The sequence below is a fragment of the Streptosporangium sp. NPDC004379 genome (assembly GCF_042873875.1).
Lineage (GTDB): Bacteria > Actinomycetota > Actinomycetes > Streptosporangiales > Streptosporangiaceae > Streptosporangium.
Genome location: NZ_JBIAMC010000010.1, coordinates 1 through 57,671 on the forward strand (window position 1 = coordinate 1; position 57,671 = coordinate 57,671).

General features: G+C 73.3%; 45 protein-coding genes (1 of these 45 running past the window's edge). 30 read left to right on the forward strand and 15 right to left on the reverse strand.

The window, feature by feature from the left end; translation table 11 throughout:
* Nucleotides 1-372 precede the first annotated feature (372 nt).
* Together ACFYSC_RS21845 and mscL are read right to left on the reverse strand one after the other, a co-directional pair.
* A complete protein-coding gene (locus tag ACFYSC_RS21845) occupies nucleotides 373-981 on the reverse strand; it encodes a hypothetical protein (protein ID WP_389964500.1) in 609 nt (202 codons plus the stop codon).
* A gap of 34 nt (nucleotides 982-1,015) precedes the next feature.
* Entirely contained in the window at nucleotides 1,016-1,444 is a 429-nt protein-coding gene (gene mscL, locus ACFYSC_RS21850; RefSeq protein WP_389964504.1) for a large conductance mechanosensitive channel protein MscL, read from the reverse strand.
* A gap of 172 nt (nucleotides 1,445-1,616) precedes the next feature.
* Between mscL and ACFYSC_RS21855 the strand changes: the two genes are divergently transcribed.
* The 5 genes from ACFYSC_RS21855 (at nucleotide 1,617) to treZ (ending at nucleotide 11,853) form a co-directional block, all read left to right on the forward strand.
* Entirely contained in the window at nucleotides 1,617-5,021 is a 3,405-nt protein-coding gene (locus ACFYSC_RS21855; protein WP_389964507.1) for a BTAD domain-containing putative transcriptional regulator, read from the forward strand.
* 176 nt (nucleotides 5,022-5,197) lie between these two features.
* Complete coding sequence (locus ACFYSC_RS21860; protein WP_389964510.1) at nucleotides 5,198-5,581, forward strand: VOC family protein; 384 nt, start codon at nucleotides 5,198-5,200, stop codon at nucleotides 5,579-5,581.
* A 108-nt stretch (nucleotides 5,582-5,689) separates the two neighbouring features.
* Nucleotides 5,690-7,795, forward strand: coding sequence for a glycogen debranching protein GlgX (glgX, locus tag ACFYSC_RS21865; RefSeq protein ID WP_389964513.1), 2,106 nt, complete (start codon nucleotides 5,690-5,692; stop codon nucleotides 7,793-7,795).
* A complete protein-coding gene (treY, locus tag ACFYSC_RS21870) occupies nucleotides 7,788-10,037 on the forward strand; it encodes a malto-oligosyltrehalose synthase (protein WP_389964516.1) in 2,250 nt (749 codons plus the stop codon). The genes glgX and treY overlap by 8 nt, the downstream gene beginning before the upstream one ends.
* Before the next feature lie 112 nt (nucleotides 10,038-10,149).
* The gene (treZ, locus tag ACFYSC_RS21875) at nucleotides 10,150-11,853 is read left to right on the forward strand and encodes a malto-oligosyltrehalose trehalohydrolase (protein ID WP_389964519.1); all 1,704 of its coding nucleotides are present in this window, start codon (nucleotides 10,150-10,152) and stop codon (nucleotides 11,851-11,853) included.
* A 123-nt stretch (nucleotides 11,854-11,976) separates the two neighbouring features.
* Here treZ and ACFYSC_RS21880 read toward each other — a convergent pair whose 3' ends face one another.
* The 3 genes from ACFYSC_RS21880 to ACFYSC_RS21890 form a co-directional block, all read right to left on the reverse strand.
* Nucleotides 11,977-12,948, reverse strand: coding sequence for a YbgA family protein (locus ACFYSC_RS21880; RefSeq protein WP_389964522.1), 972 nt, complete (start codon nucleotides 12,946-12,948; stop codon nucleotides 11,977-11,979).
* 44 nt (nucleotides 12,949-12,992) lie between these two features.
* Nucleotides 12,993-13,514 (reverse strand): RNA polymerase sigma factor, encoded by a 522-nt coding sequence (locus tag ACFYSC_RS21885; protein ID WP_389964525.1) that lies wholly within the window; start codon nucleotides 13,512-13,514, stop codon nucleotides 12,993-12,995.
* Nucleotides 13,515-13,777: 263 nt separating this feature from the next.
* Nucleotides 13,778-14,809 (reverse strand): MerR family transcriptional regulator, encoded by a 1,032-nt coding sequence (locus ACFYSC_RS21890; RefSeq protein WP_389964528.1) that lies wholly within the window; start codon nucleotides 14,807-14,809, stop codon nucleotides 13,778-13,780.
* A 261-nt stretch (nucleotides 14,810-15,070) separates the two neighbouring features.
* Between ACFYSC_RS21890 and ACFYSC_RS21895 the strand changes: the two genes are divergently transcribed.
* The 3 genes from ACFYSC_RS21895 to ACFYSC_RS21905 all read left to right on the forward strand — a co-directional run bounded on the left by ACFYSC_RS21895 (nucleotide 15,071) and on the right by ACFYSC_RS21905 (nucleotide 18,074).
* The gene (locus tag ACFYSC_RS21895) at nucleotides 15,071-16,387 is read left to right on the forward strand and encodes a cryptochrome/photolyase family protein (protein ID WP_389964531.1); all 1,317 of its coding nucleotides are present in this window, start codon (nucleotides 15,071-15,073) and stop codon (nucleotides 16,385-16,387) included.
* A gap of 123 nt (nucleotides 16,388-16,510) precedes the next feature.
* Nucleotides 16,511-17,452, forward strand: a complete 942-nt coding sequence (locus ACFYSC_RS21900) for a hypothetical protein (RefSeq protein ID WP_389964534.1) — start codon at nucleotides 16,511-16,513, stop codon at nucleotides 17,450-17,452.
* Nucleotides 17,453-17,669: 217 nt separating this feature from the next.
* Nucleotides 17,670-18,074, forward strand: coding sequence for a VOC family protein (locus tag ACFYSC_RS21905; RefSeq protein ID WP_389964537.1), 405 nt, complete (start codon nucleotides 17,670-17,672; stop codon nucleotides 18,072-18,074).
* Nucleotides 18,075-18,191: 117 nt separating this feature from the next.
* On the opposite strand, the gene ACFYSC_RS21910 is transcribed toward ACFYSC_RS21905, so the two are convergent.
* From ACFYSC_RS21910 to ACFYSC_RS21935, 6 genes are all read right to left on the reverse strand, one after another.
* A complete protein-coding gene (locus ACFYSC_RS21910; RefSeq protein WP_389964540.1) occupies nucleotides 18,192-18,536 on the reverse strand; it encodes a hypothetical protein in 345 nt (114 codons plus the stop codon).
* Between the two features lie 102 nt (nucleotides 18,537-18,638).
* Nucleotides 18,639-19,316, reverse strand: coding sequence for a uracil-DNA glycosylase (locus ACFYSC_RS21915; protein ID WP_362930367.1), 678 nt, complete (start codon nucleotides 19,314-19,316; stop codon nucleotides 18,639-18,641).
* A gap of 77 nt (nucleotides 19,317-19,393) precedes the next feature.
* A complete protein-coding gene (locus ACFYSC_RS21920; protein WP_362930369.1) occupies nucleotides 19,394-20,272 on the reverse strand; it encodes a carbohydrate ABC transporter permease in 879 nt (292 codons plus the stop codon).
* Nucleotides 20,269-21,954 carry an ABC transporter permease subunit gene (locus ACFYSC_RS21925; RefSeq protein WP_389964544.1) on the reverse strand — a complete coding sequence of 562 codons (1,686 nt, stop codon included), beginning with the start codon at nucleotides 21,952-21,954 and terminating at the stop codon, nucleotides 20,269-20,271. Before ACFYSC_RS21925 ends, ACFYSC_RS21920 begins: the two co-directional genes overlap by 4 nt.
* A gap of 12 nt (nucleotides 21,955-21,966) precedes the next feature.
* Entirely contained in the window at nucleotides 21,967-23,292 is a 1,326-nt protein-coding gene (locus ACFYSC_RS21930; RefSeq protein ID WP_389964547.1) for an ABC transporter substrate-binding protein, read from the reverse strand.
* A gap of 129 nt (nucleotides 23,293-23,421) precedes the next feature.
* Complete coding sequence (locus tag ACFYSC_RS21935; RefSeq protein ID WP_389964550.1) at nucleotides 23,422-24,681, reverse strand: ABC transporter substrate-binding protein; 1,260 nt, start codon at nucleotides 24,679-24,681, stop codon at nucleotides 23,422-23,424.
* 131 nt (nucleotides 24,682-24,812) lie between these two features.
* Here ACFYSC_RS21935 and ACFYSC_RS21940 point away from each other — a divergent pair, with 131 nt between their 5' ends.
* The 3 genes from ACFYSC_RS21940 to ACFYSC_RS21950 all read left to right on the forward strand — a co-directional run bounded on the left by ACFYSC_RS21940 (nucleotide 24,813) and on the right by ACFYSC_RS21950 (nucleotide 28,446).
* The gene (locus ACFYSC_RS21940) at nucleotides 24,813-25,319 is read left to right on the forward strand and encodes a PadR family transcriptional regulator (RefSeq protein ID WP_362930377.1); all 507 of its coding nucleotides are present in this window, start codon (nucleotides 24,813-24,815) and stop codon (nucleotides 25,317-25,319) included.
* Entirely contained in the window at nucleotides 25,316-26,062 is a 747-nt protein-coding gene (locus ACFYSC_RS21945; RefSeq protein ID WP_362930378.1) for an ABC transporter ATP-binding protein, read from the forward strand. Before ACFYSC_RS21940 ends, ACFYSC_RS21945 begins: the two co-directional genes overlap by 4 nt.
* A gap of 104 nt (nucleotides 26,063-26,166) precedes the next feature.
* Nucleotides 26,167-28,446, forward strand: coding sequence for an FtsX-like permease family protein (locus ACFYSC_RS21950; RefSeq protein WP_389964555.1), 2,280 nt, complete (start codon nucleotides 26,167-26,169; stop codon nucleotides 28,444-28,446).
* Nucleotides 28,447-28,581: 135 nt separating this feature from the next.
* Here the strand turns inward: ACFYSC_RS21950 and treS are convergent, their stop codons facing one another.
* Together treS and ACFYSC_RS21960 are read right to left on the reverse strand one after the other, a co-directional pair.
* Nucleotides 28,582-30,270 carry a maltose alpha-D-glucosyltransferase gene (gene treS, locus ACFYSC_RS21955; protein ID WP_389964558.1) on the reverse strand — a complete coding sequence of 563 codons (1,689 nt, stop codon included), beginning with the start codon at nucleotides 30,268-30,270 and terminating at the stop codon, nucleotides 28,582-28,584.
* 462 nt (nucleotides 30,271-30,732) lie between these two features.
* Nucleotides 30,733-32,400 (reverse strand): asparagine synthetase B family protein, encoded by a 1,668-nt coding sequence (locus ACFYSC_RS21960; RefSeq protein ID WP_362930384.1) that lies wholly within the window; start codon nucleotides 32,398-32,400, stop codon nucleotides 30,733-30,735.
* Nucleotides 32,401-32,470: 70 nt separating this feature from the next.
* Here ACFYSC_RS21960 and ACFYSC_RS21965 point away from each other — a divergent pair, with 70 nt between their 5' ends.
* From ACFYSC_RS21965 to ACFYSC_RS22005, 9 genes are all read left to right on the forward strand, one after another.
* Nucleotides 32,471-34,453 carry a glycosyltransferase gene (locus ACFYSC_RS21965; RefSeq protein WP_389964561.1) on the forward strand — a complete coding sequence of 661 codons (1,983 nt, stop codon included), beginning with the start codon at nucleotides 32,471-32,473 and terminating at the stop codon, nucleotides 34,451-34,453.
* A gap of 10 nt (nucleotides 34,454-34,463) precedes the next feature.
* On the forward strand, nucleotides 34,464-34,613 hold the full coding sequence (locus ACFYSC_RS21970) for a hypothetical protein (protein ID WP_389964564.1): 150 nt from the start codon (nucleotides 34,464-34,466) through the stop codon (nucleotides 34,611-34,613).
* The gene (locus ACFYSC_RS21975; RefSeq protein WP_389964567.1) at nucleotides 34,610-35,281 is read left to right on the forward strand and encodes a DALR anticodon-binding domain-containing protein; all 672 of its coding nucleotides are present in this window, start codon (nucleotides 34,610-34,612) and stop codon (nucleotides 35,279-35,281) included. Before ACFYSC_RS21970 ends, ACFYSC_RS21975 begins: the two co-directional genes overlap by 4 nt.
* A 59-nt stretch (nucleotides 35,282-35,340) precedes the next feature.
* The gene (locus tag ACFYSC_RS21980; RefSeq protein ID WP_389964569.1) at nucleotides 35,341-36,159 is read left to right on the forward strand and encodes a neutral zinc metallopeptidase; all 819 of its coding nucleotides are present in this window, start codon (nucleotides 35,341-35,343) and stop codon (nucleotides 36,157-36,159) included.
* Between the two features lie 237 nt (nucleotides 36,160-36,396).
* A complete protein-coding gene (lysA, locus tag ACFYSC_RS21985) occupies nucleotides 36,397-37,779 on the forward strand; it encodes a diaminopimelate decarboxylase (protein ID WP_389964572.1) in 1,383 nt (460 codons plus the stop codon).
* 34 nt (nucleotides 37,780-37,813) lie between these two features.
* The gene (locus ACFYSC_RS21990) at nucleotides 37,814-39,106 is read left to right on the forward strand and encodes a homoserine dehydrogenase (protein WP_389964575.1); all 1,293 of its coding nucleotides are present in this window, start codon (nucleotides 37,814-37,816) and stop codon (nucleotides 39,104-39,106) included.
* Nucleotides 39,107-39,189: 83 nt separating this feature from the next.
* Nucleotides 39,190-40,182 carry a polysaccharide deacetylase family protein gene (locus tag ACFYSC_RS21995; protein ID WP_389964578.1) on the forward strand — a complete coding sequence of 331 codons (993 nt, stop codon included), beginning with the start codon at nucleotides 39,190-39,192 and terminating at the stop codon, nucleotides 40,180-40,182.
* 122 nt (nucleotides 40,183-40,304) lie between these two features.
* Nucleotides 40,305-41,615 (forward strand): glycosyltransferase, encoded by a 1,311-nt coding sequence (locus ACFYSC_RS22000; RefSeq protein ID WP_389964582.1) that lies wholly within the window; start codon nucleotides 40,305-40,307, stop codon nucleotides 41,613-41,615.
* Nucleotides 41,612-43,510, forward strand: coding sequence for a glycosyltransferase (locus tag ACFYSC_RS22005; RefSeq protein WP_389964585.1), 1,899 nt, complete (start codon nucleotides 41,612-41,614; stop codon nucleotides 43,508-43,510). Before ACFYSC_RS22000 ends, ACFYSC_RS22005 begins: the two co-directional genes overlap by 4 nt.
* Here the strand turns inward: ACFYSC_RS22005 and ACFYSC_RS22010 are convergent.
* Nucleotides 43,494-44,291, reverse strand: coding sequence for an SAM-dependent methyltransferase (locus tag ACFYSC_RS22010; protein WP_389964588.1), 798 nt, complete (start codon nucleotides 44,289-44,291; stop codon nucleotides 43,494-43,496). The genes ACFYSC_RS22005 and ACFYSC_RS22010 overlap by 17 nt on opposite strands.
* 94 nt (nucleotides 44,292-44,385) lie before the next feature.
* Here ACFYSC_RS22010 and ACFYSC_RS22015 point away from each other — a divergent pair, with 94 nt between their 5' ends.
* Nucleotides 44,386-45,714, forward strand: a complete 1,329-nt coding sequence (locus tag ACFYSC_RS22015; RefSeq protein WP_389964591.1) for an MFS transporter — start codon at nucleotides 44,386-44,388, stop codon at nucleotides 45,712-45,714.
* Between the two features lie 112 nt (nucleotides 45,715-45,826).
* Here the strand turns inward: ACFYSC_RS22015 and ACFYSC_RS22020 are convergent, their stop codons facing one another.
* Nucleotides 45,827-47,452 (reverse strand): glycosyltransferase, encoded by a 1,626-nt coding sequence (locus tag ACFYSC_RS22020; protein WP_389964594.1) that lies wholly within the window; start codon nucleotides 47,450-47,452, stop codon nucleotides 45,827-45,829.
* Between the two features lie 210 nt (nucleotides 47,453-47,662).
* Here ACFYSC_RS22020 and thrC point away from each other — a divergent pair, with 210 nt between their 5' ends.
* The 9 genes from thrC to ACFYSC_RS22065 form a co-directional block, all read left to right on the forward strand.
* Nucleotides 47,663-48,721: a threonine synthase gene (gene thrC, locus ACFYSC_RS22025; RefSeq protein ID WP_389964597.1), complete on the forward strand. Its 1,059-nt coding sequence runs from the start codon at nucleotides 47,663-47,665 to the stop codon at nucleotides 48,719-48,721.
* A gap of 59 nt (nucleotides 48,722-48,780) precedes the next feature.
* Nucleotides 48,781-49,725: a homoserine kinase gene (gene thrB / locus ACFYSC_RS22030; RefSeq protein WP_389964600.1), complete on the forward strand. Its 945-nt coding sequence runs from the start codon at nucleotides 48,781-48,783 to the stop codon at nucleotides 49,723-49,725.
* Nucleotides 49,726-50,191: 466 nt separating this feature from the next.
* Nucleotides 50,192-52,300 carry a transcription termination factor Rho gene (gene rho / locus ACFYSC_RS22035; RefSeq protein ID WP_389964603.1) on the forward strand — a complete coding sequence of 703 codons (2,109 nt, stop codon included), beginning with the start codon at nucleotides 50,192-50,194 and terminating at the stop codon, nucleotides 52,298-52,300.
* A 277-nt stretch (nucleotides 52,301-52,577) separates the two neighbouring features.
* The gene (locus ACFYSC_RS22040) at nucleotides 52,578-53,954 is read left to right on the forward strand and encodes a sensor histidine kinase (protein ID WP_389964606.1); all 1,377 of its coding nucleotides are present in this window, start codon (nucleotides 52,578-52,580) and stop codon (nucleotides 53,952-53,954) included.
* A 35-nt stretch (nucleotides 53,955-53,989) separates the two neighbouring features.
* Entirely contained in the window at nucleotides 53,990-54,634 is a 645-nt protein-coding gene (locus ACFYSC_RS22045) for a response regulator (RefSeq protein ID WP_389965178.1), read from the forward strand.
* A gap of 326 nt (nucleotides 54,635-54,960) precedes the next feature.
* Nucleotides 54,961-55,179, forward strand: a complete 219-nt coding sequence (gene rpmE / locus ACFYSC_RS22050) for a 50S ribosomal protein L31 (RefSeq protein ID WP_362930415.1) — start codon at nucleotides 54,961-54,963, stop codon at nucleotides 55,177-55,179.
* 113 nt (nucleotides 55,180-55,292) lie between these two features.
* Nucleotides 55,293-56,345, forward strand: a complete 1,053-nt coding sequence (gene prfA, locus ACFYSC_RS22055) for a peptide chain release factor 1 (protein ID WP_362930417.1) — start codon at nucleotides 55,293-55,295, stop codon at nucleotides 56,343-56,345.
* Nucleotides 56,346-56,353: 8 nt separating this feature from the next.
* Nucleotides 56,354-57,208: a peptide chain release factor N(5)-glutamine methyltransferase gene (gene prmC / locus ACFYSC_RS22060; protein ID WP_362930419.1), complete on the forward strand. Its 855-nt coding sequence runs from the start codon at nucleotides 56,354-56,356 to the stop codon at nucleotides 57,206-57,208.
* A gap of 46 nt (nucleotides 57,209-57,254) precedes the next feature.
* Nucleotides 57,255-57,671 carry the 5' portion of an L-threonylcarbamoyladenylate synthase gene (locus ACFYSC_RS22065; RefSeq protein WP_362930421.1) on the forward strand. 249 nt of this gene lie beyond the right edge of the window, so the window shows 417 of its 666 coding nt (coding positions 1-417); it begins with the start codon at nucleotides 57,255-57,257; its stop codon lies off the right edge, out of view.

Genomic DNA, 57,671 nt, shown 5'->3' on the forward strand with positions numbered 1-57,671 from the left:
CGGGGAGCAACGGATCGCTTCAGCATCGGCGGGGACCGTGGGCCGCCGGAAAGGGAGACGCTACGGCGGGTCATCCGTACGGACCGGTCAGGCATGGCGCGGAGGTGGGTGGGTGTTCCGGCCGGCTTCAAAACGCCAGAAACCACCGCGCCCGAGACCAGGCCGAAGGCCGGTCGGAACCAGACACCAGCCACAACGCCGGCCGGAACACCCACCCACCGCAGCGCGCGCACCCGCCCAGCCCGACAACCACTGACGAGCCCAAGCCCGGGGAAACACCCCACGACGCGAAAAGCCCCAGCCCGGCCCCGCGGGCAACATCCCGCGATGCGAAAGACCCGAGCCTGAAGCGCGGGACCCGCACAAGAAGCGTCAGACCCGTTCCCAGTCGTGGCGTTCCAGGAAGCCGCGCTCGCCCGTGGCGTACTCGGCGAAGGCGGCGCGGACCGCCTCCAGGTCGGACACGTGGGTGCGGAACATCAGGTTGCGTCCGCTGTCCTTGTACTCCAGTTCGTATCCGGTGATCTCCGGAGAGACCTGGATGAAGTGCGAGCCGAAGACGACCAGCGCGGTGAACGGGTTCTGCGGCGACAGGGTGCCCAGCACGTCGTGGACCAGCCCGAGGTCCGGATCGACGACGATCATCCCGTCGCCCGTGTGCATCTGCATGCCCGCGTAGACGCCCAGGGGCGAGAGGTTGTGCACGAGCCCGCGCTGCGGGTCGTAGCAGACCAGACCGTACTCGCGGGCCAGGGCGAAGACCTCGCCGGACATCTCGTCGGCCCGTTCCGGTTCCACGGTGACCAGGGCGAACCCCGGGGAGACCTGCTCGGCTCCGGCGAGCCGCGCGGCGAACGCGGTCACCTGGGGGCGCGGCTCGGCGGCGCCGGGCTCTCCGCTGCGGAGCGCGTGGTGGACGCGCTCCGCGCGTTCCCTGCTGATCGGTTCGGGTTCGTACCAGACGGCCAGTTCGAAGCTCACCGTCCCATGGTCCTACAGGTCTCCGGGCCGGGCGTCAGACCTGCGGCTTGTCGGCCGCGCGGACCGGCGACAGCTCCACGGTGCAGAACGCGCAGCGGCTCGCCTCGACCGGGATGTCGCTGCGGCACTCCGGGCACTTCTTCTCGGTCGCCTCCTTGTCCCGGTCGAAGAAGGCGATCAGCCGGGTCATCGGCATGACGACCAGCCAGTAAATCACCGAGGCGATGATCAGGAAGGTCAGGAGGTGGTTGATGAAGTCGCCGTACATGAACTTCGCGCCGTTGACGGTGAAGTAGTACTGCGAGAAGTCCGGATTCCGGCCGCCGGTGACCGCCGCGAGCAGCGGCGTGATCAGATCCTTGACCAGCGCCTGCACCAGCCCGCTGAAGGTGGCCCCGACGACGACCGCGACGGCCAGTTCGACGAGGTTTCCTCGCATGAGGAACTTCTTGAATCCGCCCATTCCTGCGCCCTTCACTCGTGAGACCGCTCGAAACTACCCGGCCGTCACGCGGCAAACGTCAGAAAACCCTTGCCGCATCCGGCCATCTCGCCTCGACAAATCCCCTGGAAGACCCGCGAATCCAGATGAAACCGTCCACTACTATCGGCCCGAACCGTGAAGAGGGGACCCGATGGAGTTTCGCGTGCTGGGGCCGGTCGGCGTGACGGCCGACGACGGGACGCCGCTGGACATCGGACCCCATCAGCAGCGCGCCGTACTGGCTCTCTGCGTGCTCGCCGCGCCCCGCCCGGTCGCCCCGCCCCGGCTGATCGACGCGCTCTGGGAGGGAGGCCCGCCGCCCGGGGCGGTCAACACCCTCCAGGCGTACGTCTCCAAGCTCCGCCGCGCCTTCGAGCCGGGCAGGCCGCGCAGCGTGCCGCCCCGGGTCCTGGTCAGCAGGGCCGGAGGTTACGCCCTGGACGTCCCGGCGGCCCGGATCGACCTGGGCAGGGCGCGCGAGCGGGCCGCCGAGGGACGGCGCGCGCTGGGCGGCGGTGACCACGAGGACGCGGCGCGGAGGCTCCGCTCGGCGCTGGGGGAGTGGAACGGGGAGCCGCTGGCGGACTTCGGGGCCGACGGCTGGGCGGCGGACGAGATCACCCGGCTGGCCGAGTTCCGGCTGGCGCTGGAGGAGGACGCGGCCGAGGCCGAACTCGCCCTCGGCCGGGGCGCGGTGCTGAGCGGCGGCCTCATCCGGCTGGTGGCCGCGCACCCGTTCCGGGAACGGCTGCGCGTCCTCGGCGCACACGCGCTCTACCAGGCCGGGCGGCAGGCGGACGCGCTGGCCGTGCTCGCCGAGGGCCGCCGGCTGCTGGCGGAGGGGGTGGGGCTGGACCCCGACCCCCGGTCCCGGGAGATGGAACGGCGCATCCTCACCCAGGATCCCTCACTCACCCCCCGGATCCCGGCGGTGACCTCTCCGGTCCTGGCGGCGGCCCTCACGGAGCCGCGGACCCGGCTGGTCGGCCGGGACACCGAGATCGGGGTGCTGGAGGAGGCGGTCTCCGGGGACGGGCACCGGGTGGTGCTGCTGGCGGGGGAGCCGGGGATCGGCAAGACCAGCCTCGCCGAGCGGGTCGCCGAAACGGCGAGGGCGCGGGGACGCCGGGTGGCGTGGGGCCGCTGCTGGGACGGGGCCGGCGCACCGCCGTTCTGGCCGTGGACGCAGGCCGTACGGGATCTGGCGGACGCGGACGTGAACACGGACGTGAGCGCGGACGTGAACACGAACGCCGACCCGGAAACGGACGGGGACGCGGACATGATCGGGACCGGGCGTCCCAGGACCTCGCCCGCCGAGGCCGGGCACCCCCCGCCGTCGCCCGGCGGCTCCGGCGACCCCCGGCCCGCCGGAGCCGGTCAGTTCCAGCGGTACGAGGCGTTCGCCCGGCTGCTCGACGGTCACGGCAGGATCCTGGTCGTCCTCGACGACCTGCAATGGGCGGACGCGTCCTCGCTGCGGCTGCTGGAGTTCCTGGCCTCCACCCGGCTCTGCCCGCGGCTGACCGTGGTGGCGACCTACCGCGACACCGAAGTGGGCACCGAAGCGAATACCGAAGCGGACACCGGCGTACGGCCCGGCGGCCCGCTCGCGCAGACGCTCGGCGCGCTGACGCGGCTGCCGAACGTGCGGCGGCTGGCGCTGCGGGGGCTGGGGGAGGCCGACGTCCGCGCCTACCTCGCCGGCGCCGGGGCCGACCCGGACCGGGCCGCCGAGATGGGCAGACTGACCGCGGGCAACCCGTTCTTCCTGGGCGAGGTGCTGCGCCTCGGGCGGGCGCCGCGTGAGCTGTCCGACGTGGTCCGCGGCCGGCTGGCCGGTCTGCCGCCGGACACCGAGGCGGTGCTGACCGTCGCGGCGCTGGTCGGCCGGGAGGCGGAGACGGACGTCCTGACGGCGGTGTCGGAGGTGCCCGAGGAGCGGGTGCTGGACGTCCTCGACGCCGCCGTGCGGGCCCGGCTGCTGACCGAGGGCGACGGGCCGGCCTGCCGGTTCGTCCACGACATCGTCCGCGACACGCTGCGCGACGGACTGCCGCCGCTGCGGCGCCGCCGCCTGCACGGCCGGATCGCCGAGGTGCTGGAGCGGCGGAGCCCGACCCGCCTGACGGAGATCGCGCACCACTACCGGGAGGGCGTCGTCAGCGACCGTACGGCGGGCAAGGCCGTCGGCTACACCCGCCGGGCCGCGGCCCAGGCGATGGCGCAGTTCGCCCCGGAGGACGCGGCGGAGCTGCTGGAACTGGCGCTCGCCACGGCCGGGACCCGGCCGGAACAGGATGACGCCCTGCGCTGTGACCTGCTGCTCGACCTGGCCGAGGCGCGGGCGGCGGCCGGGATGAGCATCGAGGCCCACGCCTCCCTGGAGGCCGCCGCCGGGATCGCCGAGCGGCTCGACGACGACAGCCGCCTGGCCAGGGCGGTGCTGGGCTTCTCCGACCCGATCCACCTGGCGATGTACGAGGAGATGACCGGCATCGACCGGCTCGCCGAGCGGATCGACCGGGTCCTCGGCTCGGGACTGGCCGGGGACTCGCCGTGGCGGGCCCGGCTCCTGGCGGCCGCCGCGACGACCGGTTTCGCGACCCGGCCGGTCGCGCGCAGCGCGGAGCTGGCGTGGGAGGCGGTACGGCTGGCCCGCCGTACCGGTGACGACCGCGCCCTGGCCAACGCGCTGGTCGCCCTCGTGATCGTGCTCCGGCACGGCCGCGACCACGACGCCCGGCGGGCGGCGGCGGAGGAGATCGTGGAGATCGGGCGTCGCACCGGTGACCTGGCCGTGGAGTGGCTGGGCCGGGAGTCCGTCCATGTCGAGCACGTCGCCCGGGACGGCGTCGCCGGGGCCGCGGAGCCGCTGGCCTGGCTCGGGGAGACCGCCCGGCGGCTCCGGTTGCCCTCGATGGTCTCGCTGGCCGCCTGGCAGACCGCGATCCACGCCCACCTCGACGGCCGGCCCGACGACGCCGTGGCCGCCGCGGAGGAGTCGGCGGCGGCCCACCCGCAGGGGGCGCTGGGCCGCGACGACACCCGCCTGCGCGGCGGCGTCTTCCGCTTCCTGGCACTGAGGGGGCGGGGTGAGCCGGCGGCGGCGCTGGCGGTGGCCGACGAGATGCTCGCCCTGCGTCCCGGCGAGTGGCCCTGGCTGCTGCTGCGCTGCCTGGCGCTGGCCGACCTCGGCCGGACCGGCGAGGCACGCGAGGTCTTCGCCGGCCTGGCGCGGGACGGGTTCGCCGTGCTCGGCCCCGGCCTGGCCTACCGGTTCGCGGCGGACGCCGCCGCCGAGCTCTGCCTGGCGCTCGGCGAGGCGGACGCCGGGCGGGACCTGTACGGCACGCTCGCCCCGGACGCCGGCCGGCTGGTGGGCTGGTCGGTCGCGGACCTGTGCCTGGCGCGGCTCGCGCTGCTCGCGGGCGACCGGGGGCGGGCCGGGGCGCACCTGCGGGCGGCCGGGGAGTTCATCGCCGCGGCGGGCCTGCGCGGGTACGAACCGGCGCTGCGCGCCCTGCGCGACCGGCTCGCCGTACCCGAGTCCTGAGCCCTGCCCGGAACCGGAACCGGGACTCCGGGTGTGACCGGCTCGCCGTACCCGGGCGCGACACACCGGGCCGGAACGCGCCCGTACGGAAAACCACGTCTTAGCCTGCCCACAGGGGGAACACGTAGGGACGGTCCGCACATCGTCTTCACCGATCCGACCCTGGAGGGACGCGTATGACCGTCAACCGCGTGGTGACCAACATCCTGTCCGACCGGCTGCCGGAGACCAGGGACTTCTTCGCCCGGCTGCTGGACCTGAAGGTCAACTTCGACGAGGACTGGTACGTGCAGCTCTCGCCGCCCGACGACCCCCGCCTGGAGGTGGGGATCTGGCGGCGGGACCACGAGCTGGTCCCGGAGGCCCATCGGGGCTCCCCGGCGGGCACGATCCTGACGTTCGTGGTCGACGACGTCGACGCGGTCCACGAGCGGGCCCTCGGAATGGGCTGCCGGATCGTCTCCCCGCCGAGCGACCGGTTCTACGGCCAGCGAGGCTTCATGGTGCTCGACCCGAACGGCCTGGTCGTGGACGTCTCCACGCCGGTCCGGAACGCGTAGGGGCTCCGGCCGCCGCGTGCGGCGCACTTCACAGCGAGAAGAGTGGGAAATGCGTGCATGACCTGGGAAAGACAGGGCATGTCTTCCCACCGCTGAAGGGGCGGTGTGATGATTGAAATCTGGCCGGGGGATCCGTATCCCCTGGGGGCCACATATGACGGCGCGGGAACGAACTTCGCGCTCTTCACCGAGGTCGCCGAGCGCGTCGAGCTGTGCCTGTTCGACGACCACGGCGAGGAGACCCGGGTCGCCCTCACCGAGGTGGAGGGGCATGTCTGGCACGGATACCTTCCCGGCGTCTCTCCCGGACAGCGGTACGGCTACCGCGTCCACGGGCCCTACGACCCGGCGAGCGGGCAGCGGTGCAACCCCGCCAAGCTCCTGCTCGACCCGTACGCCAAGGCGATCGACGGGGACGTGAAGTGGGACGAGGCGGTCTACGGCTACCGCTTCGGCGAGCCCGACAGCCGCAACGACGCGGACTCGGCGCCGTTCATGCCGAAGTCGGTCGTCGTCAACCCCTTCTTCGGGTGGGGCCACGACCGGCCGCCGGCGACGCCGTACCACGACACGGTGATCTACGAGGCGCACGTCAAGGGCCTGACGATCAACCACCCGAAGATCCCGGAGCGGATCCGGGGCACGTACGCGGCCCTCGGCCACCCGGAGATCATCGACCACCTCACCGGGCTGGGCGTGACGGCGCTGGAGCTCATGCCGGTGCACCAGTTCGTCACCGACCACGTCCTGATGGACCGGGGCCTGACGAACTACTGGGGCTACAACACCATCGGGTTCTTCGCCCCGCACAACGCCTACTCCAGCACCGGCCAGCCCGGCGGCCAGGTGATGGAGTTCAAGGCCATGGTCAAGGCGCTGCACGAGGCGAACATCGAGGTGATCCTCGACGTGGTCTACAACCACACCGCCGAGGGCAACCACCTGGGTCCGACGCTGAGCATGCGCGGCATCGACAACGCCGCCTACTACCGGCTCGTCGAGGACGACAAGCGCTACTACATGGACACCACGGGCACCGGCAACAGCCTGTTCATGCGGTCCCCGCACGCCCTGCAGATGATCATGGACTCGCTGCGCTACTGGGTCACCGAGATGCACGTGGACGGCTTCCGGTTCGACCTGGCCGCGACCCTGGCGCGTGAGCTGCACGAGGTGGACCGGCTGAGCGCCTTCTTCGACCTGGTGCAGCAGGACCCGGTGCTGTCGCGCGTCAAGCTGATCGCCGAGCCGTGGGACGTCGGTCCGGGCGGCTACCAGGTCGGCAACTTCCCGGCCCGGTGGACCGAGTGGAACGGCCGCTACCGCGACACGATCCGCGACCTGTGGCGGGGCGAGCCGGCCGCGCTGCCGGAGTTCGCCTCCCGGCTGACCGGCTCCAGCGACCTCTACCAGGACGACAGCCGCCGCCCGGCCGCCTCGATCAACTTCGTGACCTGCCACGACGGGTTCACCCTCCAGGACCTGGTCTCCTACAACGGCAAGCACAACGAGGCCAACGGCGAGCACAACCGCGACGGCACCGACGACAACCGGTCCTGGAACTGCGGTGAGGAGGGGCCGGCCTCGCTGGACGTCGAGTCGCTGCGCGAGCAGCAGAAGCGCAACTTCCTGACCACGCTGTTCCTGTCCCAGGGCGTGCCGATGATCTCTCACGGCGACGAGCTGGGGCGCACGCAGCGGGGCAACAACAACGTCTACTGCCAGGACAACGAGCTGAGCTGGGTCGACTGGTCGGACGTCCGGGAGAACTGGCTGCTGCTGGAGTTCACCCAGAAGCTGGCCAAGCTCCGCGCCGGCCACCCGGTGTTCCGCCGCCGCCGCTTCTTCTACGGCAGGCCGGTGCGCGGCTCGGGCGACAGCCTCAGCGACATCGAGTGGTTCACCCCGCTGGGTGAGAAGATGACCGACGCCGACTGGAACGTGGGATACGCCAGGTCGCTGGCGGTCTTTCTGAACGGCGACGCCATCACCGAGCCCGACCGGCGGGGGCGGCGGACGAGGGACGACTCGTTCCTGCTGATGTTCAACGCCCACCACGATGTCATCGGGTTCACCATTCCCAAGGACTACGGGGAGATGTGGATGACGGAGATCGACACGGCCATGCCGATCACGGTCGACACCCGGATGTGCCGGGCCGGGGAAGAGGTGCCGGTGGCCGGCCGGTCGGTGAGGGTGCTGCGCCGTGTCTGATCCCTCCGTCTCCTCCGTCTCGTCCGTGAGGGAGCCCGCCGCGCCCGGGACCGCCGTGACCGGGCCCGCGGTACCCCGCTCCACCTACCGGTTCCAGCTCACCCCCGACTTCGGCTTCGCCGACGTGGCGGCCCTGGCCCCCTACCTGCGGGACCTGGGGGTCGACCACGTCTACCTGTCGCCGGTCCTGCAGGCCGACCCGCCGTCGCGGCACGGTTACGACGTGACCGACCACTCCAGGATCCGCGAGGAGTTCGGCGGGATCGACGGGCTGCGGGAGATGGCGGCGACGCTGGCCGGGCACGACATCGGCGTCGTCGTGGACATCGTGCCCAACCACATGACGGTCCCGGTCCCGGAGTCGGGCAACCCGGCGCTGTGGTCGGTGCTGAAGGAGGGACGGGCATCGCCGTACGGGCGGTGGTTCGACATCGACTGGAGCGACGGCAGGGTCGCGATGCCGGTGCTCGGCGACGACGTCGAGCCGTCCCCCGACGGTGACGTGCTGCGTTACCACGACCACGTCTTCCCGCTGCCCGACACCCACTACCGGCTGGTCGACTGGCGCGAGGGCCCCGGCTACCGGCGGTTCTTCGACGTCTCCTCGCTGATCGGGCTGCGGGTCGAGGACCCGGAGGTGTTCGAGGCCACGCACGAGGTGATCCTCGGCCTGGTGCGGGAGGGCCTCGTCCAGGGGCTGCGGGTGGACCACCCCGACGGGCTGGCCGACCCGCGCGGCTATCTCGCGCGGCTGCGCCGCGAGGCGGGGGTGTGGACGGTCGCCGAGAAGATCCTGGTGGGCGAGGAGAGGCTGCCCGCCGACTGGGACTGCGACGGCACCACCGGCTACGACGTGCTCAACCGGATCACCGGGCTGTTCGTCGACCCGGCCGGCGCCGAACCGCTGACCGGGCTGTTCACCGCCCGCACCGGTGTGCCGCGCGACTACGCCGAGGTGGTCCGGCGGTCCAAGCGGCACGTCATCGACCTGTTCTTCCGTGCCGAGGTGGACCGCCTGAACGCGCTGCTCGGCGCGGACCGCGAGACGCTGGTGGAGCTGCTGGTCGCGATGCCGGTCTACCGGGCCTACGTGGTGCCCGGTGAGCCCGTCCCGGCGGTCTCCGCGACGATCGTCGAGGAGGCCGGGAAGGTCGCCGCGGCCAGGCTGCCCGAGGGCGCGCCGGTGGAGGAGGTCGTCGAGAAGGTCCTCAACGGCCCGCCGGAGGCCGTCGTGCGCTTCCAGCAGCTCTGCGGGCCGGTGATGGCCAAGGGCGTGGAGGACACCGCGCTGTACCGGTGGTATCCGCTGTCCTGCCTGAACGAGGTGGGCGGGGAGCCCGACCGGTTCGGTGGGACCGTCGCCGCCTTCCACGACTTCTGCCGGGAGCTCCGGCCCGGCACGATGACGACGCTGTCCACGCATGACACCAAGCGCTCCGAGGACGTCCGCGCCCGGCTGGCCGTGCTGTCGGAGATCCCCGGCGAGTGGGAGGCGGCGGTCGCGGAGTGGTCGGACCGGGTCTCCTTCGACCCGTCGCTCGACCACCTGGCCTGGCAGAACCTCATGGCGGCCTGGCCGATCAGCGAGGAGAGGTTCTTCGAGTACCTGTTCAAGGCGGCCAGGGAGGCCAAGACCGCGATCTCCTGGGCCACGCCCGACCCCTCCTACGAGGAGGGCCTGCGCGACTTCGTCCACCGGGCCATCGAGGAGTGCGGCGAGTCCGTCGGGCGGTTCGCGGCCCGGATCGAGCCCCACGCCCGGTCCAACTCCCTCGGTCAGAAGCTCGTCCAGCTCATGCTGCCCGGCGTGCCCGACGTCTACTGGGGCAACGAGATCACCGACTTCTCCCTGGTGGACCCGGACAACCGCCGTCCGGTCGACTTCGCGCTGCGCCGCCGGATGCTGGCCGGGGAGACGGAGGGGGCCTCGGACTGGGACGCCGGCAAGCTCGACGTCACCCGCGAGGCGCTGAACCTGCGGCGGCGGCTGGACCCCGCGCTGCCGTACGTCCCGATGGAGGCGGGGGAGCACGCCGTGGCCTTCGCCCGTGGTGACCGCGCCGTGGCCGTCGCCACCCGGCTCCCGGTCGGCCTGGAGCGGCGCGGCGGCTGGGGGGACGAGATGATCGAGCTGCCGCCCGGCTCGTGGCGCGATCTGCTGTCCGGCGTACGGCACACCGGGCGGATCTCGCTGGGCCACCTGCTCGCGACCCGGCCGGTGGCGCTGCTGGAAAGGGAGTGAACCCCGGGCGCCCGGATCCCGGGCGCCCGCGGTTTCGGGATGGGAGTGAACGGAGTGCCCGAGGCGCGGGCGCCCGCGGTCACCGGAGGGTTCCGGAGAGGGAGTGAACGGCGTGTTCGAGGTCTGGGCCCCCGCGGCGACGGCGGTGGACGTGGTGATCGGTGACGTCCGCCACTCGATGGACGCCGCGGGCGGCGGCTGGTGGACCGCGGAGGTGGCCGGGGCCGGCCACGGCACCGACTACCGGTTCAGCGTCGACGGCGGCGACCCGCTGCCGGACCCGCGCACCCGCTGGCAGCCCGAGGGGATCTTCGGGCCGAGCCGGGTGTACGACCACGGCCGGTTCCCCTGGAACGACGAGCTGTGGCGGGGGCGGAGCCTGCCCGGCTCGGTGATCTACGAGCTGCACGTCGGAACCTTCACGCCCGCCGGGACCTTCGACGCGGCGGCGGGGAAGCTCGACCACCTCGTCGAGCTGGGGATCGACTTCGTCGAGGTCATGCCGGTGCCGCCGGTGCCGGGGAGGCGCAACTGGGGCTACGACGGGGTCGACCTGTGGGCCGTCGCGGACGAGTACGGCGGTCCCGACGGGTTCAAGCGGTTCGTGGACGCCTGCCATCTGCGGGGCGTCGGGGTGATCCTCGACGTGGTCTACAACCACCTCGGCCCGTCGGGGAACTTCCTGGCGCCGTTCGGCCCCTACTTCCACGACAGCGCCGCCTCCTTCTGGGGGCAGGCGGTCAACCTGGACGGCCCCGGCTCCGACGAGGTGCGCCGCTACTTCATCGAGAACGCGTTGCAGTGGCTACGCGACTACCACGTCGACGGCCTGCGGCTGGACGCCGTGCACGCGCTGCACGACAGGCGGGCGGTCCACTTCCTGGAGGAGCTGTCGGCCGAGGTGGACGTCCTGTCGGCGGCCGTGGGCAGGCCGCTGACGCTCATCGCCGAGTCCGACCTCAACGATCCGCGGCTGATGACCCCGCGCGAGGCCGGCGGGTACGGCCTGGCCGCCGCCTGGAACGACGACGTCCACCACGCCCTGCACGTGGCGGTGACCGGGGAGCGGCACGGCTACTACGACGACTTCGCCGGGGCGCTGCCCAAGGTGCTGACCTGCGCCTATCTCCACGACGGCACCTTCTCGTCCTTCCGGGGCCGTTCGCACGGCCGCCCGGCGCGGCACGTCCCGGGGCACCGGTTCGTCTGCGCGGCGCAGAACCACGACCAGATCGGCAACCGCGCCGAGGGCGACCGGATGCCGGCCGAGGCGCTGCGGCTGGCCGCGGGGCTGCTGCTGACCTCGCCGTTCACCCCGATGCTGTTCATGGGCGAGGAGTGGGGCGCGAGCACGCCGTTCCTGTTCTTCACCGACCACGTCGAGCCGCACCTGCGGGAGGGGGAGGCCGACCGGCGGCGCCGGGAATTCGTCGGCTTCGGCTACGACGACTGGGCGGACCGGGCCCCCGACCCGGGCGAGGAGACGACGTTCACGCGCTCCAAGCTCGACTGGAGTGAGCTGGACCGGGACGCCCACCGGGCGCACCTCGACTGGTACCGGGCGCTGATCGCGCTGCGCAGGGCGCATCCGGAGCTGTCGGACCCCCGGCTGGACCGGGTCCGGGTGGACCACGGCGACGGCTGGCTGGTCGTCCACCGGGGATCCTGCCAGGTCGCGGCCAACCTCGGCCGGGTCGCGCTCACCGTACGGCTCGCGCCGGGTCAGGTGCTGCTGGCCTCGGACCCGAAGGTCACCGCCGAGGGCGAGGAGCTGTTCCTGCCGCCGCGCTCCCTGGCGATCGTCAAGGCCGGCTGACCGGGACCGGGCTTGAGGCCGGGTCGGGAGCCGGGCGTGCCGGTCGCGTGACGTGGTCGTGACGCCGCCCGGCGCGTCCGGGGTCTGGGCGGGCGCGGCCGGGCGGCGGGCCGGTGCGGCGGGTCAGGCCGGGACGTGGTTGCGCAGCCGCAGCGCCCGCGGGTAGGGCGCGAAGTAGGTCTGGTCGCGGACGTACTCGGCGGCCTCGCCGCGCGCGTGGTGGCGCAGCAGGGTCGCCGGGACGCTGAGGGCCACCTCCCCGGCGCGGTAGGAGTCGATCACCTCCGCCAGGTCGGCCCGGCGGGTCTCGTCCAGGTGGTCCTTCATCATCCCCATGCAGTGCTGGAGGACGTTGACGTTGCGCCCGATGCTCGCCTTGCAGGCGAGGGCCGTGCGGAAGGCGTGGGCGTAGGCGACGGCCAGCTCCTCCCGGGAGGCCGTCCCCGCCCGGGACACCACCTGCCCCGCCCGCTGGTAGGAGACCGGGTCGTGGGCGAGCAGCTGCATCTTGTGCCGGGAGTGGAAGGCGATCAGGTCGCGCGGGCGCCAGTCGCTCTCCAGAAGCGCGCGCAGCCGCGCGTACGCGAAGATCCGCTCCACGAACGTCTCGCGGAGCAGGGCGTCGTTCAGCCGCCCCTCGTCCTCGACCGGCAGCAGCGGGTGGGCGTCCAGGACGCGGGACGCGAAGACGCCCATGGCCCCGCGGTCCACGACCCTGTCGCCCGCGTAGACCGGGATGCCGTGGATGCCGCAGCTCGGGCTCCTGGCCTTGAACACGTAGCCGTCCACGTCCAGGGTGAGCGACCGCTCGGCGGCCAGCGCGTTCATCCGGCCGGTCAGGTCCGTCCCGGTCTTCCTGGTGACCAGGCGCGGGCCGTCGGCCGAACGCTCCAGCCGCAGCGACTCCCTCGGCGCGCCGAGGCCGATCTCCATCTCGGGGCAGACGCGCACCCAGTCGACGTACGGGTCCAGCTCCCCGCTGACGAAGCGGTCGCGGCTGTGCCCGCCGTTGAAGCGCACCGGGTCGCCCAGCAGGCAGCTCGACACCGCCACCCGCGGCCGGGGCTGCCGGTCCATGTCGTTCCACTCGCCCATGTCATCCATGGTGTCCCCGTGGTCCGCGGCGTCCCGAGGGCGGGTCATGCCGCGGGGGCGAGGATGTCCGACAGCCGGCGCAGACCGCGCGCCGTACGGGCCTTGACCGTGCCGAGCGGCACGCTCAGCCTCTCGGAGATCTCCCGCTGGGTCAGATCGCCGTAGTACGCCAGTTCGATGGCCTGGCGCTGGGGCGCGGGCAGCTCGGCCAGCGCCCGCAGCAGCTCGTCACGGGCGGCCAGCCCGTCCCCGTCCGTCCGGCCGTCCGCGCCGGCCGGGTCGGCGACCACGTCCAGCGGCACCGTCTGCAGGGTGCGCACCCGCAGGTGGTCCACCGCCCGGTTGTGGGCGATGCCGATCAGCCAGGCCGTCAGGTTGCGTTCGGGGTCGAAGCGGTGCCGTGAGCGCCACACCTCGGCGAACACGATCTGCTGCACGTCCTCGATCTCCTGCGGCGGGATGAAACGCCGCAGGTAGGAGCGGATGAGCGCACCGTGCGCGGTGAGGCACTCGGCCAGCGCCGCGTCGTCGCCCTGTGCGAGCCGGACGTTCAGGGTGTCTTCCATGGTGACCTCACTTACCCAGGAAACCTATTCAAAACTTATTCATACCCGGCGGCTTCCATGAACGCAAACGAACCCGCCGGTCAGAGCGGTGTGCGGAGGGCGACGGGCAGCCGGAAACGACGGCAGGGAGGCGGTTCTCCGGCCCCGCGGAGAGACGGCCGCCGAGTCGGGACCCGCGGACGGAACGGCGGCCGGGAAACGGGCGGGCCGGCGGCCGGAGCCGCCGGACGGGTGTCAGCGGGCCGGAGCCGGTGAGCCGGGGATCAGCGGATCGCCTCGCGGATCCGGGTGACGGCCTCCTGGAACGAGGTGACGAAGGTCACCGACGGCGGCAGGCCGTCGCCCCACCCCGGGCCGCCCGCGACGATCCGGCTCGCCGGGCGCAGCGCGGGCAGTGAGCCCAGCGGCGCCGGGTCACCGGTCTCGGACCGCTGCGACCAGACGAAGACCACCCCCGGGCTCAGGCGGCGCATCGCGTCGGCCAGGGCCGGATACGGGGTCCGGGCCCCCAGCACCCGGGTCTCCAGGCGGTGCACGGTGGCCAGCTCCGCCGCCAGGGCGTAGACCGGCAGGCTGTGCTGCTCCTCGGCGGCGCAGGCCAGCAGCACCGGGCGGTCGTTGACCGGCCGGTCGGGACGTCGGACGAGCCGGGTCAGCGCGGCCAGCACCCGGTCGGAGAACAGGTGCTCGATCTCCACGCTCGCGCCGGTCTCGGCCTGGCGGCGGCAGATCGTCTCGAAGACCGGGAGCACCAGCCCCTCCCAGGTCCACACCACCCCGTGCCGCTCCAGCGCGGCGCCGATCCACTCGGCCACGGTCTGGCTGTCCAGCGCCACCGCGGCCCGTGCCAGCATCGCCACGGTCGGGACCTGCGCCCCCGCCCCCGGCGCGTCCGGCATGACCGGGGCGATCCGCTCCCGGGCGAGGTCGCCCTGGGTGACGGGGACGGCGGCGCCCAGCCCTGGGTCAGGGCGCAGCAGCCGCTCCGAGGGGACCTCCCACCGGGCGGCGCCCGGCCTGAGGACCTCCCGCGCCGCGTCGGCCGCCGGGACGCCGAGCTTGATGAGGCGGTTCATCTCCTCAAGGCGCCGCAGGTCGGCGGTGTCGTAGCGGCGGTGCCCGCCGGGGCTGCGGTGGCTGGGCCCGATCCCGTACCGGAGGTTCCAGGTGCGCAGCGTGGGCGCCGGAACGCCGAGCCGGCGCGCGACCGCGCCGATGCCGTAACCCGGTTCGTCCCCGGGAGCCGGCACGTCCTCGGAGACCGCCCGGCCCGCCTCGTCCATTCTCGTCGCCACCCCGATCCCTCCTCGGTCGTCGTCCTGCACCAGCTTGCCAGGAGAGTGACGCCCCCGGTCCGGGGCGTCCCTCCACGCATACTCCTTCGTACGGCCCACCTGGGCGGATGCAGGACGCTCCGGAGCGGATCCACGCGGGTGGGCGCGGCGGAGGAGGGGAGACCCGCGGAGACGCCCGGAGCGGAGACGCCCGGAGCGGAGGCGGGGAGACCCGCGGGGCGGATGCAACCGCTCCCGGACGGTCACGCGAAGTCACCTTCGATGGACACCGTCATCGTCTTGCTCAACCGCGACCTGAGGGTGCACGACCACCCGGCGCTCGCCGCCGCGTGCGCGCGGGCCCGCCGGGTCGTCCCCCTCTTCGTGCTGGACCCCTCCGTGCCCGCCGGCCGCCGGTCCGGGTTCCTGGCGGAGACCCTCGCCGACCTGCGCCTGTCGCTCCGGGAACGGGGCGGCGACCTCGTCATCCGCCGGGGCGACGCGGTGGCCGAGACCGTACGGCTGGCCCATGAGATCGCCGGCGGCGGAGGCGGCGACGGGTCCGGCGCGGGGACCGTCGAGGCCGTCCACGTCAGCGCCGACGTCAGCGCCCTCGCGCGGCGCAGGGAACGCCGCCTGGCCGGGGAGTGCGAGCGGCACCGGATGGAGTTCCGGGCCTTCCCCGGGGTGACGATCGTGCCGCCCGGCGCGGTCACCCCCTCCGGGAAAGGGGACCACTACCGGGTCTTCACCCCCTACTGGCGGGCCTGGCAGGCCCATCCCCGCCGCGGGGTGCTTCCCGCCCCGGCCAGGGTGACCCTGCCCGAGGGGCTGGACCCCGGCGCCCCGCCGCCCGGCCGGTCGCACCGGCCGCACGAGCTGTTCCGGGGCGGCGAGACGGTGGCGCGCCGGCGCATGCGGCAGTGGCTGAAGTACTGCGTGACCGACTACGCCGCCGGCCACGACGACCTCGCGGGCAACCGCACCTCCAAGTTCAGCCCCTACCTGCGTTTCGGCTGCCTGTCACCCCTGGAGCTGGAGTCGCTGGCCGAGGACGGCGACGACTTCGTGAGGCAGCTCTGCTGGCGCGACTTCTTCTACCAGGTGACGATGGCCTTCCCGGCCATCAACCGCACCGACTACCGGCCGCGCGGGCTGACCTGGAACGACGACGCCGACGCCTTCCAGGCGTGGAAGGAGGGCCGGACCGGGCTGCCGATCGTGGACGCCGGGATGCGGCAGCTCCTGGCGGAGGGCTGGATGCACAACCGCGCCCGGATGCTGACCTCGTGGTTCCTGGTCAAACGGCTGCGGATCGACTGGCGGGCGGGCGCCGACCACTTCTTCGACCTCCTGCTCGACGGCGACGTGGCGAACAACTACGGCAACTGGCAGTGGGTCGCCGGGACCGGCAACGACACCCGGCCCAACCGGACCGTCAACCCGGTACGGCAGGCCCGGCGGTTCGACCCGGACGGGGAGTACGTCCGCCGCTACGTTCCCGAGCTCCGGGACGTCCCGCCGAGGGCGCTCCACGAGCCCTGGCGCCTGCCGTCGGGGGTGCGCGGCTATCCGTCGCCCCTGGCGTCCCCGGACTGACCGGCCGCCGGGGTCGCCGGGGCAGGCGCGGTGACCCGCCGTGCTCGGTTCCATCGGCCCGAGCAGGGCGGAATCAGGCGGAACCCGGCGGAACTATTTCCCGCCATCGGGCGTCGCAGAGGTGTGGACTCCTTCGACGGCATCGACGACGACCTGCGCGCGGCCCGTGAGCGGGTGCGGCTCCTGGAACGACTGACCCGCCAGCGGCAGGTGGTGACCTCCCAGCTCGACGAGGTCGGTGAGCTGATCGGCGAGCTGGAGGCGCGGCTCGCCGAGGAGGAGCGCGACGTGTCCCGGCTGGAGGGCGGCGGGTTCGCGGCGTTCCTGGCCGGTCTGACCGGTTCCAAGGAGGAGAGGCTCGCCAGGGAGCGCGCCGAGGCCCAGGCCGTACGGCAGCGCCTCGAAGGGCAGCGCACCCGCCTGCGGTGGCTGGAGGCCGACCGGGCGGAGGTGGAGCGGGGCCTGGCCGGGACCGGCTCGGCCCGCGAGGAGTTCACCGCCCTGCTCGAACGCAAGGAGCGGCTGCTGACCGGGTCGGCCGACCCGCGCGGCCGGGAGCTCGCCGCCCTCGCCCGGCGGCTCGCCGACGTCCGGGCCGACCTGCGCGAGCACGAGGAGGCCCACCTGGCCGGGACCGTCGCCGGTCAGGCGGTGGAGCGGGTCCTGCGCTGCCTCGGCGGCGCCCGCGGCGCCTCCACCTGGGACGTGCTGGGCGGCGGCATGCTGGCCGACATGATCGAGAACGGTCACCTGCGCGACGCCGACCAGGCGGCCTGGCAGGCTCAGCGCGCGCTGGACGCCTTCGCCCGCGAGCTGGCCGACGTCGGCGTCCACGCCGATCCGCGGCTCCCGCAGATCGACACCCGGTGGTTCGCCGACATGTTCTTCGACAACATCGTCTTCGACGCGCTCAAGCATCGGCGGATCGCCCGCACCGGCGAGGCCGTCGCGGAGGTCGGGCGCTGGGTCGGCGGCACGGTGAGCGGCCTGGCCTCCCGCCGCGCGGAGCTGGCGGGCGAGTGCGACGCGCTCCTCGGGCGTCGTGAGGAGATCCTGACCGGCTGACCACCGGGTCGGCGGGCCCGGCGCCCTGGCGTCCAGCCGGCCGGGCGCGGACGGCCCGGCTCCCCGTACGCCGGAGCGGACGGCCCGGCGCCCCGATCGGCCGGATGCCGGACCAGCCGATGGGGCAGGCGGGCCGATGGGGCTGACGGGGCGGCCCGGCGGTGACAAGCTCGGCGTGAAGGCAGCGCACGTCCCGAGCGGCTCGATGGAGGCCGGCATGTCGACGCCCCGCGTGGTCCCGTTCCTTCGCTACGAGGACGCCCCGGCGGCCGTGGCGTGGCTGGGTGAGGTCTTCGGGTTCCACCCGCTGGCCGCCCCGCCCGGCGGCGGGGACTCCGCGTGCGTCCGGCTCGCCCTCGGGGACGCGGTGGTCGTGCTGGCCCCGGTCCGCGACGGCGAGCCGTACCTGCGCAGCGCCCTGGACCTGCCCGCGGTCAGCCAGGGGGTGTTCGTCGTGGTGGACGACCTCGACGCCCACTACGAGCGGGCGGCGGACCGGGGCGCGGAGATCGTCACGGAGATCGAAGCCACCCCCGACGGCGCCAGGGCCTACCTGGCCTTCGATCTGGAGGGCCAGCTCTGGGCCTTCGGGGACGGCTTCGGGACCGGCGGTCCCGGCTAGGTCCGGTCCCGCGGATCATCTCGCGGTGTCCGGGTGCCGTTCCGCGGGCCCCCGCCGTGAGCGGGGGTCCGGCGGCCACGGCGGGCGGGACGGTCCACGGAGCGGAGCCCGGCGGCGCTAGTGGTGGTGGTCGTGCCCGTCATGCCCGTCGTGCTCGTCCTCCTCCGCGGGGCCCTCGGAGGGCTCGACGCCCAGCACGGCCTCGCGGGGCTCGATCGACTCGATGTGCTCGATCAGGCCGAGCACGTGGTCCGGCTCGATGAGCCACTGCAGCGAGGTCGCCCCGCTGTCGTCGGCGGAGACCATCTCCGCCTGCTCCCGGCGCTCGGCGTCGTCGAGGTCGGCCTCGGGGTGGTTGATCTCTTTCAGCGCGGCGGCCTGGAGCGCGCCCAGGTCGGTCACCTCCACGGTCAGTTCGACTGTGAGGCGAAGATAGCGTTCGGTGCCCGATTCATCACTCATGGTGGTAAATCTTAGTGCCCCCGGCGGGCCGGACCGACCTGGGACGCCTGTGGATCATCCCGCCTGCCGTGGCCGGCCGGGCGGGGATCCGCGGAAGGGAACCTACGGGAGCCGCCAGTCGACCGGGTCGGCGCCCTGCTGCTCCAGCAGGTGGTTGGCGCGGCTGAACGGGCGGGACCCGAAGAAGCCGTTGCGGGCCGACAGCGGGCTCGGGTGGGCCGACTCGACGGCCGGGTAGGGGTGCAGCATCGGCCGCAGGTTGCGGGCGTCACGCCCCCACAGGATCGCCACCAGCGGCTTGCCGCGCTCGGCGAGCGCCTTGATGGCCTGCTCGGTGACCTCCTCCCAGCCCTTGCCCCGGTGGGAGGCCGGCTTGCCCGGCATGACGGTGAGGACCCTGTTGAGCAGCAGCACGCCGTGCTCGGCCCAGGGGGTCAGATCGCCGTTGCCCGGCATGGGCAGCCCGAGGTCCTCGGTCAGCTCCTTGTAGATGTTGCGCAGGCTGGCCGGGATCGGGCGCACGTCGGCGGCCACGGAGAAGCTCAGGCCGATCGGGTGGCCCGGCGTGGGGTAGGGATCCTGGCCGACGATCAGCACCTTCACCTCGTCGAAGGGCTGCTGGAAGGCGCGGAGCACATTGGGGCCGGCGGGGAGGTACTGCCTGCCCTCGGCGACCTCCTTCCGGAGGAAGTCGCCCATCTCGGCGATCTTGCCGGCGACCGGCTCCAGGGCCTTGGCCCACCCGGCTTCCACGACTTCGTTCAAAGGGCGTGCGGACATGGGGAAACCCTATCGACCTTTGAGGTCCGGTACGGCTCGTCCGGGAAAACCGGGCAAGCCGTACCGGACCTGCCCCCTTACTTCACCGAGCCGGCCATCATCCCCTGAACGAAGTACCGCTGGAAGGCGAAGAAGAGCACCAGCGGGATGATCAGGGAGAGGAAGGCGCCCGGCGCCAGGATGTCGATGTTCGTTCCGAACTGCCGCATCTGCGACTGCAGGGCCTTGGTCATCGGCTGGTTGTCGGAGTCGGCGAACACCAGCGCGACGAGCAGGTCGTTCCAGACCCAGAGGAACTGGAAGATCCCCAGCGACGCGATCGCGGGCTTGGCCAGCGGGAACACCACGGTCGAGAAGATGCGCCACTCACTCGCGCCGTCCATCCGCGCGGCCTCCAGCAGGGAGCCGGGGATGCCCACGAAGAAGTTGCGGAGCAGGAAGATGGCGAAGGGGAGCCCGAACGCGACGTGGAAGAGCACCACGCCGACGATGGAGCCGAAGATGCCGAGCGTGCCGTAGAGCTTCGCGATCGGGATCAGCGCGATCTGGATCGGCACCACCAGCAGGCCGACGACCACGAGGAACAGCGGGTCCCGGCCGGGGAAGTCCATCCAGGCGAACGCGTAGGCCGCCATGGCCGCGATGCCGATCACCAGGACCGTGGCGGGCACCGTGATGGCCACGGTGTTCCAGAACGACGAGGTGAACCCGGTGGCCAGCAGGTCGCCGTAGCTCTTCAGGGTGAACTCGGCCGGCTTGGTGAACGCGGTCCACCAGCCGGTGGAGTTGTTGGCCGCCTCGTCGCGGATCGAGACCACGAACAGGCCGAGGGTGGGGACCAGCCAGAAGACGCCGATCAGGACCATGAGGGCCTGGATCACGCCGCCGCCGATCCGGTCCGCGACCCGGCCCAGGGCGCCGCGCCGCGGGGCTCCGGCGATGGTGGAGGTTGTCACTGGTTGTCCCTCCTGAACCGGCGGATGTTGATGACCATGAACGGCAGGACGAGGATCAGCAGGAAGATGGCCAGCGCGCTGCCCAGGCCCTGGTTGTTGCCGCCGCCGAAGGCGACCCGCCACATCTCCAGCGCGATCACGTTGGCCTGCGGCTGCACCGATCCCGGCGCGATGACGAATACCAGGTCGAAGACCTTCAGGGTGTTGATGATCATCGTGACGAACACGACGAGCAGCACCGGCGACAGCAGCGGCACGGTGATCTTGCGGAACACCTGCCACTCCGTGGCGCCGTCGATGCGGGCCGCCTCCAGGGCGTCACGCGGGATGGCCGACAGGCCCGCCGCGATCAGCACCATGGAGAACCCGGCCCACACCCAGATGAAGGCCCCGATGATGGCCGGGGTGATCAGCGTCGGGCCGAGCCAGGAGACCCCGCCGAAGGCCGCCTCGAAGTTCGACTGCGGCAGCCGTACGACGTAGTCGCCCGGGGCCAGGCCGGTGAGGCGGAAGGTGCCGTCGGCGCCGGTGGTGCCGGTGGCCTTGACGGCGCCGTTCTGCACCGCCTCGACCGTCAGTCCCGAAAGGGCCTTCTCGGTGGGGTCGACCTCGTTGATCCGCCCGCCGCCGCCCTGGGTGAAGTCCACCCAGACGGTGCCGGCCAGCTCGCCGGGTCCGGCCTGCGGAGCCGCCTTGGCCGTGGAGGCCGTGGCGAGGTCGGCGGGCTTCACGCCCACCAGCGGGACCAGTACGGCCTTGCCGGGCTGCGCGGGCTGCCTGGTCACCACCGCGCCCTGCTGGGCGGCGATGGGCGCCTGGTCGTTCTCCCGGGGCCGGGCGTCGGGGAAGCCGGTGTGGCCGCCGAAGACGCCCTGGACCGAGGTGATGACGGCGTTCGCCACGCCCCGGTCGGGAGCCTGCTCGTACACGAGCCGGAAGATGACGCCGGAGGCCATCAGGGAGACGGCCATCGGCATGAAGACGATCAGCTTGAACGCGGTCGCCCAGCGGATCCGCTCGGTCAGCACCGCGAAGATCAGGCCGACCACGGTCACGATGGCGGGGGCCACCACGACCCAGATCAGGTTGTTCCTGATCGTGGTGAGGGTGCCGGAGTCGGAGAAGATCGCCCCGTAGTTGTCCAGCCCGACGAAGGCGTTCCCCGTGCTGTCGTAGAGGCTGCGGAAGATCGAGTAGATGATCGGGTAGATCACCATCGCGCCGAGCAGCACCACGCCCGGCAGGAGGAACAGGATCGCCAGCGTCGGCGACGGCCCCAGCCGGGAGGGGCCGCGCCCCGCTGCGGGAGCGGCCGCTCCGGGGGCGGCCGCTCCGGCGGTGGCGATCTCCGGCTCGACGGCCGGGGTCATCCGCTCGGCGGGGTCGTCGGAGGTGGCGGGGGTCACGTCGGCGAGGGCGGGGTGGACCTCGCCGTCGGCGCCGGGGCCCTCGGCCGCCTCGCCGGCGGTCCCGGCGGCGTCGCGGGTGTCCGCGACCGTGTCCCCGGGGTCCGCGGCGGTGCCGGCGGGGGCGCCGGAGGTGGTCCCGGCGTCCGCCGGGGGTGGGGGCTCCTCGCGTGGTCCGGCGGAGGAGCCGGGTGCGTCATCCGGTCCGGGAGAGGACCCGCGGGCGGCGTCGCCGCCGCCGCGCGGGGCCCGCGGGCCGTTCAACCGTTCGGTCACGGCCGCTCTCCCTTACTTCCAGGCCTTCTTGGCCTCGGCCTCGAGCTGCTTCTGGATGTCCTTGATCTTGGAGGGGTCGCGGACGAAGTCCTGCAGGAGCTTCCACTCGCCCTTGCCGTCGGTGCCGCCGAAGGCGCTGGGGGCCAGGTCGGACATGTCGTAGCGGACGGCCTCACCGGCCGAGACGATCGTCTCGGCGAGCTTCTTGGTCAGCTCGGAGGGGTAGTTGTCGGGCGAGACGTTGCGGTTGGGCGACAGGTAGCCGGGAAGCTTGGCCCAGACCTCGCCGCCCTCCTTGGAGGCGAGGAACTCCATCAGCGCCATCGCGCCCTTGGACTCCTTCATGACCACCGCGATGTCGCCGCCCAGCACGACCGGCTCGGTGTCACCGGCCTTGGGGAACGGGAAGTACTTGGCCTCCTCGCCCACCTTGGCCTTGGACTCCTCGGCGGTGGTGCCGACGAAGTCGGCCTCGATGACCATCGCCGCCTTGTCCTGGCCGTAGACCTGGGTGACGCAGGTGGGGAAGTCGGTCTGCAGGGCGCCGGAGGTGTCGCCGAGCAGGAACTCCTTCTTGCCGACGAGCTGGCCGATCTTCTCCAGCGCGGTGGTGACCGAGGGGTCGGTCCAGGGGATCTCGTGCTTGGAGAGCTTGGTGTAGTTCTCCGGGCCCGCGCTGGACAGGTAGACGTTCTCGAACAGGTCGGTCAGGGTCCAGCCGGAGGCGCCGCATAGGGCGAACGGCGGGGTGCCGGAGTCGGCGACCGTCTGGGCGGTCTTGACGAACTCGTCCCAGGTGGTGGGCGGCTGCGCGCCGGCGTCCTGGAAGGCCTGGTCGCGGTACCAGACCAGCGACTTGTGCGCCGCCTTCATCAGCACACCGTAGGTCTTGCCGTCGGCGGAGCCCAGCTCCTTCCAGTACGGGGTGTAGTTGTCGTCGAGCTGCTTCTGCACCTCGGGGGAGAGCTCCTTGAGCGCGTTCTCCTTGGCGTACTGCTGCAGCAGGCCCGGCTGGGGCAGGATCGCGATGTCCGGCGGGTTGCCGCCCTGGATGCGCGGGCCGAGGTAGGCGCCGGTGTCCTCACCGGTGGAGGCGTAGGTGACCTTGGCGCCGGTCTTGGCCTCGAACGCCTTGAGGACCTGCTCGAAGTTGGCCTGCTCGGCGCCCGTCCACTTGGCGGCGACCTCGACCTTCACGCCCTCGAGGGTCTTGGCCGCCGGGGCCGCCGCGCTGTCGCTCGCGGCGGCGGAGGGGGAGGCGGCGTCGTTCTGGCCGCCGCAGGCGGCGAGTGCGAGCGCGAGGCCCGCGGTGGTCAGGGTGATGACGGATTTGCGCATGCTGGGAAGACCTCCTGTGCTTGCGGAGGACCCGTGGGAGCCGGGTCCTTCCAGGGGGGGTGGCGGAGGAGGGAGGGCCGTGCGGAGCGAGAGTGGGGATGACGACTCGGACGGGGGGATCGCCCCCGGTCACTGAGTCCGTATGATCTCGCTGAGCTGGCCTTTGATGGAGGCGACGATGTCGCCGTCGTCCTCCTCCAGGGGATGTGTGAGGGCGTTGGAGACCGCGCTGGCGATCACCAGGCTCACCTGGTTGTAGTTGGCGCTCGCCGGTCTGGGGCGGGCGGAGAGGATGCTCTGCTTCAGAACCGGTAGGTAGGGGAAGCGCTTGATCAGGCCGGGGTCGTCGTACAGCTCGGCCCACACGGGCGGGAACGAGCCGTCGGCGAGCACCCGCCGCTGGTTCTCCAGGCCGGTGAAGTAGCGGATGAACTCCACCGCCGACTTCTGCCGCTTGGAGTAGGCGCTGACCGCGAGGTTGACCCCGCCCAGCGAGCTGGAGCCGGGACCGTTCAGGCCGGGCAGCCGGGTCACCCCGAACTTCTTCCCGACCGCCGAGGCGGTGGCCGGGCCGTAGGCGTGGGGCCAGTTCCTGGCGAAGGCCAGGCGGCCCTCCTGGAACGCCAGCCGGGACTCCTCCTCCTTGAAGGAGAGGGCCTCGGCCGGGATCCATCCCTCGCGGACGCCGCCGGTCAGGAAGTCCAGGCCTGCCTTGGCCCGGTCGGCGTCCATGGTGACCCGCGTGCCGTCCGGGCTGAGGATGTCGGTGCCGGCCGACTGCACGGCCTCGGCGAAGTTGACGGTCAGCCCCTCGTAGGCGAGGAACTGCCCGGCGTAGCCGCCGACGCCGTACCTCTCGTGCAGGGTCCTGGCCTGCTCCCGCAGCTCCGCCCAGGTCGTGGGCGGCTTGAAGCCCTGCTTGGCGAGCAGGTCCTTGCGGTAGTAGAGCAGGCCGGCGTTGCTGGTGTAAGGAACCGCCCAGAGCTTGCCCCGGTAGAGCGCGGTGTCGACCACCGGCGGCAGGAACCGGCCCAGCGGGAACGCGCCGCGGTCGAGCGGCACGATCCAGCCGGCGTCGGCGAACTCAGCCGTCCAGACCACGTCGAGGCCGAGGACGTCGTATCGTTCGCTCTTGGCCTGGAGGTTGGCGACCATCTGGGCGCGCTGCTCGTCGGCCGCCTCCGGAAGCTCCAGAAGGGTGACGCGCTCGGCCGGATGGGCCTCGTTCCAGCGGTCCAGGAGCGGCTGGAGATACCCGGTGGTGTCCCGTCCCGTGACGAAGGTGATCGGACCGGTCCCGCTCGACCGTTCCGGTGTCTCCTGCGCGACGGCCCCCGAGCATCCCGCCGCAAGCAGCGCGGCGAGCGCGACCGGGAACAGTCTGCGCATGATTGCCACCTCGTTTCGGTGCGGTTACATACGTGTTAGGTAGATGCATGCATGTTATGCACAGCGTTAATGTGGACGTCAACGGATAAGGCCGTAACGCTCAGATAACGAGCTCCTGGAGGAGGTGGGGCGTGAGGCTGTCGCTGCTGGCGCTCCTCGCGAAGGAACCTGCCCACGGGTACGAGCTGAAACAGGCGCTTGAGCAGATCTTCGGCCGGGCGTACCCCTCGCCGAACATCGGGCAGATCTACGTGACGCTGGGCCGGATGGAGAAGGACGGCCTGGTGAAGGCGGTGGACGTCGAGCAGTCCAACCGGCCGAACAAGAAGGTGTACTATCTCACCGCCAAGGGCCGGGACGCCCTCGACGCGTGGGCCGACGAGCCCACCGAGGGCCCCAGGGTCCGGGACGAGTTCTTCATGAAGCTCGTGCTGGCCCCGATGACCGGCATCGCGGACCGGACGGCGCTGATCAACCGCCAGCGCCGCCACTACCTCGCGCTCATGCGCGACCTCAACGAACTGGCCGAGCGGACCGACCGGGGGGATCGCGTCGCGCTCCTGCTGATAGAGGGGGCCATGCTGCACCTGCAGGCCGACCTCGACTGGCTCGAACGCTGTCAGGAGGACCTCCCGTGAGTCCACCCCCCATCGTGAACACCGTCAACCTCGTCAGGATCTACCAGGACGGCGGGGTTCCGGTGCCCGCCGTACGAGGGGTGGACCTGAAGGTCGAGGCGGGGGAGTTCGTCGCGATCATGGGGCCGTCCGGGTCCGGCAAGTCGACCCTGGTCCACATGCTCGGCGGCCTGGACGCCCGGACCAGCGGCGAGATCTGGCTCGACGGCTCGCGCGTCGACGCGCTGAGCGAGAGCGCCTGGGCGCTGCTGCGCCGCAGGAAGATCGGTTTCGTCTTCCAGTTCTTCAACCTGGTCGCCAACATGACCGTCGCCGACAACGTCGAGCTGCCCGCGCTGCTGGCCGGAGCCTCCCCCCGCGAGGCCCGCGAGCGCCGGGAGTACCTCCTCGGCGAGCTCGGCCTGGCCGACCGCGCCGACGCCGCCCCCGCCCAGCTCGCCGGCGGCGAGCAGCAGCGGGTCGCGCTGGCCCGCGCGCTGGCCAACCGGCCGAGCCTGCTGCTGGCCGACGAGCCCACCGGCAACCTCGACAGCCGCAACACCCGCGACGTCCTGCGCCTGCTCGGCGAGGTCCACCGCGACGGCCAGACCATCATCCTGGTCACCCACGACGCCCGGGTGGCCAGCCTGGCCGACCGCGTGGTCTCGCTGCTCGACGGCCAGATCGTCGACGACGGGGCCGTCGGCCCGGTACGGCGCCGCCCCCGCGCCTCCGCGGGCGACGTCGTCGAGCTGAGGAGCTAGCCGCCGATGAGCACGACCGGCCGCCCGCCCGCGCGCCGCGGGACCCACGTCGCCCCCGCGCGCCGCGGGGCCGGCACCGCCCCCGCGCGCCCGGGGGCCCCGGCATGAGCACGGCCAGGGCATCGGCCCGGTGGATCCGCGCCGACCTGAGGGCCCGCCGGGGCCAGGCGCTGCTGACGGTGCTCGCGGTCGCGGGGATCGTCACGGCGCTGATCGTCTCGGTGACCCTCCTGGAGGACGGCACCAACCCCTGGCGGGGGCTGTTCGCCGAGTCCCGCGGCGCCCACGTGTGGATCCACACCAGGGACGCCCCCGACGTGACCGCGCTGTCCCGCCTGCCGGGTGTGGCCGAGGTGGCCGGGCCGTACCGCACCGCGCCGGTGACGCTCACCCTGGAGGGCAAGAAGTCGCCGGTGGCGCTGCGCGGGATGGCGGCGACGCCGCCGGCGGTGGCCACACCGCTGGTCCGGCAGGGGCGGTGGCTGCGTCCCGGCGACATCGACGGCGTGGTCGTCGAGCGGTCCTTCGCCGAGGCGCTGGGCCTGCGTATCGGCGCGCCCTTCCCGGTCACCGCGCTCAACGGCGCCTCGCACCCGATGACCGTGGTCGGCCTGGCCGACACCGCCGACCAGGGCTTCTACCCCGAGTGGACGCCCGGCCTGGCCTGGACGCTCACCTCCACCCTCGCCAGGGTCGAGCCCGCGCTCGGCCGCAGCGAGTCGGTCACCGGCCTGCGGCTCGTGGACGGCGAGGACACCCTCCCGGCCGTGCACGGCGCGGTCACCCTGCTGGACGACCAGATCCAGCGCATGTCCACCTGGCGTGAGATCCGCGCGGCCATGGAGCTGGACAACCGGCTGCTCGGCCTGCTGCTGGCCCTGTTCGGCGCCACCGGGCTGGTCGCCGCCGCGCTGGCCGTCGCCAACGCGGTGGGCGGCCGGGTGCTCACCCAGACCCGGGACATCGCCACCCTCAAGTCGCTGGGCTACACCCGGGGCCAGATCTTCGGCCTGCTGACCGTGGAGCACGGCGCGCTCGGCCTGCTCGGCATCGCCTGCGGGCTGGTCTGCGGGCAGCTCGTCGCCTTCTTCGCGCTGGACGGGATGCCGCTCCTGCCGCCGTCGCCGCTGCCGCTGCTGCTGATCATCCTCGGCACCGCCGCGGTGGTCGTGGTCGCCGCGGCCCTGCCCGCCTGGCGCGGGGGCCGCACGCCGCCGCTGCCCGCTATGCCCGCCGCCCCGCCCCGCGGCCGCCTGTCGCGGATGGCCCGGCTGGCCCTCCTGGTACGGCTGCCGCCGGCGCTCGTCCTGGGCACCCGCGACGCCTTCACCCGGCGGACGCCCGCGCTGCTGAGCATCTTCGGCCTCGCCGTCCCGATGATGATGATCACCATCGGGCTGGGGTGCTGGGCGACCCTGGATGACTTCCTGCGCCACCCCGAGCGGGTCGGGCAGGCCGCGGCGCTGGTCGTCCACCCCGACAAGCTGCCCGCCGACGAGGCCGCCCGGCTGGCCGCGGCCGACCCGCAGGTGCGGGCCGTCTACCCCGGCGCCGAGGTCTCCGCGCTGGAGCCCGAGCAGACCAGGACCGTGCTGGCCAGGGCGCTGGGCACCTCGGCGGAGCCGTACCCCTTCCGGGTGGCGGAGGGGCGGATGTTCGCCGCCCGGGGCGAGGCGCTGGCCGGGCAGGGGCTGCTCGACCTGCTGGGCGTGAAGATCGGCGACCGGGTGCGGATGACGGTCGGCGGCACGCCGCTGATCGTGCACATCGTGGGCAGGGTGGTGGAGCCCGACCAGGACGGCGAGGTGCTCTCCCTGGGGATGGACACCCTCGCGGCCAAGGACGCGGTGCCGCCGCAGTTCTACAGCCTGGTGCTCGCGCCGGGAGCCGACCCCGCGGCGGTCCGGGCCCGGCTGCTGGACGCCTCCGGCGAGAAGCTGGAGGTGACCCGGGTGGTCAACCCGGCCGAGCGGCTCTCGGTCATCCGCGTGGTGATCGTCGCGCTGATCGCCGTGCTCTCGCTGCTGGGCCTGGCGAACCTGCTGACCGCCAGCGCCCTGGGCCTGCGTGACCACGCGCTGGACCTGGCGGTGCTCAAGGCCATGGGCCTCACCCCCCGGCAGGTGGCCGCCACGCTGGTCACCGGCACCGGCCTGCTCGTCGTGCTGGGCGTGGTGGCCGGCGCCGCCGCCGGGACCTCCGTGGTGGCGGGCCTGGTGGATCTTCAGGGCCACACCAGCGGCGTCGGCGCGGGCATCGGCCGGGCCCCCTCGCCGCTGACCCTGGCCGTCGCGGTGGCCGTCGCGGTCGGCGCGGCCCTGCTGGTCGCGCTCATCCCGGCGAGGAAGGCCGCCCGCGCCCAGGTCCCGGTCACGGCCCGATAGCCGCGGGCCGGCACCGTCGGCACCGCCGGCGCCGGCCCCCGGTCACGCTCCGGGCCCGGGACCCGGGCCCGCCGAACGCCGCGAACCGGTGCGGTACGGCGGGGCCGTACCGCACCGGTTCGCGGGCGGGACCGTCTACGGGCGGGTGAGGGAGAACCAGTAGAAGCCGTAGGACGGCAGGGTCAGCAGGTAGGGGAGGGTGCCGATCTGCGGGAACGGCACCGAGCCGCGGGCCTCGACCGGCGTCATGCCCTCGAAGCGGCGCAGGTCCAGCTCGACCGGCTGGGGGAACTTCGACAGGTTGTTGACGCACAGCATCAGGTCGTCGCCGTCCTCGCGGATGAAGGACAGCACGGCCGGATTGCCGGACCACAGCTCGTTGTAGACGCCCGTGCCGAAGACCGGGTGGTTGCGCCGGATCTCCAGCATCCTGCGGGTGAAGTGCAGCAGGGACGCGGGGTTGCGCTCCTGGGCCTCGACGTTGATCGCCTGGTAGCCGTAGATCGGGTCCATGACGGTGGGCAGGTACAGCCGGCCCGGGTCGGCCTGGGAGAACCCGGCGTTGCGGTCGGGGCTCCACTGCATCGGGGTGCGGACCGCGTCGCGGTCCTCCAGCCAGATGTTGTCGCCCATGCCGATCTCGTCGCCGTAGTACATGACCGGTGAGCCGGGCAGCGACAGCAGCAGCGCGGTGAACAGCTCGATCTGGTCGCGGTCGTTCTCCAGCAGCGGGGCGAGACGGCGCCGGATGCCGAGGTAGGCGCGCATGCGCGGGTCCTTGGCGTACTCGGCGTGCATGTAGTCGCGCTCTTCCTCGGTGACCGTCTCAAGCGTCAGCTCGTCGTGGTTGCGAAGGAAGATGCCCCACTGGGCCTTCTCCGGGAGCTTCGGCGTCCGGGACATGATCTCGGAGATCGGCTCGCGGCTGCCGCGCCGCACGGCCATGAAGATGCGCGGCATCAGCGGGAAGTGGAACGCCATGTGGCACTCGTCGCCGCCGGTGGAGGGGTCGCCGAAGTACTCGACCACGTCCTCGGGCCAGCCGTTGGCCTCGGCGAGCAGCACCCGGTCCGGGTAGAGGCGGTCCACCTCGGCGCGGACCTTCTTCAGGTAGGCGTGCGTCTCCGGCAGGCCGGAGCAGGGCGTGCCCTCACGCTCGAACAGGTACGGCACCGCGTCGAGGCGGAAGCCGTCGATGCCGAGGTCCAGCCAGAACCGCAGCACCTCCAGCATGGCCTCCTGGACCGCCGGGTTGTCGTAGTTGAGGTCCGGCTGGTGGGAGAAGAAGCGGTGCCAGTAGTACTGCTTGCGGACCGGGTCGTAGGTCCAGTTGGACTCCTCGGCGCCGATGAAGATGATCGGGACGTCGGGGTAGCCGGTCGGCTCGTCGGCCCAGACGTAGAAGTCGCCGTAGGGACCCTCGGGGTCGTGGCGGGACGCCTGGAACCACGGGTGCTTGTCGCTGGTGTGGTTCATCACCAGGTCGGTGATGATGCGCAGGCCCCGCTGGTGGGCCTCCTCGATGAGCTTCACGAAGTCCGCCAGGTCGCCGAACTCCGGCAGGATCTTCATGTAGTCGGAGATGTCGTATCCGCCGTCACGCAGGGGCGACTCGTACAGCGGCAGCAGCCACAGGCAGTCGACGCCGAGCCACTGGAGGTAGTCCAGTTTCTCGATGAGACCGCGGAGGTCTCCCGTGCCGTCGCCGTTGGAGTCCTTGAACCCACGGACCAGCACCTCGTAGAAGACCGCGCGCTTGTACCACTGCGGGTCGGAGGAGACGAAGTCCTCGGACACGGTCTCGGGGGAGGGGGATGCGTGCATCGTGTTCTCGCTCAGGGTGAGAAAGGGCAGGACGATGTCGCCGGTCTACCGGCTGGACATGTTGTGGTGACCGCGCTGGCCGGGAGTCGTCATCCCCATGAGCTCCGGGCCCCGGTCGGACCGAATTCGTGGTTCGGTGCCGTCCGTTTGTGGCGCTTTCTGCGCGAAGACTACCAGCCGGAGGGGTGCGGGGAACCCCCAGAAATCGGACGGTCTCCGCTCCGTTCCGCGGATTCCCCGCGAGTATCGCGCCATACGCGCGTAGCCGTCACGACACTTACCGTTCCTTTACCGTGAAGCCGTCGGCCACGATCACGCTGACCTGGGCGTACGGTCACCCGGCCGGTCCGCGCCGGGGACGGTGGGAAAGGGCTTTCCAGCGATGCCGTCCCGGGGGTTCCGGGGCGCGGCCGTTTCGAACGGGGGGAGCCGGACGGGTCCGGAACCCCCGGAGGGCGTCCCTCAGGCCCAGGGCGGGGTGAGGCCGGTCAGGCGCTCCTCGTTGTCGGTGAGCCAGGCCCCGAAGAGCACCAGGCCGCGCACCCAGAACCGGTCGTTCCACCCGTTGAACCGCGCCAGGGCGTCCGGCCCGGCGGCGACGACGTCCTGGAGCTGCTCCGACAGCAGCTCGGGCACCGTCGAGGCGACCCGGGCCAGCATGCGGTGACCGTACTCCCTGGCCGGCGCGGCGGCCGAGCGCAGCGGGACCCGCTGGAGCGGCTGCTTGACCACGTTGGTGGAGGGCAGCGCCGCGACGCGCGGATCGGCCGCGTGCAGCAGCTCCCGGTAGAAGCGCCCGCCGTCCTTCCTGGCCACCCCCACCGACAGCGCCGCGTCGAAGAAGGCCGGGTGCATGAACGGCGCGACGAACGACACCTCGGGCCCGACGAGGTCGACGGCGGAGCGGGCGATGCCCCGGGCCGTCCGGGTGTGCAGCACGGAGAGGGGCAGCTCGGCCCGGTGGCCGTTCAGCATCGAGGTCGACTGGTCGAAGGCCGTCCGCACCACGGAGCCGATCCACTCGTCGGCGGCCTCGGACAGGAACGGCACCGAGGGGGCGCCCAGCGACAGCGAGCCCAGCAGCGCGGCCTTGCGCTCGGCCTGCGAGGAGGCGGTGATCGCGGCCCCGCTGACCATGAAGTTCTTCAGCAGCGGCCCGCCGGCCAGGCCGTCCACCAGGGTCCGGCCCGCCCGGTGGACCTCGCGGGCGAAGGGGGCGTACCAGGCGTGGTGCGGGGTGAGGAAGGAGAGACGCCGGGCGACGTCCAGCGCGTCGGAGGGGTAGGCGGCGGGGTCCTGGGGGATCACGCGGTGCCGTACGCCCAGCTCGCGGGTGATGGCGCGGGCGAAGGCGATGTCGGTGTCGGTGCCGTCGTCGGGGCTGGTCGTCCACGACTCCACGTCGGCGCCCCGGGACACCGCGACCGAGCACAGCAGCCGCGAGTCGTAGCCGCCGCTGACCGGCACCAGCAGCGGCCGGTCCTCGAAGTCCTTGTAGACCTCGTGCAGGATCTCCAGGATCTCCCCGGCCGAGCGCCCCGCCTCGAACGGCTCCTCCCGCAGCCAGCGGGGCAGCATCCGCTCGGTGGCGATCCGGCCGGTTGCCCGGTCGAGCACCAGGGCCCCGGCCCCGGCCAGCCGCTTGACCCCGGTGTAGGGGGTGTCGTCGCGGAGCGGGAAGGTGACCTGGATGATCGCGGCCCAGGCCTCCCAGTCGACCTCGTGGGGCCCACGCGTGAGCGACAGCAGCGGCTCCAGCAGGGAGGAGAAGTAGACCACGCCGTCCAGCGCCAGGTAGTAGACGTCGACCAGGCCGAGCCCGCCGGCGTGCAGCACGATCCGCTCGCCGTCGCCGATCAGGCCGGGCGTCTCGTACTCCTCCGCGATCCCGATCCACGACCGGGTCCGGCCCGGTCCCGACGGCCCGCGCTCACCCCAGGCGAACGCCCACGTCCCCTCGCCGCGGTGGTACGGCGGCAGCGGCGAGGAGCTGAACAGCGCCGCTCCCGGCTCGCGCAGCGCGGGCCGTACCCGCGGCCCGGCCTGCCGGAGGGTCTCCAGCGCGGCCTCGTCGAGGTGGCCGATGCCGCCGCAGACGTACGGCCTCACATTGAACGTCGGCCACTGCACCGTGCTACTCCTCTTTGTCGCGATTGAGTAAAGGGTATCCTTTCGCCCGGCTAAGGAATCGGAGGACGGCGTGACGGGCGATCAACTCGAGAGCACACGGCTGGCGCTGCGGGACGCCGTGGCCCAGGCGGAGCGGGCCGCCGAGCTGGCCAGACTGCTCGACGCGGCGCAGGCGAAGATCGCCGACGCGGAGCGCGCATCGGCCGAGGCGAACGCGCTGCGCGAACGCCTGGAGCAGGCCGAGAAGGGCCTCGCCGCGGCGCAGGCGGCCGAGGAGAGGCTCCGCCGCGACCTGGCCGAGCAGCGCTACCAGGCCGAGGTGGCCAGGTGGAAGCTCTCGTCGGTGCAGGTGGCCCGCTGGTCCCGGCTCGGCGACGCGATCAAGACGGGCAAGAGCAACCCGGTCAGGCTGGCGCGCGGCCTGCGCGGGGCCGCCAAGCCCGCCAAGCGCCCGGCCGCGCCCAAGCGGCAGCCCATCCCGGTCACCAGGAAGACCGACCGGCAGGTCCCCGGCGCGTCGTTCCAGGCCACCACCTCCACCCGGATCGTCGGCGGCGCCTCGGTCAAGCTCAAGCCCTTCCGCGTGCCGACCGGCCCCAACACCCGCCCCCACCTGACCGCGGCCGTCGTCGCCGAACCGCACGCCGAGGCGCTGCTGCGCTACGAGTGGCGCCAGACCGCCGGGTTCACCCCCGGCGACTTCACCCGCGCCCTGTCGGCCGAGGTCCCCCACCTGCTGCTGGTGGAGTCGGTCACCGAGGGCCCCTGGGCCGACGAGGTGCGCGAGGCCGGCCCGGGGCTGCGCGCCCTGCTGGCGTGGTGCGCCGAGCGGGGCATCCGCACCGTCTTCTGGCACACCCACGGCGAGGTCGGCCGCTTCACCGCCGCCGCGGGCCTGTTCGAGCACGTCGTCTCGGCGCTGCCCGGCACCGTCAAGGAGTGGGGCGCCGCCCTGGCGGCGCGGGAGCCGGAGCCCGGCCGCCGCCCGCCCTCCCTGGGCCTGTTGCCCTTCGCCGTCCAGCCCCGGGTCCACAACCCGCTGCCGCTGGCCGGAGACCGCTTCGACCGGGTGCTGACCCTCGCCGAACTGCTCCCCGCCCACCTGTCGTATCCCGACGTCCTCACCTCCTACCGCTGGCCCAGGGCCGTGTACTGCCCGCCGGGCACCGAGCCCTGGCGGATGGCCGAGCTGGCCGCCTGCGGCACCCCGATCACCCCGGTGAACCCGGCCGGAGCCGTGGCCGAGGCGCCGCCGCAGGCCGGGCCGCCCGCCCCGCCGGACGCCCTCGCCCTCTCCGCCGACGACCGCCGGGCCCACGCGGCGCTCCGCCAGGTCTACGCCGGCGGCACGATGAGCCACAAGGTCGACGACCTGCTCGACGCGATCGGCCTGCCCAGCGCCCGCGCCACCCTGAACATCTCGGTCATCCTGATCGACCGGGGCGACCTCGACCACGCCCTCGCCCAGGTCGCGCCGCAGAAGGGCGTCGTCCAGCTCGTCGTGCTGTCGGACGCCGCCGACGCGGCCGAGCGGGCCCGCGCCGCGATGCCCGACCGGGTGGACGTCACGGCCCGCCGCGCCGAGTCCGGGACGACCCTCGGCGGCATGCTGAACCGCGCCCTGGACCTGTGCGAGGGCGACCTGGTCGCCGTCATGGACGGCCGCGACCTCTACGGCGAGCACTACCTGACCGACCTCGCCCGCCCCTTCCTGTTCACCACCGCCGACATCGTCGGCAAGGCGGCCTACTTCGCCCACATGCGCGACGTCGCCGCGACGGTGCTGCGCCAGCCGGCGGCCGAGTACTCCTATCTGCCGGAGGTCTCCGGGGCGACGCTGCTGGCCCGCCGCGCCGTTCTGCGCGGCATCGGCTTCGCCGACGTCTCCGAGGGCTGGGACGAGGTGCTGATGCGTCAGTGCCGGGCCGACGGGATCAAGGTCTTCTCCGCCGACCGCTACGGCTACGTGTGCGTGCGCGACCGTGACCGCTGGCTCCTCGGCGCGGCACGGCTCGTCGACTACGGCCCGCCCGAGCCGCACGCGCTCGTCTAGACTGCGCGGCGTGGCACCGCTCACCGGCGCGTTCACCGCCGTGACGCCGCTCACGGGCGCGCTCACCGGCATGACGCCTCTCACCGCCATGGCACCGCTCACCGGCTCGTTCGCCGGTGTGACGCCGCCCGCGGGCGCGACCCCCGGCGGCCGGCCGTGACGCCCGGCGGGCTCGCGGAGGTCCTGGGCCTGCCGCCGATCCCGCGCGGCACCTGGGCCGAGGCGGCGACGTACGTCTCCCCGGCCGCGCTGCGGCGCGGCGAGGACCCGGAGGCGATGGCGGCGCGGCTGCGCGCGCTGCCCGGGATCGCGGCCGTGCGGGTACGACCGGGCGGGTTCCTGGAGATCGAGGTCGCCGTGCCGGGGGAGCTGGTCGCCGAGATCGGCCCGGCCCCGGTGGCCTCCACGGTCCCGGCCGCCGCCGGTCCTCCTCCCTGGCCGGACCTCCCGCGGACCTGGGCCAACCCGGGCTTCGCCGTACGGTACGCCCACGTGCGGGCGGTGGCCGTGCAGCGATGGGCCGCGGAGCTGGGCGTGGCCGGGGACTTCCGGCCCGAGCTGCTCACCGGCCGCCCGGACCGCGCCGTGCTCAGGTCGCTCGCCGAGCTGCCCGGCAGGCGGGTGAGCCGGGACCCCGGCTGGGCCGCCTACACCGAGCAGCTCGCCCTGGCCTACCACGACGCGTTCGAGCGCGCCCCCGCCCTGCCCTCGGGCGACGAGCCGCCCTCGCCGCTGCACGCCGCCCGGGTACGGCTGGCCCGCGCCGTACGGGACGTGCTGGCCGAAGGGCTGGCCGCACTCGGCGAGACAGCGCCGAGCCGCCTGTGATAAACCCTCACGGACAGTCCGTGGGGAACCTTTACGGAGCGAACGGACGGGAGGGGTCGATGAGCGGTCCGCGGGACTGGGCGCCCGGGGAGCCTCGCAGGCCAGGGGTGATCCGGCGCGTCCTGCCGATCGCGCTGGCCTTCGCGGTCATCGCGGGCGGGACGGTCTACCTCCGCGGCGACCTCCGGAGCCTCATCGGGACCGCGCCCGGCTCGCCCCGGTCGGCCGCCGCCACCCACCGCCTCTACGCCGCGACCCGGCCGGTCGGCGGACGCTGCGCCGGGCTGCCCCGCGACCTCGACGCCCGGGCGGGCGTGACCCTGCGCGCCCTGGCCCGCTGCCTGGACCGGATGTGGGCGGCGTCGCTCGCCGAGGCCGGCGTCGAGTACACGCCCCCCTCCGAGCTGCGGCTGGTCCGCGTCCCCGCGGACGCCGCGTGCGGCAAGGAGGACCACGACTGGGCCGGGATCTACTGCCCGAGGGACCGCGTGGTCAACGTGCTGGTCCAGGGCGGCGACGGCCGGACGGCCCCGATGATGTTCACCCTCGCCCACGAGTACGCCCACCACGTCCAGGAGGTCAGCGGGATCGCCGACCGGCGGGGCTCGGAGACCTTCGACGAGGCGTGGTCACGGCGGCTCGAACTGCAGGCCGACTGCCTGGCCGCGGCGGCGCTGCGGGTCGTCGGCCCGCGCCTGCTGCGCGACCAGCGCCGGCTGGCCGCCGCCGACGCCGGCGACGCGGACGGCCCGGCGGCGAGCTACCGCCAGTCGCACGGCTCGGGCGCCAGCAGCGCCGCGTGGATCGCCCGGGGGCAGCGCACCGGCACGGTGGGGGCGTGCAACACCTGGGGCGTCCCGGCGAAACAGGTGTCCTGACGGCCTCCCGGCGACGGGGGCGGCGGCGCGGCCCTTCGGGCACGGTCTCCCGGGTACGGTCCCTCCGCGCGGCGGGGTCGGGGCACGGATGTCCTGACGGCGAAAGCGGGGAGAAACGTAAAAATATCGCGTCTCGGGTGTGAAACACGTGAAAACTTCATGCCATTGGGGAGGACGGCGTCTCGACAGGTGGTCATCCGTCTCATCGGCGCCGCCGGGTCCGATAGCCTCGATCGGGTGAGTCGATTCGCCCATCCCGCCGGTGACCGGCACGCCGAGGTGCTGCCCGAGGAGCGCCCTCCGCACGCGCCCGCCGACCTCAACGGACTCGATCCCCAGATCTGGCCGCGAACGGCCGGCCGTGACGGCGGCGCCGTCACGATCGGCGGCGCCGACGTCAGGGACCTGGTCGCCGAGCACGGTACCCCTCTCTACGTGGTGGACGAGGAGGACTTCCGCTCCCGGTGCCGCGACTACCGCGAGGCGTTCGCCGGCGGCGACGTCCACTACGCCGGCAAGGCGTTCCTGTGCCGCGAGACGGCCCGCTGGATCATGCAGGAGGGGCTGGGCCTCGACGTGTGCAGCGCCGGCGAGCTGGCCGTCGCGCTGAGCGTCGGCTTCCCGCCCGAGCGGATCACGATGCACGGCAACAACAAGTCGCTCGCCGAGCTGGAGCGGGCCGTCGAGGCCGGCGTCGGGCACATCGTGGCCGACTCCTTCGAGGAGATCGCCCGCCTGGGCTTCCTCGCCGAGCGGCACGGCACGCGCCCCCGGGTGATGATCCGCGTCACCGTGGGCGTCGAGGCGCACACCCACGAGTTCATCGCCACCGCCCACGACGACCAGAAGTTCGGCTTCTCCCTCAGCAGCGGCGCCGCGGCCGAGGCGGCCCGCCGCGTCCTGGCCCTGCCCCAGCTGGAGCTCGTCGGCCTGCACTCCCACATCGGCTCGCAGATCACCGACACGGCCGGGTTCGAGGTCGCCGCGCGGCGGCTGGCCACGCTCCTGGTGCAGATCAAGGAGGAGCACGGCGTCGTCCTGCCCGAGCTCGACCTCGGCGGCGGCTACGGCATCCCCTACGTCGAGGGCGACACCGCGCCCGACGTCAAGGTGATCGCCGACGGCCTGCGGGAGATCGTCGCCAGGGTGGCCGAGTCCGCCGGTCTGCCGGTGCCCCGGCTGACCGTCGAGCCGGGCCGCGGCATCGCCGGCCGCGCGGGCGTCACGCTCTACGAGGTCGGCACGATCAAGGACGTCGAGGGACTGCGCACCTACGTCAGCGTCGACGGCGGCATGAGCGACAACATCCGCACGGCCCTGTACGGTGCCGAGTACACCGCGCGCCTGGCCTCCAGGGAGAGCGACGCGGAGCCGATGCTCTCGCGCCTGGTGGGCAAGCACTGCGAGAGCGGCGACATGGTGATCCGCGACCTGTGGCTGCCGGCCGACCTCGCCACCGGCGACCTGGTCGCGGTGGCCGGCACCGGCGCCTACTGCCGGTCGCTGGCCAACAACTACAACTACCTCCCCAAGCCCGCCGTGGTGGCGGTCAGGGGCGGGGAGTCCCGGGTGATCGTCCGCCGGGAGACCGAGGAAGACCTGCTGAGGGGCCAGCTGTGAGGGCGGCCGTGAGCGAGATGGGTGGTGCGGGCGCATGGCTCTGAAAGTCGCCCTCCTCGGGTGCGGCGTCGTCGGCTCGCAGGTGATCCGGTTGATGCACGAGCAGGCGGACGACCTCGCCGCGCGCATCGGGGCCCCGCTCGAACTCGCCGGGGTGGCCGTGCGGCGGCTCGGCCGCAGGCGGGACATCGAGGTCGATCCCGCCCTGCTGACCACCGACGCCGAGGCGCTGGCCGCCCGGGACGACGTCGACATCGTCGTCGAGGTGATCGGCGGCATCGAGCCGGCCAGGTCCCTCATCCTGTCGGCCCTGAAAGGCGGCAGGTCGGTCGTCACGGCCAACAAGGCGCTGCTCGCCGAGGACGGCGCGACCGTCCACGCCGCGGCGCGGGCCAACGGCGCCGACCTCTACTTCGAGGCGGCCGTCGCCGGGGCCATCCCGCTGATCCGCCCGCTGCGCGAGTCGCTGGCGGGCGACCGCGTCCACCGGGTGATGGGCATCGTCAACGGCACCACCAACTACATCCTCGACAAGATGGACTCCACCGGGGCGTCGTTCTCCGACGCGCTGGAGGAGGCCCAGGCCCTGGGGTACGCCGAGGCCGACCCCACCGCCGACGTGGAGGGCTTCGACGCCGCCGCCAAGGCCGCGATCCTCGCGAAGATCGCCTTCCACAGCCGCGTGACGGCCGCGGACGTCCACCGCGAGGGCATCACCGAGATCACCGCGGCCGACGTGGCCGGCGCCAGAGCCATGGGATACGTCATCAAGCTGCTGGCGATCTGCGCCCGCTCCGACGACGGCCGCTCCTTCGGCGTGCGGGTCCACCCCGCCATGATCCCCAGGTCGCACCCGCTGGCCGGGGTCCGCGAGGCGTACAACGCGGTCTTCGTGGAGGCGGAGTCCGCCGGCCGGCTCATGTTCTACGGCGCGGGCGCCGGCGGCGCCCCGACGGCGAGCGCCGTGCTGGGCGACATCGTGGCCGTGGCGCGCAACCGCCTGGCCGGCACCCGCGGCCCCGAGGAGTCCACCTACGCCGACCTGGCGGTGCACCCCATGGGCGAGACGGTCACGAGATACCACGTCTCCCTGGACGTCGCCGACAAGCCGGGCGTACTCGCCCGGGTCGCCGACATGTTCGCCAAACAGGACGTCTCCATCCAGACCGTTCGCCAGGAGGGGCACGGCGACGACGCCCAGCTCGTCCTCGTCACCCACCGCGCCGACGACGCCGCCCTCTCGGCCACCATCCAGGGGCTGCGCGAGATGGACATCGTCCGCGACGTGGTGAGCGTCATGCGCGTCGAGGGCGAGGACATCGCCTGACCCGGAGCCGTCCCGGCGATTCCGCCGGGACGGTTCGGTGACCCCGCGTGTGCCGGTGATCACCGGCTTGTACCGTGGTGTGTATGACTCCCTCCGCCGCCCGCAGGGCCGTGCCCGCCGACAGGACCGCCCGCCGGACACGGCCGCCCGCGACGGCCGTCCTGGCGGTGCTTCTCACGGCGTTCCTGACGGCCCTTCCGGTGGCGTTCCCGGGTGCGGCCCGGGCGGACGGACGGGAGGGCCCCGGGGCCGCCGGGCACCGTACGGCCGGAGGGGCCGGCGCGGAGGCCGCCGGCGCCCGTGCGGCGGGGGCATCCGGAACCCGGGCGGCGGGGGCGGCCGGAGGCCGGGCGCCGAAACGGGCCAAGGCGATCGTCTCGCTCACCTTCGACGACGGCGACGCCACCCACCCGGCCGTCGCCCGCATGCTGGAGCGGCACGGCATGCGCGGCACCTTCTACGTCAACACCGGCACCGTCGGGCACGAGCGGAAGCTGACCCGCCGCGGGCTCGCCGCGATCGCCCGTGCGGGCCACGAGATCGGCGGCCACACGCTGACGCATCTCCGCCTGCCCGAGCTGACCGTCGCCGAGCAGCGCGCCCAGATCTGCGACGACCGCCGGAAGCTGGTCTCCTGGGGATACCGGCCCGTCACGCTCGCCTACCCCTTCGGCTCGGTGGACGCCCGCGCCGAGGCCGCGGCCCGCCGGTGCGGCTACGACGCGGCCCGCGACGTCGGCGGGCTCCGCGAGTTCCCGTGCCCGGCCTGTCCGGCGGCGGAGAGCCTGCCCCCCAGGGACCGGCACGCGATCCGCACGGCGGGCTCGGCGGGCCCGGACACGCCGCTTCGGCGCCTGAAGCAGCAGGTCTTCGACGCCGAGAAGATCGGCGGGGTCCTGCCGCTGGTCTTCCACCGGGTCTGCGAGGACTGCGGCGACTACTCGGTGTCGCCGAAGCTGCTGGAGGACTTCCTCGGCTGGCTGGCGACCCGGAAGTCCCACGGCACGGTCGTCCGGCCCCTGGGGGAGGCGGTCGGCGCCCGCTACCGTCCGCTGCCGCCCTCCGCCGCACGATGAGCGGCCCGCCTGACCTCTCGGCGCGCCTCGGGCAGGGAGGACGCGGACGTCTCCATGCCGAAGACCAGGCCGGATGGGACATTTCGTGAAAAATGGCCTTTCGTCATCGCTATCCTTCGCTGGTGCCCGTTCAGCCTTCCCCCTCCCAGGCCGTCCCCGAGCCCTCCGCCCCGAACCCCGCCGAGACGGGCCCCGCCGAGGCGGACTCCGCCGAGACAGGGCCGGGTGAGACAGGGCCGGGTGAGACGGGTCCCGAGGAGACCGGTTCCGCTGAGAGCGGTCCCGCGACCCCCGAGGGCTTCAAACGCGCCGCCGACGGCCCCGTGGCCGAGCTGGTGTGGGACGGCCGGCACTGGACCGCCGACGGCGAGCCGCTCGGCGAGCGCCCGAGCGCCGCGGAGGTCGCCCGCCTGCGGCCGCTGCGGGGCCTGGCCGTACGGTGGCCCGCCGAACCCGCCCCGGCCGGCGCGGTCGCCGGGCTGGCCGCGGCCGGGGTGCCGCTGCACGCCGCCGTCTCGCCGGGCTGGGTCGAGCCCGGCCTGGCCCGGCTGCTCGCGGCCTGGACGCCCGAGGACGACCCCGGCGGGCCCCGCTCGGTGACCGCGCTGCGCCGCGAGGAGCACAGCGTGCGGCTGCGCCGCCACGTACTGCGCGGCCCGGCCTCCGGGACGGCGGGGGCCACCGTGAACGGGGCCGGGGCCGGGGCCGTGAACGGGGCCGGGACGGCGGCGGTCACGACACCGAAGGTCAGCGTCGTGATGTCCAGCATGCGGCCGCACCACCTCGGCCAGGCGCTCGCCCAGATCGCCCGCCAGCGGGAGATCGAGGTCGAGGTCCTGCTCGCCCTGCACGGCGTACCGGCCGGGCACGAGGCGGTACGGCGGGCCCTGGCCGCCTGCGAGGTGCCGGTGACGGTCGTCGAGGCCGCCGCCGACGTCCCCTTCGGGACGGCTCTCAACACGGCCGCCCTGCTGGCCGGCGGCGACCACATCGCAAAATGGGACGACGACGACTGGTACGGGCCCGAGCACCTGGCCGACCTGCTCATGGCGCGGTCCTACTCCGGCGCCGACATCGTGGGCACCGCCGCCGAGTTCTTCTATCTGGAGCCGCTGGACGCCACCGTCCGCCGCACCGACTACACCGGCGAGATCTGGTCCGACCACGTGGCGGGCGGCACGATCCTGCTCGACCGGGACCGGTTCATCGAGACCGGCGGTTTCCCCGCCCTGCCGAGCGGGGTGGACGCGGCCTTCCTCAAGGCCGCCCACGCCGCCGGGGCGCGCGTGTACCGCACCCACGGCCTCGGCTACGTGCTCCGGCGCTCGGTACGGGCCCAGCACACCTGGCGGCTCCCGCTCGCCCACTTCCTGCGCGTCGCGTCCGGTCAGTGGCGCGGCTTCCGCCCGAGCCTGCTCCTGGAAGCGTCATGACAGCACGGATCCCCGGCAACGACCACCGCGTCCTCACCCCTCCGGAGCTCGGAGGCTGGTCGCCCTCGCTGCGGGTCAGCGTGGTCGTGCCCGCCTACGGCGGTCAGGAGAAGCTCGACCTGGTGCTCGCCGGGCTGGCCGGGCAGAGCTACCCGGCCGGGCTGACCGAGGTCATCGTGGTGGACAACGGCAGCGACCCGCCACTGCGCCTGCCCGCGCTCCGGCCGCCGGGCACGAAGCTGATCACCTGCCCGGTCCCCGGCCGCCCGCACGCCCGCAACGCCGGGCTCGCGGCCGCCACCGGCGACGTGATCCACTGGCTCGACTCGGACGTGGTCCTCGACCGCCGGTCGATCGAGGCGCACATGCGCTGGCACCACGCGGCGCCGTACCTCGTGGTGACCGGCCAGCTGCGTTTCACCCCCGCCGAGCCGCCCACGCCGGAGGCGGTGGCCGCCGCCGGTGACCTGGCGGAGCTGTTCGAGCCCGCCGAGCCGCACGCCTGGCTGGTGGACCTGATCGAGCGCACCGGCGGTCTCACCGACAACCCGCACCGCGCGTTCAGCCTGCACGTGGGCGGCGCCACCTCGGTGAACGCCTCGCTGCTCGCGGCGGCCGGGCCGATGGACACCGGCCTCATCCTCGGCCAGGACACCGAGATGGGCTACCGGCTCGCCCAGGCGGGCGCGGTCTTCGTGCCCGAGCCGCTGGCCAGGGCCTTCCATCTCGGCCCCACCATGCGGATGCGCGGCAAGGCGCCGATCGACCGGGTGAGCCACGCGTTCGTGGCCGACCGGATCCCGTCCTACCGCTGGCTGCGCTCCCACCCGGCGCGGCAGTGGAAGGTGCCCTACCTGGAGGTGGTCGTCGAGGCCGGTGGGCGGGCGGGCTACGACGAGGTCCGCGCCACGGTCGACGCCGTCCTCGCAGGCACCCTCCCCGACGTCGAGGTCACCGTCGTCGGTCCCTGGGACCGCGTCGCCGCCGAGGGCCGCGCGCCGCTGCGGAACCCGGACCTGGAGAAGGCACTCGTCCGCGGCCACTACGCCCACGAGGGACGGGTGCGCTTCGCCCTCGCCGCTCCCGGGGCGGCCCGCGTGACCGTGCCGTACCGGGAGGAGGCCGCGCCGCGTCGCGGGGAGGCCGTGCCGTACCCGGGGGAGGGGGAGCCGGGATCGGTGACGGCGGTGCCGTACCGGCTGCGGCTGCCCGCGGGCTGGACACCGGACGAGGACACCCTGGCACGCCTGCTCGACCTGGCCGTCGAGGGCGAGTACGGCCTGGTCTCCGTGCTCCTGGCCGAGGAGGCCGGGACCGCCGGGGAGACAGCCGGGGAGACAGGGGAGACCGGAGACGCCGGGGAGACAGAGGAGACCGGAGACGCCGGGAACACAGACGGGGCCCGGACCGCCGGGACCGCCGGGACCGCAGCCGGTGCCGGGAACACGGGGGGTGCCGGGGGCGCGGGGCTGGTGACGGCCCGGCTGGAGCGCACCGCCGCGTTCGCCCGCGCCGCGATCGTCGCGGACGACGGCGAGGACCTCGACGACGCCGTGGACGACGTCTACGGGGTCATCTGGGTGGACGGCGAGACCTACGGGTTCGCCGCCGGGCCGCGGCGGATCACCGGACGCCGGAGCGCCTACCGGGCCCGTACCGAGGCGCGCGCGGAGGCCGACCGCCTCGCCAAGGAGACCGAACGGCTCCGCGGCGAGGTCGCCCGGTGGCGGGAGGAGTCGGGCCGCTGGCGCAAGAACGCCGTCGAGCTGCGGCGCGAGGTCGGCGGGCTGCGCAAGGAGCTGGCGGCGGCCCGGAAGGAACTGGCCGCCGCCAGGAAGGTGATGCAGCTCGGCCTGCTGTCGTCGGTCAGGCGGGCGCTCACACGCCGCCGGTGACGATCCCGACCCCGCCGAGGAAGTAGTCGCCGATCCCCCGGTAGGGCACCTCGGTGCCCGGTTCGGGACGCCACTCGGGAAGGTTGACGATGCCCGGCTCCACCACGTCGAAGCCGTCGAACATGCGGACGATCTCCTCGCCGGTCCGGGCGACGAAGGGCGCGGACGCCCGGTCGTAGGCCTGGGTGACGGCGCCGGCGGCCTGCGGCCGGGCGTCGATCGCCACGTGCGACATGATCAGGTGGCTGCCGGGCGCCATGGCCTCGCGCAGCGTGGCGATGATGCCCAGCGGGTCCTCCGCGTCCGGGACGAAGTGCAGGACCGACAGCAGCAGGACCGCGACCGGCCGGTCGAAGTCGATCGCGGCCAGCACGTCCGGGTCGGAGAGGATCTCGCGGGGGCGGCGCAGGTCGCCCTCGGCGATCGTCACCCGGTCGTCCTTGCCGAGGATCGCCCTGCCGTGGACCAGGACGGTCGGGTCGTTGTCCACGTAGACGACCCGGGCGTCCCGGGCGACCTGGTGCACGTTGTCCTGGGTCGGCAGGCCCGCCCCGAGGTCGAGGAACTGGTCGATGCCGGAGGCGGCGGAGAAGGCGACGGCGCGGCCCAGGAACGCGCGGTTGAACCGGGTGCTGTGCCGGATCTCCGGGACCGCGGCCAGGGCCCGTTCCGCGGCCTCCCGGTCGGCGGGGAAGTTGTCCTTGCCGCCCAGGTAGTAGTCGTACATGCGGGCGACGTTGGGAACGTCCACGCGGATGCCCTTGGGTATCTGGTCGGTCACGAGCCGCTCCCCCCGGGAGGTTCTTCCGAAATGCCGTGATCATATCGGTGGGAAGGCCCTGGAGAAGCGCCCCGGTAACTGACAAGATCGCCGCATGGCCGTCTCCTCCCCGCGCCGGGTCCTTGGCCTCCAGCTCGCCGACGGCATCGGCCGCGGCAACATGTGGGCCTTCCTGTTCCTGGCGTTCACCTCGACCATGGTGATCTCCTTCCTTCCCGCGGCGCAGCCGTACGTGCTGAAGGGCGTCCTCGGCGTCTCCGGGGACGACACGGGGAAGATCGTCGGATTGCTCGGCTCCGCCGCCGAGATCGCGATGATCGCCAGCCTGGCCTGGTACGGGGCGCTGGCCGACCGGTTCGGCCGCCGGCCGATCGTGGTCATCGGGTTCACGCTGTGCGCGCTGGGCGCCGGGCTGTTCCCGTTCGCCGGGAACACCGGGGCGCTGGTGGCGCTGCGGGTGGTCTTCGCCCTGGGCGTGGCCGCGCTGAACGGCATGCTCTCCACGCTGGCCGTCGACTACGTCCGCGACCGCTCCCGGGGGAAGTCCTACGGCCTGGTCGGCCTGTTCAGCGGGCTCGGCGCGATGGTCGCGGTGCTCGCGCTGGTCCGCCTGCCCCAGGCACTGGAGGAGGGCGGCGCGGAGCCGGTCACCGCCGCCCGCCTGTCGTTCCTGCTCGTCGCCGTCGCGGTCCTCGGCGTCGCCGTGCTGATGTGGTTCACCCTGTCCGCCGCGCGGGTCAGCGAGAGCGCCGCGCGCGTCCCGCTCACCCGCCTGGTCCGCGAGGGCGTGACGCTGGCCCGCGACCCCGGGGTGGCGCTGTCCTACGCGGCGGGGTTCGTCGCCCGCGCCGACCTCGCGGTGGTCGCCGGCTTCCTGTCGCTGTGGATCACCGACCACGCCACGAGGGAGCACGGCATGTCGGCCGCCGAGGCGCTGGCCCGCGCCGGGGCGGTGGTCGGCGTCGCGCAGACCGTCGCCATGCTCGGGGCGCCGCTGTTCGGCTGGCTGGGCGACCGGATGCGCCGCCAGGACGTGCTCATCCTCGCCCAGGCGGTCGCGGCCGTCTCCTACCTGTCCACGTTGCTGGTCGACGACCCGCTGGGGGCCGGGATGATGCCGGTGGCGGTGCTCGTCGGGCTGGGGGAGATCGCCGCCATCACCACCGCGGGCCCGCTCCTGGCCGAGCGGGTCCCGGCCGCCGTGCGCGGATCGGCCTACGGCGTGCAGACGCTCTGCGGGGCCGTGGGCATCCTGGTGGTCTCCTCGCTCGGCGGCGCGCTGTACGACTCCTGGCGGCCCGCCGCGCCGTTCGTGATCTCGGGGGTGTGCGGCCTGCTCGTCGTCGCCTTCGGCCTGGTCGTACGGCGGCGCCTCGGGGCGCCGTCCGCCGGGTTTGAGGACGTGCCCGCCGCCGCCCGCTGATCCGGCCCGCCGTCGCCCGTCGGTCCGCCAGCCATCAGCCGGCTGTCAGCCGTAGGTCGTCGGCGGACCGGTCGCCGGAGGGACGTGTCGGCGGGCGGGTGCGCCGGGCGGGTCAGTCGGGGCGCAGGGTCGAGCGCAGCACGGAGCGCCAGTTCCGCCGGGCCGCCGCGGACGCCGCCCGTCCGGGGACACGAGCGGACGGCCGGGCGCCGGAGGACGCCGACTTCGGCGCCTCCGCCGCCTTCTCGGGCCGGGCGGCCTGGGCCGTCTTCTCCGCCCGCGCTGTTTTCTCCGCTTCGTCCGTCTGCGTCGTCCGCACCGTCTGTGCCGCCTTCTGCGTCCTCCGAGCCTTCGAGGGCCAGAAGTCCGCCCGGACGCCGTGCCGTACGCCGTGGGTCGCCTCGATCGAGGCGGTGACGTCGGCGGCGCCCAGCAGCAGCGCCCGGCCCAGGGCCTCGGTCCGCACCAGCGTCGCCGGGCCGTCCTCGCCGAGGTCCGCCACGAGCATGCCGGACCGGTCGTCCTGCATCGCGGCGATCATCCGCTCCAGCGAGTCGCGGGCGGGCGGCGCCGAGAGCGGGCCCGTGTAGCGGAACGGGATCGGCGCGGGCGTCGCGGAGACCTCGTCGGCCAGCCGTATCCGCCGGTCGTGGGCGAAGTGCTCGCGCAGCAGTCGCAGTTCGAAGAGGGGGTCGTCCGGCCCCGGCCGATCCTCCGACAGCTTCGACCAGGGGGCGACCAGGGTGACCGCCACGTCGGGCAGCGACCCGGACAGCGCCGCGCCCACCGCCGCCCGGACCCGCCCGGGGTCCGGGTCCGCTCCGAGGCGGTACACGATCTCCACGTACGGCACCAGCCACTGGCGGCCCGGGTCCTTGCGCAGGTCGCGGCGGAGCGGCACGCGCTGGGCGAGGTAGGGCGCGACCGTGCGGACCGCCCGTTCGCGGTCGAGGCGCTGCGCGGGGATGCCCAGGTGCACCGCCTGCGCCTCCATGTCGGGCACGAACACCACGCCGTGTGCGGCGAGCCGGTAGGCGAACTCGGTGTCCTCGCCGCGCAGGACCGCCGGATCGAACCCGCCGACGGCGTGGAAGACCTCCCGCCGCAGCGACACCGTGGGACCGGTGCACACGTGGTAGGGGTTGCGGCTGGTCCGCAGGCCGTTCGTGCGGGCGATCGTCTGCTCGGTGGAGCTGGCCTGCGCCGCCGACAGGTCGAAGACCTCCCCGAGCGAGCCGGCCCGCACGGCGTCGTGCACCTCGCCGGGGGACAGGACGGGCTCCTCCACGAACCGCTTCGCGCCGATGGCGACGACGTATCCGGCCAGGTGGTGCCAGCGCGCCAGCGCCTCGATGTGCTCGCGGCAGACGACCATGTCGGAGTCGAGGCGCTGGACGATCTCGCCCCCGGCGCGGGCGGCACCGGTGTTGACCGCGTGCGCGATGCCCCAGCCGCCGGGGGCGGCCCGCTCGATCCTGGCGCCCGGCGGCGCGAGCTCCGGCAACCGCAGCGGGGGGTCGCTGCCGTCGTCCACCACGATCACCTCCATGAGGTGGGCGGGGTAGCTCTGCGCGGCCAGGGCGGCCAGGGCGAGGTCCAGGCGGTGCTGGCCGCCGCGGGCCGGGATGACCACGCTGACCGGCAGGGACGGCTCCCACGAGCCGAGCGCGGGCGGGGCCAGGGGAGAGTGGTCGTTGTGCCGGATCGGTGGCGGCCCGGCCGCTGCTCCATCCGTCATCCGAGAATGCCCCTTGTCTGCGTCGCCGCTTGTCAAGTTCGCGCCGACCCTACCCGGGCAGCCTGAGGGTTTCCTGTACGAGCCTTCGGAATCGGACGGATTCGTCCCACCTGGTGGACGGTGAATCCCGCCGCGCGGGCGGTTGCCCGTAGACTCGTGCCAACACCGCAGGTAGCGCGCGTGGTGTCGCCACGCGCGAGAGGAGCAATCATGACCAGGGCGTGGCGTGGCCTGATCGAGGAGTACCGTGACCGGCTTCCGGTGACCGCTGCGACGCCCGTCGTCACGCTTCTGGAGGGCGGCACGCCGCTCGTCCCCGCCCCCCGGCTGTCGGCACTGACCGGCTGCGACGTCCACCTGAAGGTCGAGGGCGCGAACCCGACCGGCAGTTTCAAGGACCGCGGCATGACCATGGCCATCAGCAAGGCCGTCGAGGCCGGAGCCAAGGCCGTCATCTGCGCCTCCACCGGCAACACCAGCGCCTCCGCCGCGGCCTACGCCGTACGTGCGGGCCTGACCTGCGCCGTGCTGGTGCCGCGCGGGAAGATCGCGATGGGCAAGCTGGCCCAGGCGCTGGTCCACGGGGCCAGGCTGCTCCAGGTCGAGGGCTCCTTCGACGACTGCCTGGAGATGACCAGGAAGCTCTCGGAGAGCTACCCGATCGCGCTGGTCAACTCGGTGAACCCGTTCCGGCTCCAGGGGCAGAAGACCGCCGCCTTCGAGATCGTGGACGCCCTGGGCGACGCGCCCGACATCCACTGCATCCCGGTGGGCAACGCCGGCAACATCTCCGCCTACTGGATGGGCTACACCGAGTACGCCGCCGACGGCGTCGCGACCCGTACGCCGCGCATGTTCGGCTTCCAGGCCAGCGGGGCCGCGCCGATCGTCAACGGCGCGCCGGTCTCCCACCCGCACACCATCGCCACCGCGATCCGCATCGGCAACCCCGCCTCCTGGCACCTCGCCGAGGCGGCCCGCGACGAGTCCGGCGGCCTCATCGACGCCGTCACCGACCGGCGGATCGCCGCCGCCTACAAGCTCCTGGCCCAGGAGGAGGGCGTGTTCGTCGAGCTGGCCTCGGCCGCCAGCGTGGCGGGCCTCCTCCAGGCCCACGAGCGGGGACTCGTCGCCCCGGGGCAGCGCGTCGTCTGCACGGTGACCGGAAACGGCCTGAAGGACCCCGACTGGGCCATCTCCGGCGCGCCCGCCCCCGTCACGATCCCGATCGACGCCCACGCCGCAGCCATAGCCCTGGAACTCGCCTGACACGTGACGCCGGCGTGGGTCGTCCGTGAGCGGGTCCGGGCCGCCACACGAGGAGACCAATGATCACTGTTCCCCGCGGGAAGGCCGTCGTCAGGGTTCCCGCGACGAGCGCCAACCTGGGCCCCGGATTCGACTCGCTCGGGCTGGCGCTCGCCCTGCACGACGAGGTCGAGGTCGAGATCGGGGCGACGGGCGGGCTGAGCGTCGAGGTCACCGGCGAGGGCGCCGGGCAGGTCGGCGCGGGTGAGGACCACCTGGTCGTCAGGTCGATGCGCGCGGCCTTCGACCTCTTCGGCGCCAAGCAGCCGGACGCGGTCCGGATGGTCTGCCGTAACCGCATCCCGCACGGGCGCGGCCTCGGTTCCTCCTCCGCGGCGATCTGCGCCGGCATCGTGGCGGCGCGTGCCCTGGCCTTCCCCGCCTCCCCGGACGGCGGCGGGGACGCGCCGTCGGAGGACGCCCTGCTGATCCTGGCCACCGAGATCGAGGGGCACCCCGACAACGTGGCGCCCTGCCTGGCCGGAGGGCTGACCGTCGCGTGGACGGAACAGTCCGGAGTTCCGCGTATGGTGAAACTGACCGTCCACCCCGAGGTCCGGCCCGTGGTCCTCGTTCCGGGGCACCGGCTGTCCACCGAGGTCGCCCGGGGTCTGCTTCCCGCGCAGGTGCCGCACGCCGACGCCGCCGCGAACGCCGCCCGGACCGCCCTGCTGGTGGCGGCTCTGACCGCCAGACCGGAGCGCGGGCTTCTGCTGGCCGCCACCGAGGACCGTCTGCACCAGGGTTACCGCGCGCCTGCGATGCCCCTGACAGCGGATCTGGTACAACGTCTGCGCGGGCTCGGCGTCCCCGCGGTCGTCTCGGGGGCCGGTCCCACGATCCTTGCGTTTTCCACGGGGGATACGCAGGATTTGATCGCACCGGAAGTGGGTAATGATTGGCACATCCAGTCACTGGATGTCGAAACCCACGGTGCCGGCGTGGTCTCTGCCGAGACACGCTGATGCCTCTTCGACCTTCAGGGAATAGCTGTGTGCGCTGGTGATGTTAGGCTGGTAGCCGCACCAGGTGTCCCCTTGTTGGGTGCGTGCTTGTCAGTCACACATCGCTGCACCACGACTCACCTTGTGAGGCGTGAGCGCCGCAGTGGCCTCCCCGAATCCGTCGCCTCCGAATGCTCCATATTCGGATGGGGCAACGCGAGGCGGCGTTTGAGGAGACATGCTCGTTCGAATTACCTCGACATCTGGTTGCCGGTAGCGATCCGGGGGGTGTCCTCCAAGCCCCACCGTCGGCGAATCTCGATGGTGACGGCAAGGATGTGCCCTTCCCCGACAGTGGCGGCGGCCTTCACCGGCCGTCGAGGATCGCGACGTGCAACCCGACCCGGTCTGTCCCTCCGGGTCGATCGCACCACCGGGACGATTGGCTGATCATGGCCACGCCCGACCCCTGGGAAGGACCCATTTAGTGAGCGACACCACCGAACTCCTCTCCGACGCCACCGGCACCCCGGCGGCCGGTGACACCCCCACCCGCCCCGCGGCCAAGCCGCGCCGTCGCTCCGGCACCGGCCTGTCCGCCATGGTGCTGCCTGAGCTGCAGGCCATGGCGTCCGGTCTCGGCATCAGCGGGACCGGGCGGATGCGCAAGAGCCAGCTCATCGCGGCCATTCAGGAGAAGCAGGGCGTCTCCGCCGAGAGCACCCCCGCCTCCACCAGCGCCGCCGAGGCCCCCGCGGCTCCGGTCGTCACGACCGAGTCGCCCGCCGAGCGCCCCGCCCGCAGCCGCAGGGAACGTTCCCGCGCCGCCGCGGCCGAGACGGCGCCCGCGGCCCCCGCGCCCACCGCCGCTCCCGCGTCCACCGCGGCCCCGGTGGCCCCGGTGGCCCCGGTGGTGCCGGCGACACCCGCCGCCGAGAAGACGGCTCCCGAGCCCGTGGCCGCGGCCGCTCCCGTCGTGGAGCAGCAGACGAACGAAGGCCAGGCCGCCGAGGGCCGCGCCGAGCGCGGGGAGAGCCGCCGCGAGCGCCGCAGCCGCGGTGAGCGTGGCGAGAGCCGCCGTGAGCGCGGCGAGCGTGGCGACCGCGGTGAGCGTGGCGAGAGCCGCGGTGACCAGCGGACCGCCGACGGCGGCCAGGGCCGCGACCGTGACGGCCAGGGCCGCGACCGCGACGGCCGGGCCGACCGCGACGGCCGGGCCGATCGTGACGGCCGTGACAGCCGGGGCGACCGTGACAGCCGGGGCGACCGTGACAGCCGGGGCGACCGCGGCGACAGGGGCGGCCAGAACCGCGGCGTACAGGACCGCCAGGACCGCCAGGATCGCAGCGACCAGCACGGCGACGACGACGACCGCCGCGGACGCCGCGGCCGGTTCCGGGAGCGCAACCGCCGCGGCCGCGACCGCTTCGACGGCAACGAGCCGGTCGTGAGCGAGGACGACGTCCTCATCCCGATCGCCGGCATCCTCGACATCCTCGACAACTACGCGTTCGTGCGCACCAGCGGCTACCTCCCCGGCTCCAACGACGTCTACGTCTCCCTGGCCCAGATCCGCCGCAACGGCCTGCGCAAGGGCGACGTCATCACCGGCGCCGTCCGCCAGCCGCGCGACGGCGAGCGCCGCGAGAAGTTCAACGCCCTGGTCCGCCTCGACACCGTCAACGGCATGGACCCGGAGCAGGCGCGCCAGCGCCCCGACTTCAACAAGCTGGTCCCGCTCTACCCGCAGGAGCGCCTGCGCCTGGAGACCGAGCCGAACGTCCTGACCACCCGGATCATCGACCTGGTGGCCCCGATCGGCAAGGGCCAGCGCGGTCTCATCGTCTCCCCGCCCAAGGCGGGCAAGACGATGGTGCTGCAGGCGATCGCCAACGCGATCACCCGGAACAACCCCGAGTGCCACCTGATGGTCGTCCTCGTCGACGAGCGTCCGGAAGAGGTCACCGACATGCAGCGGTCGGTGAAGGGCGAGGTCATCCACTCGACCTTCGACCGCCCCGCAGAGGACCACACCACCGTCGCCGAGCTCGCCATCGAGCGGGCCAAGCGCCTGGTGGAGCTGGGCCACGACGTGGTCGTCCTGCTCGACTCGATCACCCGCCTGGGCCGCGCGTACAACCTCGCGGCACCCGCCAGCGGCCGCATCCTGTCCGGTGGTGTCGACTCGACCGCGCTCTACCCGCCGAAGCGCTTCTTCGGCGCCGCCCGCAACATCGAGAACGGCGGCTCGCTGACGATCCTCGCCACGGCGCTGGTCGAGACCGGCTCCAAGATGGACGAGGTCATCTTCGAGGAGTTCAAGGGCACCGGAAACCTGGAGCTCAAGCTCAACCGTTCGCTCGCCGACAAGCGGATCTTCCCCGCGGTGGACGTCGACGCGTCCGGCACCCGCAAGGAGGAGATCCTCATGTCGCGGGACGAGCTGCAGATCACCTGGAAGCTGCGGCGCGTGCTGCACGCCCTGGACATGCAGCAGGCCCTTGAGCTGCTCCTGGAGAAGATGAAGGAGACCAAGTCCAACGCGGAGTTCCTCCTTCAGGTGCAGAAGACGACGGTCAACTCCGACCGCGACTGATCACCGTCCGCACCGTCCGCACTGTCGTACGGCGAACGCCCCGGCCCCGTGGCCGGGGCGTTCGCCGTTTCCGGGGCCGTGGCGGCCTTTACCCCTTGTGCGCCCGCGGCCCGGCGTGTATCCATGGCGTGAGGGCGCCCGTACTCTCCGTTCCGCCGCGTCCGGGTGCGCCGCCGCACCCTCCGGAGGGGCCGAAAAGAGACGGATCCGGGCGCGGACCGCGACCGGTGGCCGCGGAGCGCGGAGCCGGAGGGGCGCACGGAGCCGGAGGGGGCGCATGGCCGTCGAGACCGCGACCGGGAGAAGGCGCACGGTCATCAGGGCCGTCGAGGGCGTCGAGGGCGTCGAGGGCGCGACCGGGCGGGCGGCGCCCACGCCGTCGCGCGGACGGATGCCGCTGGGACCGTACGGGCCGCCGGCGCTGCTCACCGACCCGATGACCTGGCGGGCCGTGCCGTACCTGCTGGTGAACATGTTCTACGGCCTGGCCTTCTTCGGCCTGTTGTCGTTCGCGGTCCCGGCCGCGTTCGCCCTGACGGTCGTCGGCGTGGGGGTGCCGCTGCTCGCGCTGCTCATGGTCGTCTGGCGGGCCGTGGCGATGGCCGAGCGCCGCCTGCTCCGGCTGGCGTTCGGGGTCGTGATCGCCGACCCCTACCGGCCGTCCGCCGGGGGCGGCCCGCTGCGGCGCTGGCGGGAGATGGTCGTCGACCCGGCGACCTGGAAGGACCTGCTGTACCTGCTGCTGCTGCCTCCGATCGGGTTCGTGGAGCTCGTCGTCTCGGCGGTGCTGTGGACGCTCGGGGCGGTCCTGCTCGTCGCGCCGCTGCCGCTGCTGTTCGGCGGCGGGCCGCTGAAGGTCACCGACGGGCTCCTGGTGGACACCTGGGCCAAGGCGCTGGCGTGCCCGCCCGCCGGCCTGGCGGTCCTCGTCGCGGCGCTCTACGCGACCCGCGGGCTGGCCTGGCTGCACGCGCTGCTGGGCGTCGCCCTGCTCGGCGCCGGGGAGAAGGAGCTGCTGGCGGCGCGGGCGGCCCGGCTGCGGGCGAGCCGGGCCCGCGGGGTCGACGCCGCCGAGGCCGAGCGGCGCAGGATCGAGCGCGACCTGCACGACGGCGCCCAGCAGCGGCTGCTGACGGTCGCCATCGACCTGGGCCGCGCACGGGAGAGACTGGACCACGATCCCCGGGAGGCCGGGGAGCTCCTGGCGCGGGCCCACGAGGGAGCCAAGACCGCCCTCGCGGAGCTGCGGGACCTCGCCCGGGGCATCCACCCGGCGATCCTCACCGACCGGGGGCTTGAGGCGGCGCTGTCGTCCCTGACGGCACGGGCGCCGGTGCCGGTGCGGCTGTCGGTGGAGCTCGTCGATCGCCCGCCCGCCGCGGTGGAGAGCATCGCCTACTTCGTGGTTTCGGAGTGCCTGGCCAACGTCGTCAGGCACGCGTCGGCCACCGAGGCGTCCGTCCGGATCGGCGGCCTCGGGGAGCGGGTGACGGTCGAGGTGCGCGACGACGGCGCCGGCGGCGCGGTGCTCCGTCCCGGGGGCGGGCTGGCCGGCCTGGCCGACCGGGCGGCGACCATCGACGGCGTGCTGACCGTGGACAGCCCGCCGGGAGGCCCCACGACGGTCCGCGTGGAGCTGCCGTGCCGGTGGTGACCTCCCGGGCCGCGCGGACGGTCGCCCCCCGGCCCATGCGAGTGGTGATCGCCGAGGACTCGGTGCTGCTGCGCGAGGGGCTCGCCCGGCTGCTGGCCGACGGCGGGATCGAGACCGCCGGGACGGCGGGGGACGGCCCCGGCCTGGTGGCCGCGGTGGCCGAGCACGACCCGGACATGGCCATCGTGGACGTGCGGATGCCGCCGACCCACACCGACGAGGGGCTGCGCGCGGCCCTCGCGGTCCGGGCGGGACGGCCCGGCCTGCCGATCCTGGTGCTGTCGCAGTACGTCGAGGAGAGGTACGCCGCCGATCTGCTCGGCGGCGGAGCCTCGGCGGTCGGCTACCTCCTCAAGGAGCGGGTCGCCGACGTGGCGGAGTTCCTCGACGCGGTCCGCCGCGTGGCGTCCGGCGGCACGGTCGTCGACGCCGAGGTCGTCGCCCAGCTCCTGGGACGGCACCGCCCGGGAGACCCCCTGGCGGCGCTGACCGCCAGGGAGCGGGAGGTCCTGGCCCTGATGGCCGAGGGCCGCTCCAACACGGCGATCGCCGCGCGCCTGGCCGTCACCGAGGGGGCGGTGGAGAAGCACATCTCCGGCATCTTCGGCAAACTGGGCCTCGGCCCCGCGCCGGACGACCACCGTCGCGTCCTCGCGGTCCTGGCGTACCTCGGCCGGTGAGCCCCCGGCCCGCCCGGACCGGTGGCTTCCGGCCCGCCCGGAGCCTCCAGCCGGCCCGGACCGGTGAGCGGGGTCCTGCGGGACGGCGGGCGGAGCCCATGAAGCCCGGTGGGCAGGGGGCGGAGGGCCGGTGCGCGAGTGCCGGGGACCGCCGGGGAATGTCTTGTGGCCTGGGATGGTTGGAGCATCTGGCACACTGGTAGCCGAACCGAAGCGGTTCCGGTTCCCGCCCGCGCGCATCCCGGTGTGCTCACCGCGCGCGAAGCCCCATCGGGCGACGAGACAGTGGCGACCCGGCGACCGCGCTCTGGAGAGGAAAGCAAGCCATGAAGTCCGACATCCACCCGGAATACAACGTCACCGAGGTCACCTGCACCTGCGGTAACACCTTCACCACCCGCAGCACCGCCAAGAACGGCGTGATCCACGCCGACGTGTGCTCCGCCTGCCACCCGTTCTACACGGGCAAGCAGAAGATCCTGGACACCGGTGGCCGGGTGGCGCGCTTCGAGAAGCGCTTCGGCAAGAAGACCACGGGCCAGTAGCCCACCCCCGACGCCGGCCCGGAACCGCCCGCCTTCACCGAGGGCGGGCGCGCCCGGGTCGGCGTTCGTGGTGATGAGGCACGTCACGAAAGGCCCCGCAGGAAGGACGCACGGTGAACATCGACGAGCTGCTCAGTGAGTACGCCGAGCTGGAACTCAAGCTCGCCGACCCCGCCGTGCACGCCAACCCCACCCAGGCGCGCACGCTCAGCCGGCGCTACGCCGAGCTGACCCCGATCATCGCCGTCAACCGGGAGCTGGAGAGCCTCCAGGACGACCTCGCGGCGGCCCGGGAGCTGGCCACCGAGGACCAGGCGTTCGCCGAGGAGGCCAAGGAGCTGGAGGCCCGCGTCCCGGAGCTGGAGGACCGCCTCAGGCACCTGCTCGTCCCGCGCGATCCCAATGATGACAAGGACATCATCATGGAGATCAAGGCGGGCGAGGGCGGCGAGGAGTCGGCCCTGTTCGCCGGCGACCTGCTGCGCATGTACCTCCGCTACGCCGAGCGCGCCGGCTGGAAGACCGAGATCATCGACGCCACCCACTCCGACCTCGGCGGCTACAAGGACGTCACGGTCGGCCTCAAGGCCAGGGGTGACGAGGGCGTCTGGTCCAGGCTGAAGTTCGAGGGCGGCGTCCACCGCGTGCAGCGGGTGCCGGTCACCGAGTCCCAGGGCCGCATCCACACCAGCGCGGTCGGCGTGCTCGTCTATCCCGAGGCCGAGGAGGTCGACGTCCAGATCGACCCCAACGACCTGCGCATCGACGTCTACCGCTCCAGCGGCCCCGGCGGGCAGAGCGTGAACACCACCGACTCCGCCGTCCGGATCACGCACCTCCCGACCGGCGTGGTCGCCTCCTGCCAGAACGAGAAGAGCCAGCTCCAGAACAAGGAGTCGGCCATGCGCATCCTGCGGGCCCGCCTGCAGGCCATCGCCGAGGAGGAGGCCAACGCCGCCGCGATGGCCGAGCGCAAGTCCCAGGTCCGCACGGTCGACCGCTCCGAGCGCATCCGCACCTACAACTATCCTGAGAACCGAATCTCCGACCACCGCGTCGGCTTCAAGGCCTACAACCTCGATCAGGTGCTGGACGGTGATCTCACGGCCGTCCTCCAGGCCCTGCTCGACGCTGAGATGGCGGAGAAGCTCGCCGCCCACGCATAGAGCGCCCGATGACCTTTCTGCTGGACGAGATCGCCCTCGCCACCGCCCGGCTCGCCGAGGCAGGTGTGCCGTCGCCGCGCACCGACGCCGAGGAGATCGCCGCGTTCGTCCACGGCGTACGGCGCAGCGAGCTGCACACCGTCTCCGACGCGGAGTTCGACGCGCTCTTCTGGGAGGGCGTCGCCCGCCGGGAGGCCCGCGAGCCGCTCCAGCACATCACCGGCCGGGCCTACTTCCGCTACCTGTCCCTGGAGGTCGGGCCGGGTGTCTTCATCCCCCGCCCGGAGACCGAGGTCGTGGCGGGCTGGGCGATCGAGCGGCTGCGGGAGATGGACGTCGCCTCACCGGTGGTCGTCGATCTCGGCACCGGCTCCGGCGCCATCGCGCTGTCCATCGCCCAGGAGATCGCGCTGGCCACGGTGCACGCGGTCGAGGTCGACCCGGACGCCTACCACTGGGCCAAGCGCAACATCCTGGAGCACGGCCAGGGGCGGGTCCACCTGCACCCCGAGGACCTGGCCGACGCCCTGCCCGAGCTGGACGGCCGGGTCGACCTCGTCATCTCCAACCCGCCCTACATCCCGCCGGGCGCCGTCCCCCGCGACCCCGAGGTGCGCGACTACGACCCCAGGCGGGCGCTGTACGGTTCGGGCGGCGACGGCCTCGACGAGGTCAGGGCGGTGGAGCGGACCGCGAGAAGACTGCTGCGGCCGGGCGGGTTCGTCGCCGTGGAGCACGCCGACGAGCAGGGCACCGCGGTCTATCTGATCTTCTCCGAGGAGAACGGCTGGCGCGACATCCGCAGCCGCCAGGACCTCACCCGCAGGGACCGTTTCGTCACCGCTCGGTTCGGCCAGGAGTAGGCCGGGAGTTCGGCCGGGCATCCGGCCGGGAATAGGATGGGTCGCCGTGAGCCGCCGTTATGACTGCACAGACACCGAGCAGCGGGCCGCGGGCCTGACCGACGCGGCGTCAGCCGTACGGCGGGGCGAGCTCGTGGTCGTCCCCACCGACACCGTCTACGGCATCGGGGCCGACGCCTTCACCCCGGCCGCCGTCACGTCGCTCCTTGAGGCCAAGGGCCGCGGACGCGACATGCCCGTGCCCGTCCTCGTCGGCACCGTCCGCGCCGCCACCGCCCTGGTGGAGAACCTCGGCCCCTACGGCCAGGACCTCATCGACTCCTTCTGGCCAGGCCCGCTGACCCTGATCTGCCGGGCCAACCGGTCGCTGTCGTGGGACCTGGGCGACTCCAAGGGCACCGTGGCGCTGCGGATGCCGCTGCACTCCATCACCCTCGACCTGCTCAAGGAGACCGGCCCGATG

What these genes read in the sequence shown, in the direction of transcription:
- mscL (WP_389964504.1), bottom strand. Translation starts at nt 1,444, where the DNA reads ATGGGCGGATTCAAGAAGTTCCTCATGCGAGGAAACCTCGTCGAACTG.
- ACFYSC_RS21855 (WP_389964507.1), top strand. Translation starts at nt 1,617, where the DNA reads ATGGAGTTTCGCGTGCTGGGGCCGGTCGGCGTGACGGCCGACGACGGG.
- ACFYSC_RS21860 (WP_389964510.1), top strand. Translation starts at nt 5,198, where the DNA reads ATGACCGTCAACCGCGTGGTGACCAACATCCTGTCCGACCGGCTGCCG.
- glgX (WP_389964513.1), top strand. Translation starts at nt 5,690, where the DNA reads ATGATTGAAATCTGGCCGGGGGATCCGTATCCCCTGGGGGCCACATAT.
- ACFYSC_RS21880 (WP_389964522.1), bottom strand. Translation starts at nt 12,948, where the DNA reads ATGGGCGAGTGGAACGACATGGACCGGCAGCCCCGGCCGCGGGTGGCG.
- ACFYSC_RS21885 (WP_389964525.1), bottom strand. Translation starts at nt 13,514, where the DNA reads ATGGAAGACACCCTGAACGTCCGGCTCGCACAGGGCGACGACGCGGCG.
- ACFYSC_RS21895 (WP_389964531.1), top strand. Translation starts at nt 15,071, where the DNA reads ATGGACACCGTCATCGTCTTGCTCAACCGCGACCTGAGGGTGCACGAC.
- ACFYSC_RS21905 (WP_389964537.1), top strand. Translation starts at nt 17,670, where the DNA reads ATGTCGACGCCCCGCGTGGTCCCGTTCCTTCGCTACGAGGACGCCCCG.
- ACFYSC_RS21910 (WP_389964540.1), bottom strand. Translation starts at nt 18,536, where the DNA reads ATGAGTGATGAATCGGGCACCGAACGCTATCTTCGCCTCACAGTCGAA.
- ACFYSC_RS21915 (WP_362930367.1), bottom strand. Translation starts at nt 19,316, where the DNA reads ATGTCCGCACGCCCTTTGAACGAAGTCGTGGAAGCCGGGTGGGCCAAG.
- ACFYSC_RS21930 (WP_389964547.1), bottom strand. Translation starts at nt 23,292, where the DNA reads ATGCGCAAATCCGTCATCACCCTGACCACCGCGGGCCTCGCGCTCGCA.
- ACFYSC_RS21935 (WP_389964550.1), bottom strand. Translation starts at nt 24,681, where the DNA reads ATGCGCAGACTGTTCCCGGTCGCGCTCGCCGCGCTGCTTGCGGCGGGA.
- ACFYSC_RS21950 (WP_389964555.1), top strand. Translation starts at nt 26,167, where the DNA reads ATGAGCACGGCCAGGGCATCGGCCCGGTGGATCCGCGCCGACCTGAGG.
- treS (WP_389964558.1), bottom strand. Translation starts at nt 30,270, where the DNA reads ATGCACGCATCCCCCTCCCCCGAGACCGTGTCCGAGGACTTCGTCTCC.
- ACFYSC_RS21980 (WP_389964569.1), top strand. Translation starts at nt 35,341, where the DNA reads ATGAGCGGTCCGCGGGACTGGGCGCCCGGGGAGCCTCGCAGGCCAGGG.
- ACFYSC_RS21990 (WP_389964575.1), top strand. Translation starts at nt 37,814, where the DNA reads ATGGCTCTGAAAGTCGCCCTCCTCGGGTGCGGCGTCGTCGGCTCGCAG.
- ACFYSC_RS21995 (WP_389964578.1), top strand. Translation starts at nt 39,190, where the DNA reads ATGACTCCCTCCGCCGCCCGCAGGGCCGTGCCCGCCGACAGGACCGCC.
- ACFYSC_RS22005 (WP_389964585.1), top strand. Translation starts at nt 41,612, where the DNA reads ATGACAGCACGGATCCCCGGCAACGACCACCGCGTCCTCACCCCTCCG.
- ACFYSC_RS22015 (WP_389964591.1), top strand. Translation starts at nt 44,386, where the DNA reads ATGGCCGTCTCCTCCCCGCGCCGGGTCCTTGGCCTCCAGCTCGCCGAC.
- ACFYSC_RS22020 (WP_389964594.1), bottom strand. Translation starts at nt 47,452, where the DNA reads ATGACGGATGGAGCAGCGGCCGGGCCGCCACCGATCCGGCACAACGAC.
- thrC (WP_389964597.1), top strand. Translation starts at nt 47,663, where the DNA reads ATGACCAGGGCGTGGCGTGGCCTGATCGAGGAGTACCGTGACCGGCTT.
- thrB (WP_389964600.1), top strand. Translation starts at nt 48,781, where the DNA reads ATGATCACTGTTCCCCGCGGGAAGGCCGTCGTCAGGGTTCCCGCGACG.
- ACFYSC_RS22040 (WP_389964606.1), top strand. Translation starts at nt 52,578, where the DNA reads ATGGCCGTCGAGACCGCGACCGGGAGAAGGCGCACGGTCATCAGGGCC.
- ACFYSC_RS22045 (WP_389965178.1), top strand. Translation starts at nt 53,990, where the DNA reads ATGCGAGTGGTGATCGCCGAGGACTCGGTGCTGCTGCGCGAGGGGCTC.
- rpmE (WP_362930415.1), top strand. Translation starts at nt 54,961, where the DNA reads ATGAAGTCCGACATCCACCCGGAATACAACGTCACCGAGGTCACCTGC.
- prmC (WP_362930419.1), top strand. Translation starts at nt 56,354, where the DNA reads ATGACCTTTCTGCTGGACGAGATCGCCCTCGCCACCGCCCGGCTCGCC.